Origin of the sequence: uncultured Idiomarina sp., assembly GCF_964010655.1 — a bacterium.
GTDB lineage: Bacteria > Pseudomonadota > Gammaproteobacteria > Enterobacterales > Alteromonadaceae > Idiomarina > Idiomarina baltica.
Map to the genome: position 1 here is coordinate 1 of NZ_CAXGLS010000003.1, position 57,671 is coordinate 57,671.

Annotated in this window: 60 protein-coding genes (1 of these 60 running past the window's edge); 17 read left to right on the plus strand and 43 right to left on the minus strand. The window is 47.5% G+C overall.

Annotation, left to right across the window (positions count from 1 at the left end):
- A partial coding sequence (locus tag ABNS04_RS01405; protein WP_272978241.1) for a gamma-glutamyltransferase occupies positions 1-435 on the minus strand: 435 nt, incomplete at its 3' end.
- Positions 436-505: 70 nt separating this feature from the next.
- Here ABNS04_RS01405 and rrtA point away from each other — a divergent pair.
- A complete protein-coding gene (gene rrtA, locus ABNS04_RS01410) occupies positions 506-1,090 on the plus strand; it encodes a rhombosortase (protein ID WP_272978240.1) in 585 nt (194 codons plus the stop codon).
- Here rrtA and ABNS04_RS01415 read toward each other — a convergent pair.
- The 14 genes from ABNS04_RS01415 to pspA all read right to left on the minus strand — a co-directional run bounded on the left by ABNS04_RS01415 (position 1,087) and on the right by pspA (position 15,644).
- Positions 1,087-3,582 carry a prolyl oligopeptidase family serine peptidase gene (locus ABNS04_RS01415; protein ID WP_272978239.1) on the minus strand — a complete coding sequence of 832 codons (2,496 nt, stop codon included), beginning with the start codon at positions 3,580-3,582 and terminating at the stop codon, positions 1,087-1,089. The genes rrtA and ABNS04_RS01415 overlap by 4 nt on opposite strands.
- Positions 3,583-3,593: 11 nt before the next feature.
- Complete coding sequence (gene maiA, locus ABNS04_RS01420) at positions 3,594-4,232, minus strand: maleylacetoacetate isomerase (RefSeq protein ID WP_040488041.1); 639 nt, start codon at positions 4,230-4,232, stop codon at positions 3,594-3,596.
- A gap of 2 nt (positions 4,233-4,234) precedes the next feature.
- A complete protein-coding gene (locus ABNS04_RS01425; RefSeq protein ID WP_006956009.1) occupies positions 4,235-5,257 on the minus strand; it encodes a fumarylacetoacetate hydrolase family protein in 1,023 nt (340 codons plus the stop codon).
- Between the two features lie 6 nt (positions 5,258-5,263).
- The gene (locus ABNS04_RS01430) at positions 5,264-6,394 is read right to left on the minus strand and encodes a homogentisate 1,2-dioxygenase (RefSeq protein WP_272978238.1); all 1,131 of its coding nucleotides are present in this window, start codon (positions 6,392-6,394) and stop codon (positions 5,264-5,266) included.
- Positions 6,387-7,460, minus strand: coding sequence for a 4-hydroxyphenylpyruvate dioxygenase (hppD, locus tag ABNS04_RS01435; RefSeq protein WP_006956011.1), 1,074 nt, complete (start codon positions 7,458-7,460; stop codon positions 6,387-6,389). The genes ABNS04_RS01430 and hppD overlap by 8 nt, the downstream gene beginning before the upstream one ends.
- A 251-nt stretch (positions 7,461-7,711) precedes the next feature.
- On the minus strand, positions 7,712-9,271 hold the full coding sequence (tyrR, locus tag ABNS04_RS01440) for a transcriptional regulator TyrR (RefSeq protein WP_006956012.1): 1,560 nt from the start codon (positions 9,269-9,271) through the stop codon (positions 7,712-7,714).
- A gap of 128 nt (positions 9,272-9,399) precedes the next feature.
- On the minus strand, positions 9,400-9,738 hold the full coding sequence (locus ABNS04_RS01445; RefSeq protein ID WP_006956013.1) for a 4a-hydroxytetrahydrobiopterin dehydratase: 339 nt from the start codon (positions 9,736-9,738) through the stop codon (positions 9,400-9,402).
- A 20-nt stretch (positions 9,739-9,758) separates the two neighbouring features.
- Positions 9,759-10,553, minus strand: a complete 795-nt coding sequence (phhA, locus tag ABNS04_RS01450; RefSeq protein WP_272978237.1) for a phenylalanine 4-monooxygenase — start codon at positions 10,551-10,553, stop codon at positions 9,759-9,761.
- Between the two features lie 60 nt (positions 10,554-10,613).
- Positions 10,614-11,837, minus strand: a complete 1,224-nt coding sequence (gene megL, locus ABNS04_RS01455; RefSeq protein ID WP_272978236.1) for a methionine gamma-lyase — start codon at positions 11,835-11,837, stop codon at positions 10,614-10,616.
- Positions 11,838-11,994: 157 nt separating this feature from the next.
- Positions 11,995-12,972: a TIGR01620 family protein gene (locus tag ABNS04_RS01460; RefSeq protein ID WP_272978235.1), complete on the minus strand. Its 978-nt coding sequence runs from the start codon at positions 12,970-12,972 to the stop codon at positions 11,995-11,997.
- The gene (locus ABNS04_RS01465) at positions 12,969-14,333 is read right to left on the minus strand and encodes a YcjX family protein (protein WP_348671167.1); all 1,365 of its coding nucleotides are present in this window, start codon (positions 14,331-14,333) and stop codon (positions 12,969-12,971) included. Before ABNS04_RS01465 ends, ABNS04_RS01460 begins: the two co-directional genes overlap by 4 nt.
- Positions 14,330-14,713, minus strand: coding sequence for an envelope stress response membrane protein PspC (gene pspC, locus ABNS04_RS01470; RefSeq protein ID WP_272977540.1), 384 nt, complete (start codon positions 14,711-14,713; stop codon positions 14,330-14,332). Before pspC ends, ABNS04_RS01465 begins: the two co-directional genes overlap by 4 nt.
- Positions 14,710-14,943, minus strand: coding sequence for an envelope stress response membrane protein PspB (gene pspB / locus ABNS04_RS01475; protein ID WP_006956019.1), 234 nt, complete (start codon positions 14,941-14,943; stop codon positions 14,710-14,712). The genes pspC and pspB overlap by 4 nt, the downstream gene beginning before the upstream one ends.
- A gap of 23 nt (positions 14,944-14,966) precedes the next feature.
- Entirely contained in the window at positions 14,967-15,644 is a 678-nt protein-coding gene (pspA, locus tag ABNS04_RS01480) for a phage shock protein PspA (RefSeq protein WP_006956020.1), read from the minus strand.
- Between the two features lie 204 nt (positions 15,645-15,848).
- Here pspA and pspF point away from each other — a divergent pair, with 204 nt between their 5' ends.
- The 7 genes from pspF to putP are packed head-to-tail and all read left to right on the plus strand — an operon-like array spanning position 15,849 to position 23,807.
- On the plus strand, positions 15,849-16,931 hold the full coding sequence (gene pspF / locus ABNS04_RS01485) for a phage shock protein operon transcriptional activator (protein WP_272977539.1): 1,083 nt from the start codon (positions 15,849-15,851) through the stop codon (positions 16,929-16,931).
- 4 nt (positions 16,932-16,935) lie between these two features.
- On the plus strand, positions 16,936-18,558 hold the full coding sequence (locus ABNS04_RS01490) for an ABC transporter substrate-binding protein (protein WP_348671168.1): 1,623 nt from the start codon (positions 16,936-16,938) through the stop codon (positions 18,556-18,558).
- A complete protein-coding gene (locus tag ABNS04_RS01495) occupies positions 18,555-19,583 on the plus strand; it encodes an ABC transporter permease (RefSeq protein WP_006956023.1) in 1,029 nt (342 codons plus the stop codon). The genes ABNS04_RS01490 and ABNS04_RS01495 overlap by 4 nt, the downstream gene beginning before the upstream one ends.
- A complete protein-coding gene (locus ABNS04_RS01500; protein ID WP_006956024.1) occupies positions 19,570-20,463 on the plus strand; it encodes an ABC transporter permease subunit in 894 nt (297 codons plus the stop codon). Before ABNS04_RS01495 ends, ABNS04_RS01500 begins: the two co-directional genes overlap by 14 nt.
- Position 20,464: 1 nt before the next feature.
- Complete coding sequence (locus ABNS04_RS01505) at positions 20,465-21,457, plus strand: oligopeptide/dipeptide ABC transporter ATP-binding protein (protein WP_006956025.1); 993 nt, start codon at positions 20,465-20,467, stop codon at positions 21,455-21,457.
- The gene (locus tag ABNS04_RS01510) at positions 21,454-22,266 is read left to right on the plus strand and encodes an ABC transporter ATP-binding protein (RefSeq protein WP_006956026.1); all 813 of its coding nucleotides are present in this window, start codon (positions 21,454-21,456) and stop codon (positions 22,264-22,266) included. Before ABNS04_RS01505 ends, ABNS04_RS01510 begins: the two co-directional genes overlap by 4 nt.
- Positions 22,267-22,283: 17 nt before the next feature.
- Entirely contained in the window at positions 22,284-23,807 is a 1,524-nt protein-coding gene (gene putP, locus ABNS04_RS01515) for a sodium/proline symporter PutP (RefSeq protein ID WP_006956027.1), read from the plus strand.
- 81 nt (positions 23,808-23,888) lie between these two features.
- Here putP and rssA read toward each other — a convergent pair whose 3' ends face one another.
- Positions 23,889-24,863: a patatin-like phospholipase RssA gene (gene rssA, locus ABNS04_RS01520; protein ID WP_006956028.1), complete on the minus strand. Its 975-nt coding sequence runs from the start codon at positions 24,861-24,863 to the stop codon at positions 23,889-23,891.
- Positions 24,864-24,950: 87 nt separating this feature from the next.
- Between rssA and ABNS04_RS01525 the strand changes: the two genes are divergently transcribed.
- Positions 24,951-26,165, plus strand: coding sequence for an HDOD domain-containing protein (locus ABNS04_RS01525; protein WP_272978053.1), 1,215 nt, complete (start codon positions 24,951-24,953; stop codon positions 26,163-26,165).
- 13 nt (positions 26,166-26,178) lie between these two features.
- Positions 26,179-27,498: an anti-phage deoxyguanosine triphosphatase gene (locus tag ABNS04_RS01530; RefSeq protein WP_272978054.1), complete on the plus strand. Its 1,320-nt coding sequence runs from the start codon at positions 26,179-26,181 to the stop codon at positions 27,496-27,498.
- Between the two features lie 66 nt (positions 27,499-27,564).
- On the opposite strand, the gene recA is transcribed toward ABNS04_RS01530, so the two are convergent.
- On the minus strand, positions 27,565-28,647 hold the full coding sequence (recA, locus tag ABNS04_RS01535; protein ID WP_006956031.1) for a recombinase RecA: 1,083 nt from the start codon (positions 28,645-28,647) through the stop codon (positions 27,565-27,567).
- A 63-nt stretch (positions 28,648-28,710) separates the two neighbouring features.
- Entirely contained in the window at positions 28,711-29,214 is a 504-nt protein-coding gene (locus ABNS04_RS01540; RefSeq protein ID WP_006956032.1) for a CinA family protein, read from the minus strand.
- A 35-nt stretch (positions 29,215-29,249) separates the two neighbouring features.
- Here ABNS04_RS01540 and mutS point away from each other — a divergent pair, with 35 nt between their 5' ends.
- Entirely contained in the window at positions 29,250-31,811 is a 2,562-nt protein-coding gene (gene mutS / locus ABNS04_RS01545; protein ID WP_286681809.1) for a DNA mismatch repair protein MutS, read from the plus strand.
- On the opposite strand, the gene rpoS is transcribed toward mutS, so the two are convergent.
- The 9 genes from rpoS to ftsB form a co-directional block, all read right to left on the minus strand.
- Positions 31,808-32,809, minus strand: a complete 1,002-nt coding sequence (gene rpoS / locus ABNS04_RS01550) for an RNA polymerase sigma factor RpoS (protein ID WP_006956034.1) — start codon at positions 32,807-32,809, stop codon at positions 31,808-31,810. The two genes, mutS and rpoS, sit on opposite strands and share 4 nt — an antisense overlap.
- 70 nt (positions 32,810-32,879) lie before the next feature.
- Positions 32,880-33,773 carry a peptidoglycan DD-metalloendopeptidase family protein gene (locus tag ABNS04_RS01555; protein ID WP_006956035.1) on the minus strand — a complete coding sequence of 298 codons (894 nt, stop codon included), beginning with the start codon at positions 33,771-33,773 and terminating at the stop codon, positions 32,880-32,882.
- Positions 33,774-33,786: 13 nt separating this feature from the next.
- Positions 33,787-34,374, minus strand: coding sequence for a YqaA family protein (locus ABNS04_RS01560; RefSeq protein ID WP_006956036.1), 588 nt, complete (start codon positions 34,372-34,374; stop codon positions 33,787-33,789).
- Positions 34,371-34,985, minus strand: a complete 615-nt coding sequence (locus ABNS04_RS01565) for a protein-L-isoaspartate(D-aspartate) O-methyltransferase (protein WP_165477456.1) — start codon at positions 34,983-34,985, stop codon at positions 34,371-34,373. Before ABNS04_RS01565 ends, ABNS04_RS01560 begins: the two co-directional genes overlap by 4 nt.
- Before the next feature lie 13 nt (positions 34,986-34,998).
- On the minus strand, positions 34,999-35,760 hold the full coding sequence (gene surE / locus ABNS04_RS01570) for a 5'/3'-nucleotidase SurE (protein WP_006956038.1): 762 nt from the start codon (positions 35,758-35,760) through the stop codon (positions 34,999-35,001).
- Positions 35,738-36,799 carry a tRNA pseudouridine(13) synthase TruD gene (locus ABNS04_RS01575; RefSeq protein WP_272978056.1) on the minus strand — a complete coding sequence of 354 codons (1,062 nt, stop codon included), beginning with the start codon at positions 36,797-36,799 and terminating at the stop codon, positions 35,738-35,740. Before ABNS04_RS01575 ends, surE begins: the two co-directional genes overlap by 23 nt.
- Positions 36,796-37,281, minus strand: a complete 486-nt coding sequence (gene ispF / locus ABNS04_RS01580) for a 2-C-methyl-D-erythritol 2,4-cyclodiphosphate synthase (RefSeq protein ID WP_272978079.1) — start codon at positions 37,279-37,281, stop codon at positions 36,796-36,798. The genes ABNS04_RS01575 and ispF overlap by 4 nt, the downstream gene beginning before the upstream one ends.
- Positions 37,281-37,985, minus strand: a complete 705-nt coding sequence (gene ispD, locus ABNS04_RS01585; RefSeq protein ID WP_287830959.1) for a 2-C-methyl-D-erythritol 4-phosphate cytidylyltransferase — start codon at positions 37,983-37,985, stop codon at positions 37,281-37,283. The genes ispF and ispD overlap by 1 nt, the downstream gene beginning before the upstream one ends.
- A gap of 1 nt (position 37,986) precedes the next feature.
- On the minus strand, positions 37,987-38,274 hold the full coding sequence (ftsB, locus tag ABNS04_RS01590) for a cell division protein FtsB (RefSeq protein ID WP_006956042.1): 288 nt from the start codon (positions 38,272-38,274) through the stop codon (positions 37,987-37,989).
- A gap of 76 nt (positions 38,275-38,350) precedes the next feature.
- On the opposite strand from ftsB, the gene ABNS04_RS01595 reads away from it, so the two are divergent.
- Genes ABNS04_RS01595 through ABNS04_RS01605 form a run of 3 tightly spaced genes read left to right on the plus strand, consistent with a single transcriptional unit; the run spans position 38,351 to position 40,427 of the window.
- Positions 38,351-39,079 (plus strand): sulfite exporter TauE/SafE family protein, encoded by a 729-nt coding sequence (locus tag ABNS04_RS01595; RefSeq protein WP_272978059.1) that lies wholly within the window; start codon positions 38,351-38,353, stop codon positions 39,077-39,079.
- A 6-nt stretch (positions 39,080-39,085) separates the two neighbouring features.
- A complete protein-coding gene (locus ABNS04_RS01600) occupies positions 39,086-39,373 on the plus strand; it encodes a hypothetical protein (RefSeq protein WP_272978060.1) in 288 nt (95 codons plus the stop codon).
- Positions 39,374-39,431: 58 nt separating this feature from the next.
- Positions 39,432-40,427 carry a branched-chain amino acid aminotransferase gene (locus tag ABNS04_RS01605; protein WP_272978061.1) on the plus strand — a complete coding sequence of 332 codons (996 nt, stop codon included), beginning with the start codon at positions 39,432-39,434 and terminating at the stop codon, positions 40,425-40,427.
- Here the strand turns inward: ABNS04_RS01605 and ABNS04_RS01610 are convergent.
- Positions 40,424-40,960, minus strand: a complete 537-nt coding sequence (locus ABNS04_RS01610) for a GNAT family N-acetyltransferase (protein WP_272978062.1) — start codon at positions 40,958-40,960, stop codon at positions 40,424-40,426. The genes ABNS04_RS01605 and ABNS04_RS01610 overlap by 4 nt on opposite strands.
- A 99-nt stretch (positions 40,961-41,059) precedes the next feature.
- Here ABNS04_RS01610 and ABNS04_RS01615 point away from each other — a divergent pair, with 99 nt between their 5' ends.
- Positions 41,060-41,335, plus strand: coding sequence for an autorepressor SdpR family transcription factor (locus ABNS04_RS01615; RefSeq protein WP_006956050.1), 276 nt, complete (start codon positions 41,060-41,062; stop codon positions 41,333-41,335).
- Entirely contained in the window at positions 41,332-41,994 is a 663-nt protein-coding gene (locus ABNS04_RS01620) for an SdpI family protein (protein WP_272978063.1), read from the plus strand. Before ABNS04_RS01615 ends, ABNS04_RS01620 begins: the two co-directional genes overlap by 4 nt.
- Here ABNS04_RS01620 and ABNS04_RS01625 read toward each other — a convergent pair.
- Together ABNS04_RS01625 and ABNS04_RS01630 are read right to left on the minus strand one after the other, a co-directional pair.
- Positions 41,991-43,322, minus strand: coding sequence for a GGDEF domain-containing protein (locus ABNS04_RS01625; RefSeq protein ID WP_272978064.1), 1,332 nt, complete (start codon positions 43,320-43,322; stop codon positions 41,991-41,993). The genes ABNS04_RS01620 and ABNS04_RS01625 overlap by 4 nt on opposite strands.
- Positions 43,323-43,389: 67 nt before the next feature.
- On the minus strand, positions 43,390-44,046 hold the full coding sequence (locus ABNS04_RS01630; RefSeq protein WP_006956057.1) for a Fe2+-dependent dioxygenase: 657 nt from the start codon (positions 44,044-44,046) through the stop codon (positions 43,390-43,392).
- 86 nt (positions 44,047-44,132) lie between these two features.
- On the opposite strand from ABNS04_RS01630, the gene ABNS04_RS01635 reads away from it, so the two are divergent.
- Complete coding sequence (locus ABNS04_RS01635) at positions 44,133-44,939, plus strand: hypothetical protein (RefSeq protein WP_348671169.1); 807 nt, start codon at positions 44,133-44,135, stop codon at positions 44,937-44,939.
- On the opposite strand, the gene ABNS04_RS01640 is transcribed toward ABNS04_RS01635, so the two are convergent.
- The 13 genes from ABNS04_RS01640 to lepA form a co-directional block, all read right to left on the minus strand.
- On the minus strand, positions 44,936-45,610 hold the full coding sequence (locus ABNS04_RS01640) for a hypothetical protein (RefSeq protein WP_272978066.1): 675 nt from the start codon (positions 45,608-45,610) through the stop codon (positions 44,936-44,938). The genes ABNS04_RS01635 and ABNS04_RS01640 overlap by 4 nt on opposite strands.
- Positions 45,564-46,856, minus strand: a complete 1,293-nt coding sequence (gene eno, locus ABNS04_RS01645) for a phosphopyruvate hydratase (RefSeq protein ID WP_272978067.1) — start codon at positions 46,854-46,856, stop codon at positions 45,564-45,566. The genes ABNS04_RS01640 and eno overlap by 47 nt, the downstream gene beginning before the upstream one ends.
- 17 nt (positions 46,857-46,873) lie before the next feature.
- Positions 46,874-48,511, minus strand: coding sequence for a CTP synthase (locus ABNS04_RS01650; protein ID WP_290613813.1), 1,638 nt, complete (start codon positions 48,509-48,511; stop codon positions 46,874-46,876).
- A gap of 89 nt (positions 48,512-48,600) precedes the next feature.
- Positions 48,601-49,380, minus strand: coding sequence for a nucleoside triphosphate pyrophosphohydrolase (gene mazG, locus ABNS04_RS01655; protein WP_006956065.1), 780 nt, complete (start codon positions 49,378-49,380; stop codon positions 48,601-48,603).
- Positions 49,381-49,385: 5 nt separating this feature from the next.
- Positions 49,386-51,557 carry a GTP diphosphokinase gene (gene relA, locus ABNS04_RS01660; RefSeq protein ID WP_272978069.1) on the minus strand — a complete coding sequence of 724 codons (2,172 nt, stop codon included), beginning with the start codon at positions 51,555-51,557 and terminating at the stop codon, positions 49,386-49,388.
- A 4-nt stretch (positions 51,558-51,561) separates the two neighbouring features.
- Complete coding sequence (rlmD, locus tag ABNS04_RS01665; protein ID WP_272978070.1) at positions 51,562-52,902, minus strand: 23S rRNA (uracil(1939)-C(5))-methyltransferase RlmD; 1,341 nt, start codon at positions 52,900-52,902, stop codon at positions 51,562-51,564.
- Positions 52,903-52,905: 3 nt separating this feature from the next.
- Positions 52,906-53,289, minus strand: a complete 384-nt coding sequence (gene acpS, locus ABNS04_RS01670) for a holo-ACP synthase (RefSeq protein ID WP_006956070.1) — start codon at positions 53,287-53,289, stop codon at positions 52,906-52,908.
- Positions 53,289-54,017 carry a pyridoxine 5'-phosphate synthase gene (gene pdxJ, locus ABNS04_RS01675; protein ID WP_006956071.1) on the minus strand — a complete coding sequence of 243 codons (729 nt, stop codon included), beginning with the start codon at positions 54,015-54,017 and terminating at the stop codon, positions 53,289-53,291. Before pdxJ ends, acpS begins: the two co-directional genes overlap by 1 nt.
- A gap of 8 nt (positions 54,018-54,025) precedes the next feature.
- Positions 54,026-54,712, minus strand: coding sequence for a DNA repair protein RecO (recO, locus tag ABNS04_RS01680; RefSeq protein ID WP_006956072.1), 687 nt, complete (start codon positions 54,710-54,712; stop codon positions 54,026-54,028).
- 6 nt (positions 54,713-54,718) lie between these two features.
- Entirely contained in the window at positions 54,719-55,651 is a 933-nt protein-coding gene (gene era / locus ABNS04_RS01685) for a GTPase Era (RefSeq protein WP_116287558.1), read from the minus strand.
- A gap of 14 nt (positions 55,652-55,665) precedes the next feature.
- The gene (rnc, locus tag ABNS04_RS01690) at positions 55,666-56,352 is read right to left on the minus strand and encodes a ribonuclease III (protein ID WP_272978071.1); all 687 of its coding nucleotides are present in this window, start codon (positions 56,350-56,352) and stop codon (positions 55,666-55,668) included.
- Positions 56,349-57,206 (minus strand): signal peptidase I, encoded by an 858-nt coding sequence (lepB, locus tag ABNS04_RS01695; protein WP_006956075.1) that lies wholly within the window; start codon positions 57,204-57,206, stop codon positions 56,349-56,351. Before lepB ends, rnc begins: the two co-directional genes overlap by 4 nt.
- A gap of 33 nt (positions 57,207-57,239) precedes the next feature.
- Positions 57,240-57,671 carry the 3' portion of a translation elongation factor 4 gene (lepA, locus tag ABNS04_RS01700; protein WP_006956076.1) on the minus strand. 1,380 nt of this gene lie beyond the right edge of the window, so only the last 432 of its 1,812 coding nucleotides appear in the window; its start codon lies off the right edge, out of view; the stop codon is at positions 57,240-57,242.

Sequence of the window (57,671 nt, forward strand, 5' to 3'; positions counted from 1 at the left end):
TTGGTCAAGAAACAAAGCTTCCGTCGCCTCTTTAGGAGCCGTTTCGCGAGCATCAATGGTATACAGTTTTTGTTGCTCGTTATCCCAGTAAAGAATAAACGCGCCGCCACCGATCCCAGAGGATTGTGGCTCGGTTAAACCTAACATGGCTTGTACTGCGATAGCGGCATCAACAGCGCTACCACCTTCTTTTAACACCTTATAACCTGCCTCGACTGCATGAGGGTTAGCAGCGGTGACCATAAACTGATCCGTTACGACCGCTTTTTTATCCGCAAACCCCGTAGCCATCTCAGGCTCACGCGCTTCTTGTTTCGGTTCTGAATCTTGTGGTGCAGCTGTTGCGCTGGCACCGGATTGAGCGGGTGAGCAAGCCGCGAGTAAAGCAGCCGCGATAGACGATAAAATCCAATGCGAGGTATTAATTGACTTCATGATAGCCCTAACATCTGGTACAAGTAGTGACTTCTATCATACGGAGCTACAGGGTAACAGGCAAACGCTTATGAATAAAAATCAGTCACTCACTAGTGGTGCGATGGCCGCCGCACTCATCATTTGTATTTCGGCGATTATCCAATGGCTGCCCGGTCATGACGTGCTCGCATTTAATAGTGCTGAATTGAGTGACAAGATTTGGAGTTTAGTAACAGCGCCCTTGCTCCACCTAGGTTGGAATCACTGGCTATTTAATATGGCTGGACTCGCATTGGTCGTCGGCATTTTTAATGACCAATTCGATATGCGTCAGTTATTCAATAATTACCTGCTGATCAGTGTAATAAGCGGTGGTCTGCTATGGCTGTGGCCAGAGACGATAGAATATGTCGGATTATCGGGAGTACTGCATGGTTTGCTTTTAGTGTGCCTCATCAATGCGACACTCAAGCAGCCTTGGTACCTCGCAGTCATTGTGGCTTTACTGGGTAAAGTAATTGCAGAGCTAGCAGGCTTTAGACCTGACCATTTTGTCGGCCCGGATGTCGCCTTGATTCATGCAGCCGGCATGATTGCTGGCGGAGTGACTTGGTTCCTGCAACGGCGTCGGTTAGCTGACGCCGTAAACAGGCAGAAAACACAGCAGGATTAATCCTGCTGTAAGTTTTCCTCAAACAGCTTGTAGATACGACGGTATTCGTTTAACCAACTCTCCGGCTGACGGAATCCGTGCGGCTCCACGGGATAAATCGCGGTTTCCCAGTCGGTCTTTTTCAACTCAATCAAACGTTGCACAAGGCGTACGCTGTCTTGGAAGAATACGTTGTCATCCACCATCGGTGAGTTAATTAACAAGGCGTCCTCTAAACCGTCCGCATAGTAAATGGGTGAGCTACGGCGATAAGCAATCGCATCATCCTGCGGTAGGTTTAAAATATTGGACGTATAACCCGTGTTGTAATGTGCCCAGTCAGTCACTGGACGCAGCGCCGAACCGGCTTGGAATAACCCAGGTTCTTTAAATAGCGCCATAAAGGTTAAGAAGCCACCATACGAGCCACCATAAGTACCCATACGCTCGCCATCAACGTTCACATTGGTTTGTAGCCAATCCGTTACGTCGACCAAATCTTCAACCTCAGGTGTGCCCATTTGGCGATAGATAGCGGTGCGCCAATCACGTCCGTAACCTTTCGAACCTCGGTAGTCGAGATCGGCAACGACATAACCTTGCTTGTTAAGGAAGCTATGGAACATAAACTCACGGAAATAGCCGGACCAGCCCATATGCGCGTTTTGCAGGTAACCCGCGCCGTGAATAAAGACTACTGCTGGATACTCTTCAGCACGTTCGGCATCAAAACCTTCCGGCTTGTATACTCGCGTATAAATCGGTTCATCTACGTGGGATGAAGCAATTGGCACGATTTCCGGCGCGGTCCAGTCGATACTTAAGAATTTCTCAGATACGGTGTGAGTGAGGCGCTGCGCTTCATCTGTCGCGTCAGCATTCTTGACGTAAAGCTCAGGCGGCATCAAAGGAGTCGAATACGTGAGTAATAACCGTTCACTCGTTGGACTTAATTCGTAGCCCGTCATTCCACCTAAGTCAGTGAGCTGTTCAGGCTCACTTGAGCCATCTACTGCAACACGGTAAATCTCATAAATACCGGGGTGAGGTTGATTGGCTTGAAAGTACAACTGACTGCTATCAGCCGATAGTGTCGGTGTTTCAACCACGTATTGGCCTTCAGTTAACTGCGTGGTTTGTTGATCAAGATCACGCGCATATAGGTGTGAGTAGCCATCCGCTTCGGACATAAACCAAAGCGTATCTTCATCGACCCAACCAAACTCATTGTGTGTGTAATTAATCCATGCATCGTCGTGTAAGCGATCTTGTTGCTCTAACTGTTTGGCGCCGAAGTCGACGGTCGCAATCCAACGATCCTTGTTGTCCCAAGCTTCGAGCATGACGGCCACTTCCGAACCTTCTTCGTTCCACTGAATCGCACCGTTTTCCCAGCCCCAGTCAGCCATCAACTGAATAGCACGTGGTTCTTTTTTGCTTTCGTATGACTGCCCTTCCGCCTTGGCATTCTCAGCTTTTACCGCGGCCAATACGTCTTCGTTCCAGCCGTCGAGTGTGTTGTAGGTCAAACTCGTTTGAGTATGCTTCTGCAGATCCAGCAACACTAACTGATGTTGCTGAGGTTTTGCATCGGCGACACGGCGACGCACTTTCTCCGGCTCAATGCGGCCATCTTCAGTGATGTAGTTCGGCATGATATCGCCGTCATCGCGCCAACTCTGTGGCTCGGACATAGCAACCAACAGGTAACGTCCGTTCGGCGACAGGCGTCCATCGACCCATTGCATACGTTTATCAAGATAAAACGCCTGCGGCGCTAATGTGTCATTTTGTTGCTGTAACTGCTGCTGATATTCAAACTGTTCGGCACGATTTTTACGCTCTTTCTGTACGAACTGAATCAGCTTCTGTTCTTCCTTAGCGATATAGTCAGCCGGCGCTTCATTAGCTTGTGGTTCATCAGCGAACTGGATATCAGCGATTTGCTGTGACAAACCTGAACGTACGTCGATACGAAAGAACTGCTGACCTTGTTGATAGCTTAGCGAACCATCCGCCATTGCTTGAAGGTTGTGCTGACGTTCGCTATCACGCGTGAGTTGCTTCACCTCACCATTACCAAAACGGACAAACACATTACCTTTATAGGTGTATGCTAACCAGTCACCCGCCACGGACGATTCTTTTTCGTCAGCGATATATAGGTGTTGCTCTGAGAGTGGCACAGCCTGCAGTTTTCCTTGTCCACCCTTGATTATCATTAAGTCGCGAACTTCGCTACCTTCACGCTTTTGGTAGAACAAGATATCTTGACCGTCTAAGCTCCAAAACGCGTTTTCAGGAAAACGACCCATCCAGTCGGGATCAGCCATGATTTGCTCAAGGGTAAGTTCAGCCACGCCTTCAGCCGAAGCCAGTGGGTCTGCTTTTAAAGTCGCCGGTGTGGGCGCTTTATGAGTGGTTGTAGATTGCGCAACCGTGCTTTGAGTGGATGCGCAAGACGCAGTAACGAGCGCCGCGCTCAGTGCGATCACCAAACGGGATTTTTGCATACTGATTTCCTTTATTGTGCGTCGGGTTGATTTTCCGGTAAGGCTTGTTGAACCGCATCCAGTTTTAACAAATTGCTGTGCACACGCACTAGATTTGGATAGTCGTCTAGCGGCACGTTAAATCGGAGCGCATTGTATACCTGCGGCAACAAACAAATATCCGCTAATGTTACCGAATTTCCAAAGCAATAATCACCTGCATAATCGGCAAGACGCTGTTCAAATGCGGTAAAGCTCTTCGTAACCCAGTGGTGGATCCATTCAACTTTCTGTTCATCACTGCATTTAAGCGTGCCCGTCAAATATTGCAATACACGCAAGTTGGTTACGGGTTGCAGCTCACACGCTAGATCATAGGCGAGCGCACGCACTTGCGCTTTGGCAACATGTTCCGTGGGTAACAAAGGATTATCGGGGTAACAATCATCGAGATATTCGAGAATGGCTAGCGACTGGTTGAGTTTTACGTCACCGTCAATCAATGTCGGGACGAGTTCAGAAGGGTTTAGTTTCCGGTACGCTTCACTATGTTGCTCACCGCCATCTTTGACTAGGTGAACCGGATGATAAGTATAGTCGCACTGTTTAAATGCGAGTCCTAAGCGCACACGAAAACTGGCGCTTGAGCGCCAGTATCCGTAAAGTTCCATCATTATTGCGGTCCTTTGTATTGCACCACTTTTTGGTCGATAGCGCCGAAGATCGACTCGCCATCGGCGTTTTTCATTTCAAAATGAATGGTATCACCAAAGTCCATAAACTGGGTTGTGGGCTGTCCGTCACGAATAGTTTCGATCATACGCACTTCTGCAATACAGCTATACCCTACGCCACCTTCGGCGATCGCTGTCCCATGATCGGTGCCCTGCTTATTGGATACTGTACCTGAACCAATGATTGCACCGGCACCCAAATGGCGAGTTTTTGCTGCGTGAGCAACCAACTGCGCGAAGTTAAATGTCATGTCTTCGCCCGCGTTAGGTTTACCGAAAGGCTTTCCGTTGTATTGTGATAACAGCGGTAAATGCACTTTGCTGTCTTGCCATGCGTCACCCAACTCGTCCGGGGTGACGGCAACCGGCGAAAATGCAGATGAGGGTTTACTTTGGAAAAAGCCGAAGCCTTTACCCAGTTCACCCGGAATCAGGCCACGTAAAGATACATCATTGACCAACATCAATAATTTAATGTGTTGGCTGGCATCTTTGGCTTCAATCCCCATCGGGACGTCGTCAGTGATGACTGCGATTTCGCCTTCGAAATCGATGCCCCACTCATTGCTTGCCATCTCGATATCATCGTGAGGCGCGAGAAAATCATCTGAGCCCCCTTGATACATCAAAGGATCTTCCCAAAAGCTCGGTGGCATTTCAGCGCCGCGTGCTTTACGTACCAACTCAACGTGATTCACGTAAGCGCTGCCATCAGCCCACTGATAAGCCCGTGGTAGCGGTGACTCACACAAATGCTGCTCAAATGTCACAGCCCCTTCAACATCACCTTGATTCAGTGATTGATAAACCGCGTCAGCTTTTGGCGCAAGCTCGTCCCAGTTATCAACGAGCTCTTGCATACAACTCGCGATGGCTGGAATGGCTACTGCTTTGGTTAAGTCACGGCTGACGACCATCAGTTGGCCGTCGCGCGTACCATTTCGATAGGTTGCTAGTTTCATATTGTTTTACTTCTCCTTCCAACTGAACACGTAGTCGGGATTCTCAACACTCATTGCCGCGTCGGATGCTTCTAATGCATCGCGCGTGTCGAGCATGACTGCGACTTCATCGGTGAATTTCTTTTTATGTTCTAGACCCGCTTTAAAGGCTTTTGGATGCGGTCCGTGGGTAAAGCCTGCCGGATGAAAGGTCACCATACCACGATCGATGTTGTCACGACTAAAGAAGTCGCCTTCGTGATAGAACAACACTTCGTCATAATCATCATTATTATGATAAAACGGAACTTTAAGTGCGCCTGGGTCACTCTCGATTGGACGCGGAACAAAAGTACACACGACAAACCGCTCAGCAACAAACGTAGTGTGCGCTGAGGGTGGCAGGTGATAACGGTGACTCATCAGTGGGCGAATATCACGCCAATTAAGTCGAACCGGTGCCAAATCGCCATGCCAACCCACGGCATCCAGCGGATTAAACGGATAGGTAATCACCGAAACCTGCTGGTGACGTTTGACGAAAGTTTGCGTCTGCTCTTCGCTATATTGTGCCTTAAAGGCATCATCAATCGCCGGTGTATCCAGTACCGCCGGATCGAAAATCGCGTGGTTACCGACCAATCCCTTTTCAGGTAACTGATACGCACCATTTGTCGCTTCGATCATCAACAGTTGCATAGGCTCTTCGGGCTCAATGCGCCAGCTCGTTGAGCGTGGAATGAGAAAGTAGTCGCCTTTAACCAGCTTGATATGCCCGTAATCACAAAATACATGACCACTGCCCTCATGAACAAACAGCAAGTCATCACCATCGGCATTGCGCACCAGGTAGTTCATCTTGCTTTGGCAGTGCCATAAACGAAACTTACAGTTAGCGTTCTCGAGCAGATTATTTACCAACCACGGGTTTTCTTGGTCTAGGTCTTTCAGTTGATTAAAGTCGAAGGCGCGCGGACGCAACGGTCCTTGCCAATCTGACCAACCTGTCGGTGCGTGCTGATGATGGAAATGAGTAGCAGGGCCGAAGAATCCACTTCGACCCGCTTCACGTTCATACATCGCCTGCTCAGGAAAGTCAGCATGAGCCTGTCGTGAATGCGCGCCTTCCTGTTTGGGAAAGCTGATCCACTTACGCATCGCTCAACACTCCTCGACGAATTTGGTCTTCTTCGATACTTTCGAATAAGGCTTTGAAGTTACCTTCACCAAAACCTTCGTTACCTTTACGCTGAATAATTTCAAAGAACACAGGACCAATCACGGTTTGGGTAAAGATTTGCAGCAAGATGCCATCTTTCATCGGCGCGCCGTCGATCAAAATACGCTGGTCGCGAAGTGCCTCAACGTCTTCTTCATGACCTTCTACGCGCTCATTGATTTTCTCGTAGTAAGTATCAGGAGTATCCATGAACTCCATCCCGATACTGCGCAAATCTTTTACCGTTTTATAGATATTGTCACTGGTCAATGCAATGTGTTGAATGCCTTCACCGTTATACTCGCGCAGGTATTCCTCGATTTGCGATTTGTCGTCGTGCGATTCGTTAATAGGGATACGAATTTTTCCGCACGGTGCAGTCATTGCACGGCTTAACAAGCCCGTGAGTTTACCTTCGATATCGAAATAGCGGATCTCACGGAAGTTACCGATACGCTCGTAGAAGCCAGCCCAAGTATCCATGTTGCCGCGGAATACGTTGTGGGTAAGGTGGTCAATTTCATATAGACCTGCGGCATGTGACGACATTTTTTCTTGCCAGTCAGGATAGAATTCAAAGTGGTCAGTATAAACGGCCATATCCTGATAGTTATCGATAAAGTACAGAGCGCTCTCGCCAATACCGTATACCGCGGGGATGTCTTCAATCACGCCTTGGTCCGCTGGGAATGCTTTCGCACCATTATCTAACGCATGCTCGAGTGCCTTTTTGGCATCCGCCACACGCCATGCCATACCGCATACACTTGGGCCGTGCTTTTTAGCGAATTCCTCGGCTTGCCCACCCACTTGTGAGTTGATCACGAACTGGATATCGTTTTGCTTATACAGCCACGCTTCTTTGCTTTTATGCTTAGCCACTTCGGTGAAGCCCAACTTATCAAACAAGTCTTTAAGAGCTGCGATACCTTTGGCATCAGGGGCAGTGTACTCAACAAACTCAAAACCGTCGGTGTTGAGTGGGTTATAATTCATATCGCTCATAACTACTTCCTTCTGTATTCGATTACATGGGTGTTTTTTGTTTTGTGTAATCGTTACTTTAGGGGGGTTAGTTAAATTGAGCGAGTAAAGCGTAAAAACTACCCATCGTTGCGCCACGTCAAACTTTGTAACCTTTTATTTACAAAAAAAGAGAGCGCGTTAAGACGCGCTCTCCTCATGGACTTTGATAAATAAGCCGTAAACTTAATTGTACACACTGTTGTAGCGTGTCGTAAAAAGTTTACAGCTATTTAAGACTGGCTTTTCTTGCGCTGCTTACCGATTCCGTAGTCACGCAGTTTATTAGCGACTGCCGTATGCGATAAACCCAAACGACGTGCCAGTTGTCGCGTACTTGGGAAACTTGGATACAATCGTTTAAGTACAGTACTCTCGAAACGGCGCACCGCCTCATCCAAACTGATATCTTCAATTTCGATGGCTAACGGGTCATCATCTATTTGCACTTCAGGCAACTTAACATCATTCGCCTCGAGCACGTCGCCATCGAGCATGGACACCGAACGAAACATCGTATTCTCAAGCTGACGTACGTTACCCGGCCATTGATAGGTCTTAATACGGTCCTTAGCTGAGCGGCTCAGTTTAACCAAGCTGCGCCCGAGCGATTTACAAGCTTGCGAAATAAAATGCTCAGCCAATAACACGGCATCCGCTTTACGTTCACGGAGTGGTGGTACATTCAGCGCGAGCACATTGAGTCGATAATACAAATCCTCGCGGAAAGTCCCCGCCTCAACTAGCTCATAGAGGTGGTTTTGTGCCGTACAAATAACACGTACATCGACGCTAACCTCTTGTTCTTCGCCGATACGACGGAATACGCCGTGCTCTAAAAAGCGCAATAACTTGGCCTGTAAATTAATCGACATCTCGCCGACTGAATCGAGTAACACGGTACCGCCAGCGGCTTGTTCTAGCACCCCTGTCTTTTTAGCACTGTGCTCTGATAAGCTGCCTGCGCCATGCCCAAATAACTCACTCTCGGCAACGTTGTCCGGTAACGCGGCGCAGTTAATCGCCAAAAACGGTTTATCGGCGCGCGCTGATGCTTGATGACACGCCTTTGCCAACAACTCCTTACCGACGCCCGTCTCACCCTCTATCAACAGAGGCGCATCCAACTCAGCCATACGCTGCGCTTCTTTAATCACCTTCTTGAATGCGGCGTTTTCAGTGAGTAAACGATCAAAGGCAGAATCATTCTTATTGTTCTGCCACTGAGCGACATTAGGTTCGGTCTTGCACGTTAAGACAGCCCCCGCGAAAGAGCGACTACCGTCCTCGCCAGCGACCCAAATAGGTAATATCTGTGCGTAATACTCTGCATTGTTGATCACAACCGCTTCAAACACGGGTTCTTTAGGTTGTTTATCAAGCCAGCGCGCCAATCCAAATCCAGTGATGAATTGCGACAAATAGTCGCCACTTAGGGTGTCCTTCGGGGCACCTAATAACTGTGCTGCGGCATCATTAATGATATCAATACGTCCTTTGATATCGATGGAAATCACCGGATCCGGCAAAGTACTTAAGAGTAAATCAAATTCAAAATGCTCACGCTCAAAAGGCATGTATGGGATGGTTTTCACATCGATAACATTTGGAATTCGACGTATTTGTGGCATTAAGTGGCTGAAGTCTTCAAACGCGAGTTCAGGAAAGTTTAGGTAAATCTTTCCGCGCGGATCAATTTCAATACCTCTTAAATCGATTTCTTGATCGCGAAGTATCTGCAATACATCAAGGCAAATGCCTAAACGGTCATCGCAGGTTATCTCTAGTCTCATGTCATTCGTTCAGGTTGAGAGATCTGTAAAGTATATCGTACAGGATATTCAAGCGCGGATACAGAAAAACCCTAGCGTTTGAGCTAGGGTTTTTGACGTTCTATCGAACTATTTGCCGAATCTTAAGCTTAATTTAAGATTTCGTCCGTTTTCGCAGCCATAACAAAATCGTTTTTGTGTAGGCCATTAATTGCATGGGTCCACCAGGTCACCGTCGCCTTACCCCACTCAGTGATAATTTCTGGATGGTGCTTCTCGGCCTCAGCAATTTCACCGACTTTGTTGGTGAATTCCAATGCTTGGCGGAAGTTTTTGAATTTAAACTCGCGACGTAACATCATCACACCGTCGTCACTCACCGGCGTCCACTCGGGGATCTCGCGCATCAACGATGCCAACTCATCATCACTGACCTTCGGTGCGTCTGCGTTACACGCTTCACAGTGTTCTTGATTTAATGCAGCCATATAAATACTCCTGTTAATTATTATGCCGCGTCTTTAGGCGGGAATTTTGGTTCAAAGAGTCCCAGTTCCATAGCCTCGCGTACCAACGCCATGATATCCATGTCTGAAATCTCAAATAATTCATCGACACTATTGATGGTGTAGTACACAGGCTGAATAATATCGATCCGATAAGGGGTTCGCAGAGCATCCAACGCTTTCAGTGGATGGCGTTCAGGCTTATCACTGTTCACCGCATATTCGGTTTCCGCTGGTGAGGATAAAATACCACCACCATAAATGCGGATGCCTTCGTCCGTTTGTAACAGGCCAAATTCAACAGTAAACCAGTATAAGCGTGCTAAGTAAACGCGTTCTTTCGGTGTCGCCGCATAACCCAGTTTGCCATATTGATGTGTAAAGTGGGCAAATGCAGGATTGGTCAACAATGGACAATGGCCGAAAATTTCATGAAAGATGTCGGGTTCTTGCAAGTAGTCGAACTCTTCCCGAGTACGAATAAATGTAGCGACTGGGAATTGCTTATTAGCTAACAACCGAAAGAATTCGTCAAATGGAATCAGTGCCGGCACCGCAGCAACCTGCCAACCTGTTTCACGCTCAAGTACTTCATTAAGCTCGTGCAGCTGCGGTATACGGTCTTTTGGCAAGTCGAGTAGTTCAAGTCCTTTCATGTACTCATCACAGGCTTTACCTGGAATGCACTTAAGTTGACGCTCAACTAAATCGTGCCAAACCTGATTCTCTTCATCAGTCCAATGGATGATTCCCTCGGCATCGGGCTGTTTGGATACGTAATTACTCTCTTTACCCATAGTTATGCCTCTTCTTGCTGTTCTAATTTAAGTGTAGATTAATAATTAAAGTCTGTATGGCTAGGCCGAATCACGCCAGCGGCTGGCAACACTATCAAGCGCTTGCTTCAGGTCAGCGATGATATCGTTAGCATCCTCTAAACCCACGGCAATACGCAGTAGCGTATCGCTAATGCCCGCGGCTTGACGCGCCTCAGGTGTATACGGTGAATGCGTCATAGAGGCTGGATGTTGAATCAAGGTCTCGGCATCACCTAAACTCACTGCGAGTGCAATCATATCCAGCGCATCAAGAAATGCCCGCGCGCCCTGCTCGTCGCTATGTAGCTCAAACGCGATAACAGCGCCTGCACGTTGCATTTGCGACCCCACCAAATCGTGTTTGGGATGACTGGCTAATCCTGGATAATAAATTTTCTTAATGAGTTCGTGTTGTTGTAAGAAACTCACGACCTTCTCGGCGTTATCGCAATGTCTTTGCATGCGAACGTCGAGTGTTTTGAGACCTCGCAAAATGAGCCAAGCATCATGGGGACTCATCGTCGCGCCCATATCTTTCAGCGTTGTCATTTTAATATCGGCGATGGTTTCTTCGTCACCACATACGATACCCGCCACGACATCACCGTGACCATTTAAAAATTTCGTAGCACTATGAATCACAATATCTGCACCTAGTGACTTAGGCTGCTGCAGCAAAGGTGTCATAAAGGTATTGTCGACGATTAGCTTGGCTGCACTGCTACCCATGGCAGTTTTGATTGCGGCAATATCAAGTAGCTTTAAATGTGGGTTAGCGGGCGTCTCGATAAACACAAACCGCGTATTATCGCGCAAATGCGCGGTAATTTGGTCTGGGTCGGCCATATCAATAAATTCAGCCTCGATACCAAACCGCTCAAATAACTCACTGAACAATGCGAAGCTACAGCCATAAATCGCGTCCGAGACCAACACGTGATCACCTGAACGCACGAGTGCCATGGTTGTAGCTGCAATCGCTCCCATGCCGGTCGCGCTTGCGGCGGCGGCTGAAAAACCTTCGAGTCCGGCGACGCGAGTTTCTAATTGGGTGATCGTAGGATTACCAAGACGGCTGTAGATGTAGCCTGGTTCTTCACCGGCAAATCGAGCGCTCCCCTGATCAGCGTGACTAAATTTAAATGTCGATGTTTGATACAGCGGAGCAACTAACGCACCCTCAGGATCCTGCGGCGCTTTACCGCCATGGATGACTTGCGTGGCTAATTGATGATGTTCCGTTGACTGCTTACCTTCGCTCATTATTCCGTCCCAAAGTCACGACCAAAAAGTCTTCATTTGTCATATTTTTGTTATGGAATAAGAGTGCAGTCAGACGCTATCAAAAGGCAATGCTTCAGCCGCCGACATTTATGCAAGCGGCTGTAACGCTATTTTTCCACTTAACTGGTCTAACCAGCTACAATGATTGACTGGTATCGCTTGAAGCGTGTTCAGGTTTATTTTTAAACATTGTTGGAAACTGTTTTGCTAAATCCTTCACCAACAACTTTTGCATGGATAGTAAGCTCGGTTTTTGCGTATGTACGTAAGGTAAAGGTCTAACGAGTCGTATAGTTTGTAACCCTAAACGGGCTGTCAGTAACCCTGCACCGACGCCTTGTGCCGCGCGTGCTGAGAGACGTGCAACTAACTCGGTGCTTAACCATTGGCTACCCATATCAACGATAAGCTCACTCACGCCCGCATAAGCTAAGTTTGTCAGTATATGACGCCATAATTTAATGCGGCTCCAATAACCGAGCTTCACTCCGTAAAGGCGCGACAGTTCACTGATCATGCGTTGATTACGCCAAAGTAGCAGTAGCATATCGGCCAGGCTACTTGGACTGATAGCGACCAATGCGGCAGCTTCCAAGGACCATTTGCGAATTCGTCGCATCGCTGTCTGATCGACATTCGCTAAGATATCCTGCTCAAAGCGTGTCGCGATTTCTTGTTCGTTCCAGTGCGACTGACGCTGTTGCTGCCATTGTTGTTCTAAATCGGGTCGGTGTAATGCTTGGATATGTGATTGCTCGTCAAAGTGCGCCTGCATCTGCCAACGTTGCTTCAGCTTTCTTAGCAACCACCATTCACGGATAAAAAATCCAAATAATGTTAGGCATAGCAACACACTCACGACAAGCCAGAGACTGCCAAGCCAGAATGACGATTGAAAAGCCCCATAGATGCCAAGTATCGTCTCGGTGAGCACCCCGATGAAAACAGCAACGATGGTCACCAGTGCCAATTTTCGCAGTTTAGTTTGACCTTTTCGCCGCGTTGATGTCGCGATAGTTTCAGCAGCTTCGGCATTCATATCTGCAGTCGTATCTTCGACCTTATCAACCGGCTCTTCGATGGCATAGAACTTTAATTGGGTATCCTGCTTCACTTCAACTTATCTCCTAACAAGTATTCGAGCAGCTGATCAAGCCGAATGTGCGGTAAAGGTGAATCGGCAGCGCTAAAATGAGGTACAAACTGTGGAAACTCAAAACCCGTTTGCCATTGCTTATCATTCGGCAATTGCGCGGGCACAGAAGGTGCGCCTACACGAACTTTTTGACCGCTTTCTAAATAACCATCTAACACAATAGTTCCATCATTGAGTCGTCCGGCCTTACTCGTAGCAATCCCTGCTACTGCGAACAGTTCATGCTCAATCCGTTCAAACTGAAAATGTTGTCGTGAACGACGTAACATGTCAGATAACAGTTGATTCAGTGCGTGTTGGCCATCCGGACCGACATGATCAACTTTTGAGGCGACTAAAGCCACTTTATCGATAGCAGGAGAAATAATTCGCCGTAAAAGCGCATTCTCACCATATTCAAAACTATTCAACAGCCCCGTCAAAGTCTCTATGAGCTCGTCAAATCGGGCTTTACCGTGCTCTAGCGCTGTAAGCACATCGACCAAAATCACTTGTCGATTAAATCCTTGAAAGTGATTTTTATAAAAAGGTTTAATGACGTCTTCTTTATAACGTTCAAATACGCGCTTTAAATGTTCAAATTGTGCAGAGTTTTGATCGCTGAATGGCCAAGGGAAAAACCCCATTACAGGCGCGCCTTCGAGTTGTCCTGGAAGCAAGTGACGGCCCGGTTGCAAATTGTAAAAGCCCGCTGCTTGAGCTGATTTTAAAGCCTGCTGGTAACCCTGTGCCAGCTCTCGCAGGGTCGTATCAGATACAGGTCCATTTTCAAGTTGCGATTGAGCCTGCTGATACCATGACGCAAAATGGTTGGCGCGTTCGCCGTGTTGATTCAATTGGTTCTGCTGAGCGGACCACGCACCGTAATGGCTTTGCAGTAGTGGTAAGTCTAATAACCATTCACCGGGATAGTCGACCAACTCAACCACGAGTCGACGCTCATCCATTAGATGTTTAGCAAGACCAGAACGTGGCTGATATTTGATTTCAAAGCGAATTTCACTCACGTCACGCGTAGACGAGGGCCAACTTGGATGTGCTGAAGTAAGCACTTTCACCGCCTCTTCATACGCGAACCGTGGCGTCGACCAATCACGATTCTCTATCAGACGACTGCCTAGCAAACGGCCAGAATGTTTAACTTGCCAGAACGCTAACTGCTTCGCATCGTAACCGTTCAGCACTTGCTCAAGCATACCGGTAATGAGTGCCGTTTTGCCCGCACCACTGAGACCCGTGATAGCGAGTCTGATATGACGATCAAACCCGCGATTGATGAGATCGCGGGTTTGCTGTTGAGCCTTTTTTAATGAAATCACAGCTGCCTTAATTCACGATTCAAATTATATTGCGTAGAGGTGACGTATTTTTCCATTCGTTGCACTTGCTCGTCCAACGATTTTAACTCGCTTTCCATTTCTGCAACCGCTTGACTAGCAGGTTTGCCGCCGCCATAGACACGCGTCTTGATGTGCATATCTTGATGCCCTTCAGACCGCGGTTTCTTATCTAAAATAAGCCAGCCCGCGATATACAGCACTAAAAAGAAACCTTGAGAAAAAATCAATCCGGTGAAAAAAATCAGCCGTACCACCCAGGTTTCGATGTTTAAGTAGTCGGCAAGACCGGCACATACGCCGGCAATCTTGCCTGTTTCAGTGTTGCGTTGTAGCTGACGTTTGCGTTCAGTAGCACTCATTTGTGTTCCCTCCAGCTAGGTGAGTCAGCATCTAAGATGCGCTCAAGCGTTTGTACGCGTTCACGCATTTTTTCTACTCGCTCACTCATTTGATTCAATTGGCTGCGTTCTTCTTCACTAATACCTTGGCTCGCATTTCGCTTGCTTTTGTAGTGAAGAATCAACCAAATGGGGGCGACAATCACCAAAAATATGATAATGGGCGCCATCAAAAACTCTAGAAAGTCCATGTTGCTTTGTCCTAAAGGCTAAGTTATTGACTGTTCTCGTTCTTTTTTGCGTTCATGCGCGCTTTTAAAGCCTCGAGTTCATCAGTCACTTTACTCTCATTTTCGAGCTCTGCAAATTCATCACGTAAAGTTCGCTTGCCCATATCGTAAGCATCAACCTGTGCTTCAATATCATCAATTTTGGCCTCGTAACGATCGAACTTCATCATCGCTTCATCTACTTTGCCGCTATCCACCTGTTTACGCACTTGCAAACGGCTTGATGCAGTTTTTTCTCGCATCATAATTGTTTTCTGACGTGCCTTGGCATCCGCGAGTTTTTCTTGTAACTGCGAAATTTCATCGTTGAGTTTCGACAAGCTTTCATCAACTCGCTCTAACTCTTGCTGTAATGAGTCGACCGCTTGCTGCGCTTTTTGCTTCTCGATCAAAGCCTGCTTCGCGAGATCCTCGCGCTCTTTAGATAGCGCCAACTCCGCTTTATTTTCCCAGTCCAACACTTCGTGCTCGACGCGTTGCTGCTGACGTTGCACATCTTTCTTTTCAGCAATCAAACGTGCTGATGTCGAACGTACCTCAACAAGTGTGTCTTCCATTTCTTGAATGATTAGACGCACCATTTTTTGTGGATCTTCTGCCTTATCAAGCAGTGAGTTGATATTTGAGTTAACAATATCGCTAAAGCGTGAAAAGATACCCATAATTAATACCCCTTGGTGTTAAATACAAATTGGGTCTTACGACCGTGCCAAGATCCATTCAATATTTGCGCCAATTTATATTTTTTATGTAATGATTTGATTTTATTGATGTTTTTCAATCCGTGCAATTTTTAATACTTGCCTTTTTATGTGAATTTGACTAATAATTAGCAAAAATAACTATAAAGCTGGAAAAATAATCAAATGAGCCGAAGCCGCCCCTCCGATAATCTGATAGGCCAATCCAATAGCTTCATTGAAGTGCTTGAGCATGTCTCTCAAGTCGCACCTTTAAATAAACCCATCCTTATTATTGGTGAGCGAGGAACGGGTAAAGAACTCATTGCCGCTCGTTGTCATTATCTATCCCAACGCTGGGACCAGAAATACGTTACGCTGAATTGTGCCTCGCTAAACGATAATTTGCTAGAGAGTGAGTTGTTCGGTCATGAGTCTGGTGCATTTACCGGCGCATCAAAAAAACACGAAGGCCGCTTTGAACGTGCCGATGGTGGCAGTTTGTTTTTAGATGAGCTCGCTAATACGTCGATGTTGGTTCAGGAAAAACTACTGCGTGTCATCGAGTACGGTGAATTCGAGCGCGTAGGTGGCACGCGCCCTATTAAAGTGGATACGCGTTTGATTGCCGCCACTAACGAGGATTTGCCCAGCCTCGCTGACGCAGGTCAGTTTCGTCATGACTTACTCGATCGTTTGGCTTTCGACGTTATCACTCTGCCACCACTGCGGCATCGTCGTGAAGACATTATGATACTGGCAGAACACTTTGCTATTAATATGGCGCGTGAACTTGAATATGAGTTGTTTAGTGGATTCAGTGAGCGCGCTAAGCGGGCGCTGATGGATTATCAATGGCCAGGCAATGTACGTGAGCTAAAGAATGTGATTGAACGCAGCGTCTATCGAACAGGTAATGGTCACATACCGGGCAGCGATATCATCTTCGACGCCTTTGATAGTCCCTACCGTCCAGCGCGTAGTCAATCGACCGAGGCAACTCGACCGGTACCAGAGACACAAAGCGTCGAGCAGGATGAGAGTCCAGCCGCGACGCAGTCGGCTAACGAATCAATCCTATCACCGGTCTCCATCGAGCAGCCCATCGATTTAAAGGAGCAATCGCAACAATTCGAGATTCAATTGCTGACCGAGGCACTCAAACTGTGTCAATATAACCAAAAACGCACGGCTAAACACTTAGGTCTTACTTATCATCAGTTGCGCGGTTACTTGAAAAAGTATCAACTGCTTGAGGGAACGCAATAAAATAATGTCTAAACAGTCGATTATAGTTACCGCACTGGCTAGTTTTTTGCTGCTGAGTTGTAGTGAACAAACACAAGTGCCTGAACCGTTACAGGATGGTCTTATTTATTGCTCCGAGGGAAACCCTGAGAGTTTCAACCCTCAACGCGTAACCTCGGGCACCACGGTTGATGCCACAGCATCCCAATTATATGACCGTCTAATCGACTATGATGCGGCACAGCAGAGCTTTGTCAGTGCACTTGCCACCGACTGGCAAGCGCTTGATAACGGTCAGCGCTATCGTTTTCATTTACGCCGTAATGTGACATTTCACGATACCGACTACTTCACCCCATCGCGTTACTTCAACGCGGATGATGTCGTCTTCAGTTTCCGACGCTGGCTCGATAGCGATGCGCCCTACCATTCTGTCGGAGGCGGTTTCTATCCGTTCTTTGCGGCAACCGGCTTGGATCAGTTAATTTCCCAAGTTCAGAAAGTTGATCCATATACGGTTGATATCATTCTCACGCATCCAGATAGCTCTTTTCTTGCAAATTTAGCGACTGACTTTGCCATTATTTTATCCAAAGAGTATGCGGATCAATTGGCGAGCAATCGCCAACGTGAACTTATCGATAAACGGCCCATCGGCACGGGCCCTTTTAAATTCGTTGCTTTTAAAAAGGATTATTACATTCGCTATCAACGCCACGAAAGCTATTGGCGACAAGGACCAAGTATCGAGCGTCTAGTGTTCTCCATTACGCCTAACGCGAACAAACGCATGCTGAAGTTGGTTACCGGCGAGTGTGATGTCATTCCTTATCCACTCGTCAGTGAGTTGAAGTCATTGAACCGGAAAGAAATTGAGGTTCGATCGGAGGTAAGTCCTAATGTGTCGTTCTGGGCTTTTAATACTCAACGACCTCCTTTCGACGACCCTAAAGTTCGACAAGCATTGAGCTATGCGATCAATCGCGAAGCCATCATTGATACAATTTACTACGGTAATGCCGAGTTAGCAGAATCCATATTACCGCCCACTTCTTGGGCGTCTTCAGATGCAGAACTTAAGTATCACTATAATCCAGAAAAGGCGCGCAAGATGCTCAGAGAAGCGGGAATCCCGCGTGGATTTAAAATGGATATATGGGCTATACCGGTACAGCGCGTGTACAATCCAAACGCGCGCCGTATGGCGGAGTTAATGCAGTCAGACTTGGCAGAGGTGGGTGTTGATGCACGCATAATAAGCTACGAATGGAATACATTCAGACGTCGACTAAGCCGCTCGGAGCACGATACCGTATTGATAGGTTGGTATGCCGATAATGCCGATCCTGATAATTTTTTCCGACCTTTGCTAAGTTGTGCAGCGGTTGCAAGTGGCAGCAACCGCGCTAATTGGTGTCATAACGGCTTCGATCAGATTCTTTATCAAGCGATTTCAACTACGGATAATGCTCAAAGAAAGCAGCTTTATCACTCTGCACAGCAGTTGCTGATGCAGCAACAACCCTTGTTGCCGATTGCCCACTCAATGCGTTATCAGGCGCAACGAGAGTACGTCAAGGGCGTGGAACTGCCACCTTATGGCGGTATCAGCTTTAGACTTGCAGGGAAGGAGCTACCTGCCCAATGACCCGTTATTTAATGACTCGCTTATTTTATTTCTTCTTAGCGCTTCTGGTGTTAAGTGTCGTCACGTTTTCACTTAATTGGCTGTTCCCGGGGGATCCGCTTACCAATATGAGCGGAATACGAGATGGACAGGCCGCTTACAATGCAACATTAGAGAGTCGCGCTTTTGACAGTACCGTTATTCAACAATATGTAAATTATTTGGCGCATATCACCCAATTTGACTGGGGGCTTTCACTGTCGACAGGTAACGACGTTTGGCAAGATGCGGCGACTTACTTAGTGGTGAGTGCCGAGCTGGTGTTGTTAAGTTTTGCGCTGGCGGTACTGATCGGCTTGCCACTCGGCATGCTGGCTGCTAATTATTTTCGTCACAATTTAGACAAGTTTATTTTGACTAGTGCCATGACAGGCTATTCGATACCCGTGTTTTGGCTCGCTCAGCTCTTAATTCTCTTGTTCGCTGTACAAATCGAATGGCTCCCCATCACTGGGCAAATCAATCCACTGTATGCGATCGATTCAATCACAGGTTCAGTCATTATCGATATTTTGCTCAGTGATAGCCAATACAAGCTGGCTGCACTCCAAGATGCGCTGTTACACCTTGTGCTGCCCGTGCTGACCCTCTCAAGTTTGCCGTCCATGCTGTTGCTGCGCATTACTCGAAACCAAACCATTGAGGTGTTGCAGAAACCTTATGTGAAAGCAGCCCGAGCACGTGGGCTGAGTCAGAAACGGCTCTTATTCAAACATGCGCTACCCAATGTGCTGCAAGATGTTTTACCACAAATGACATTTATTTTTGGCTTGATGATGGCCAACTTAGTAATCGTAGAGCATATTTTTAATTGGCCAGGTGCAGGGGCTTGGTTGTTAAAGGCGATTATCGAGCGAGATTATCCCATTATTCAGATGGTCTTGTTTACTCTCATGGGGTTAATTTTAGTGCTGAATTTATTAGTTGAAATTTACCGCGGCTGGCGTTTTCCTATGACTCGAGAAGAACGATATGGCGGATATTGAATTATATTACCAAGATCGCAATCCATCGCCCTTACAGCTCGTTTGGTTTGCGTTCAAACGGCGCTTAGCGCCGATGATCTCGCTCTGGTTACTTGGCGCCTTATTAGTGCTGGTGATTCTTGCACCTGTGATAACGCCCTATTCTGCCAATGTTCAATTTGTTGATGCCGTTGCCTTACCACCAAGTTGGACACATGACGGCAACATGCAATTCCTGTTTGGTACAGACGACTTGGGACGCGATATGTTATCACGCCTGCTAATTGGTGGGCGCTTCAGTTTTGGACTACCTATCATCATGGTGATTCTAGCTTCGACTATCGGAATTTTCATTGGTGCTATGGTCGGTGCAGATACAAAGTCAAAGTTGCGTGTTTTGGGTCGGACGCTGGATCGATTACTAACAATTCCCTCTTTTTTACTCGCTCTAGTGCTTATTGCGATTTTAGGAGCGGGGCTTGGTAACGCGATTATTGCCATTACGCTGTCGCTTGTTCCGCAATTTATTTACGTTACTCGGAACGCGGTCTATCAAGAATGGCAAAAGGACTACGTCACTGCATCACGCTTAAATGGATGTAGTAACACGTATCTCATGTATCGGGTGATTTTACCCAATATTACGCCTATTTTGGTGATGCAGCTGACCGTCGCGCTATCGGTCGCGATTATGGATATTGCCGCACTCAGCTTTTTGGGGTTAGGTGTACAAAGTCCAACCCCCGAATGGGGGAGCATGCTTGCTCGTAGCCTAGATGAGGTATACCTATCGCCGTGGAGTATGGTGCTCCCTGGATTATCACTCTTTGCCACCATAATGGCCATCAACGTTGTAGGTGATAGCTTACGTCGCGCCATTAAACAACGCATGGACACCTAGTATGGACCTATTGGATATTCGTAATCTCACGATTGAAATGGATGGCCCTCACGGACGTGTGCGTGTGCTCGACAAAGTCAGCTTGCAGTTAAAAGAAGGTGAAGTTCACTCGTTAGTGGGTGAATCGGGCTCCGGTAAGAGTCTTCTCGCTAAAGCCGTAATTGGAGTATTGAATCCGCTTTGGGACGTTACTGCTGACAGGCTTTGGTGGAATGGCAAAGATTTGCTGGCGATGACGCCCAAACAGCGTCGCGCGATAACCGGTCGCGATATGGCTATGATTTTTCAAGATCCATTAGCCTATCTAGATCCTAACTCAACCGTCGCAGAACAAATTACTGAAGCTATCCCTGCCGGAGACGTAACGGGCACTTTTATGCATCGCAGAATCGACCGCAAAACACGCGTTGCTCAATTGCTTCACCGGGTCGGTATTCGCGATCATGATGCCATTATGAAAAGTTACCCTTATGAGCTTTCGGAGGGTATTGCTCAAAAAGTGAGTATTGCCATTGCAATCGCCCACCGCCCCAAGTTGCTGATCGCCGATGAACCGACAACAGCAATGGAGCCTTCGACGAAGGATCAAATCCAACGATTATTGGGAAAGCTTGCGGTAAGTCAGAGCATGTCGGTACTTTTAATTACTCAAGATGTCGCCTCAATCTTACCCGCAACCCAACGTGTGTCACTGTTATACTGCGGCCAAATGATGGAGCACGGTGATACGGAAACTGTATTAAACCGCCCTGCTCATCCTTACACCGATGCGATGATAAAAATGAGCCTCCAAGCACACGCGGAACTTGAGCCTAAATCCAAGTTACCGAGTTTGCCCGGTGCCGTACCTACATTGCGCCATATGCCGATTGGCTGCCGATTGGGACCTCGTTGTCCATACGCGCAAAAACAGTGTGTCAAAGCGCCGTTGGTCCGCCATCGCGATGAGCAGAGCTATTATTGTCACTTCCCTTTAAATGAGCCTGAAGCATGAGTCACTTACTCGAAGCGGTCGATTTATTTAAGACCTTCAGACCACGCCGTTCTTGGCCGTGGAGTAAGAAGTCAGTCGCTTTAGAACCGACTTCCTTCACACTTGAAGCGGGGGAAACGCTCGCTATTATGGGCGAAACAGGCTCAGGTAAATCCACGCTCTCTAAAATTATTGCCGGGGTCGAAGCGCCATCTGGCGGTGAACTGTATTTAAATGGTCAAAAGCTGAATTACGCACAATCCAAGCGTCGTTGCCAAAATATTCGTATGGTCTTTCAAGACAGCGATAAATCTTTGAACCAGCAATTAACAGTAGGTCAACAGCTTGAAGAGCCTCTCTTATTCAATCGCGAAATGTCCAATAGTGAACGAAAACAGCTGATTCACAGTACTTTACGTAAGGTGGGCTTGCTGGCAGAGCATGCGGCGTTTTATCCGCACATGCTCTCGACCGGACAAAAGCAACGTGTCGCGATAGCGCGAGCCATTATTTTGGATCCGCAAATCGTCGTAGCTGATGAGGCTTTGGTCGCACTCGACCCATCCGTTAGAGCACAAATTATTAATCTAATGCTCGATCTTCAAAAAGATATGGGTATTTCTTATATTATCGTGACACATTCGCCACAGATCGTGAAACATATTGCTGACAAGATCTTAATTTTATATCGTGGTAAAATGATCGCGTTTAATGAAACAGAACGTTTATTAACAGAGAAGCAACAACCTTACGTACAAGCCTTGTTGCATGAACACTTAATTAATCATTCTCAAATAACCGGTAACTCGAGCGCTAAGGTTACCGAATAACAAGACAGGAGTTTAATGTGGAAACAGGTACTCTGATATCGCTAGCGCTGTACTTCATTGTCATGCTGGGCATTGGCTTATATGCCTATAAGAAGTCAACCGACTCGGTTTCTGGCTATATGCTAGGTGGCCGTGGGTTAGGGCCCGCTGTGACAGCGTTGTCTGCAGGTGCGTCTGACATGAGTGGTTGGATGTTGATGGGTCTACCCGGAGCGATTTATGTTGCCGGCGTATCGCAACTATGGATTGCTGTGGGTTTGGTCATTGGCGCCTATCTTAACTACGTGATTGTCGCACCCAGATTGCGCACATACACTGAAGTAGCCGATGACGCGATTACAATTCCAGATTATTTTGCCAATCGTTTTAACGATAAAGGCCGTGCGCTACGTATTTTCTCGTCCGTCGTTATCATTATCTTCTTTACGTTATACACATCAGCGAGCTTAGTCGCAGGGGGTAAGCTATTTGATAGCTCCTTCGGCATGGACTACACGACAGGCTTATGGGTAACCGCTGGTGTTGTCTGTGCGTACACCCTGTTCGGTGGCTTCCTCGCTGTAAGTATGACCGACTTTGTGCAAGGCTGTATCATGTTTGTCGCACTGGTGCTTGTGCCTATCGTAGCCTTTGCTGAGCTCGGTGGTTATAGTGATGTGGTCGGTCAAGTCAAAGACATCAACCCACAATTCCTCGACTTCTTTATGGACGGCTCCACCGGGGAAAGTCTCGCCGCACTCGGTATCATATCCTTGCTTGCTTGGGGTCTGGGGTATTTTGGTCAACCCCACATTATCGTGCGCTTTATGGCGATCCGCTCAGTGAGTGATATCAAAAACGCACGTCGCATTGGTATTAGCTGGATGTTTGTGTCAATCATCGGTGCCATGGCGACAGGCTTTGTTGGTATTGCTTATGTGGCGGAAACTCAAATGACGCTGAACGATGCGGAAACGATTTTCATCATCTTCTCGCAGTTCCTATTCCATCCGCTGATTGGTGGCTTCCTGTTAGCAGCGATTCTTGCGGCTATCATGAGTACCATTTCTTCGCAGCTGTTAGTGAGCTCAAGTTCACTCACCGAGGACTTCTATAAAGCGTTCTTACGCAAAGATGCGTCTGATAAAGAGCTTGTAGCCGTCGGTCGAATTTCTGTATTACTGGTATCTTTAGTCGCTATTTGGTTAGCGTGGAACCCCGAAAACACGATTCTCTCACTCGTATCTAACGCGTGGGCCGGTTTCGGTGCAGCCTTTGGTCCAGTCGTTATTTTAAGCTTATTCTGGCGTCGTATGAACCGTCACGGTGCACTTGCCGGTATGCTGTTAGGTGCTATTACTGTCCTTATCTGGATCTACGGTCCAACCGTTGGCGGCGAGCATCTAAGCGCCTACGTATATGAGATCGTTCCAGGTTTCATTATCTCGACTATCGCTATCATCGTCGGTAGCTTGGTAACGGCAGAACCCGACCAAAACCTCCGTGATAAGTTCGACGAAATGGAACAGATCATGGATGACCATTATCACACTGCCAAGTAAAGCTAAGTAGTTAGACGCTGCAGTTAGATACTAAAAAGCCACCTTAACGGTGGCTTTTTTTATGTTTTCGAAAGTGAGGTTTCAGCCGCGACGCTCAGCATACAGTTGGATTTCGTCCATAATTAAGCCTTCCATCCGCTTAGTCGTTTCGTAGCCAATCTCGATACCCTCTTTACCGCGATCAAATTCCATGATGCCTATATGTCCGAGTTTGGGCTGAATTAAAATATCGGGAGGATCACCCGCCATTCGAGCCTTTGTAATACGCTCTTGCATAATATCAATTGCTCCTGACATGACGCTAAACATACCCGGTGGTTTATGAGGATTCGCCTTGAACCTATCTTTTAAATTATCAATGTAGTGACTGCTGCTCGACCAAAAGTTCTCAAAGAAGCTATGCTCGGCGTTGCCCTCGTTTTCATCTATTTTTTCCTTTTGTACTTGCTCAGCTTCAGTTTGGGGTGGAATACTACGCCCTCGCTGCTCGGCGACACGCGCATTAAGTTGCGAATTGAGGTGTACAGCAATTACGAAATCCGCACCGAGTGCTCGGCATAACGAAACCGGGACTGGATTCACTAGCCCACCATCAATCAACCATCGCCCATCAAATGCTGTGGGAGCAAGAACCCCCGGCATAGCGCTGGAAGCACGTGAAGCATCGTATAAGTCACCTTTTCGCAACCAAATTTCACGGCCGCTGTAAAGATCGGTAGCCACAGCGCCATAGGTAATCGGTAAGTCTTCGATTTTTTTAGCCCCGAATTGCTCACGAGCGACATTGAATACCTTTTCTCCACCGATAAGTCCGCCTTGGTTGAAGCCAAAATCGAGAAGATTCCAAACTTCCCAACGACCCATATTCAAAACCCAGTCTTCTATTTCCTCTATGCGGCCAGAGGCATAGCCCGCGCCCACCAACGATCCAATAGAGGTACCTGCAACCATATTGATATGCACGCCCATTTCTTCTAGCGCTTTAATCACACCAATATGAGACCAGCCTCTTGCGGCTCCCGAACCCAGCGCAAGAGCAACTTTAACTTCTGACATGTCGCGACTTCCCAATTGTTAACAATATGCGTAAACTGTTCACACTAACGTCAAGGATAGATTAATTACAAGCGTGGAGTCTACTCGGTGTTTTTTTACGTTGCTCGTCAGCCCATACTCAACGAATCAAAAGCTATATACGGATATGAGCTACTTTTTCGAGATGGACCAAATAATTCGTTTCCTAATATCGCATCCGATGAGGCTACTATACGGTTAGTTGAAGGAAGTGAGTTCAACGCCGGGGTAAAATTATTAACCGATAATAATTTTGCTTTTGTAAATTTTTCTGAAAGCGCTTTACTCGATGGCTTACCCAGCCTGCTGCCGACAGATAAAACCGTGATCGAGCTTTTAGAGGATATCCCACCCACACCGGCCATTCTTGAAGCCGTCCAACGTTATAAAGGTGAAGGCTACCAAATAGCATTAGATGACTTTGAGTATCATCCAGACTGGCATGAATTCCTGCCCTACGTCGACATTATAAAAGTCGATTTTCGTGCAATGAATACCGCTCACATTAATCAGTTGCTTAAGGATTTGCGTTTTTTTACAGGTCGTTTATTGGCTGAAAAAATAGAAACCTATGATGAGTATCAACAAGCCAAGTCGCTCGGATTCACACTGTTTCAAGGGTATTTTTTTGCGCGACCAGAACTTATTCAAAAACGTGTGTTGAGCTCTTCACAGGCCGTTTGCATGCGCCTACTCGAACTCACCAGTGAACCTAATTATCATATCGACTCGGTCGCCGAGCTGATCGAGCAAGATATTGGCTTAACCTATAAACTGCTCAAGTTTGTTAATTCGGCCTTTTTCCGTCGGCATTCAGAAATCAATTCGATTCAACAAGCGATTGTGCGACTAGGGCAAGTCGAGATTCGTAAGTTTAGCGCTCTGATTGCGGCCGCATCACTCGCTGACGGAAAGCCCGATGAGCTAATAAAGCTTTCGTTTATTCGCGCCCGATTTATGGAGCTTTTAGCACAACATAATGAGCAGTATAAGGTAGAACCTGCCAGTGCCTTTTTGACGGGTGTTCTATCGAAGCTCGATGCAATGATGGATAACGAATTAACGGTGATCCTGTCAGGCGTCGCAATTGCTAAGGAAATAAAACGTCCACTCATCGAAGGCACGGGTCCAATGGCTTTCTTCTTACGTACCTGTGAGGTTTTAGAACAGGGAAACTGGACGCAGCTTGAACGATTAGCCCAGCGGTTACGTATAAAACCCGCACAACTGATTGAATATTACCAACAAGCACAACAATGGGGTCAATCCTTCGCAAAAACTTAAATAGGACGTCAGTATGCATTCATCAGCGTGGTTAGCGCGTCAAGCAGAAGCGCCTTCTCGACAAGGTGATACCCGCTCACCATTTCAGCGTGATAAAGCACGTATCTTGCATTCGGCGGCATTTCGTCGGTTGCAGGCCAAAACACAGGTTATGTATATTGGTATGCATGACTTCCCTCGTACACGACTCACTCATTCATTAGAAGCCAGTCAAATCGGTTCAAGCCTAGTCGCGCATCTTCACCAGCAACAACCCGATATAAGTCGCTCACTGGGTCTTTCGAAGTCATTAATCGAATCACTTTGTCTCGCTCACGATATTGGCCATCCGCCATTTGGTCATGGTGGTGAGATAGCACTCAATTATATGATGCGACGTCACGGTGGATTTGAAGGTAATGGGCAAACCTTTCGTATTGTGACGCAAATTGAAGCCTACACACCCGATGCCGGTATGAACTTGTGTCGACGTACCTTGCTGGGCTTGCTTAAATACCCTGTGTTGATGTCGGCGGCACGAAGAGCAATTTTGCCCGATGATGTTACTCATTTTCGCCACTTACCCACCCGCCAGTGGTTACCGGCTAAAGCCTTATACGATGATGATAGTATTGCACTCGATTGGTTACTTGAGCCACTTTCTGCATCCGACCGTGAACACTTGGGTCAGTTCAGCGAAATGCCCACCACGGATCGTCATGGTCGCAGCGCATTTAAAAGTGTCGACGCCTCCATCATGGAGATCGCAGATGATATCGCTTATGGTGTGCATGACCTTGAGGATGCAATCGTAGTTGGCTTAATCAATCGTGAACTTTGGCTCGAGCAAATGTTTCCTAAGCTTCAAGAACTTGCCTCTGCTCTCGTCGATTTTGACGCCGTAGAACTCACCGATAACTTATTTTCGAGTCATCATTATCAGCGCAAAGCGGCAATTGGTAGTTTAGTCAATCGTATACTAACCTCTACTCAACTCGTCTGTCAGAGTGAACAGTTTGAATCCGATTTACTATCTTACAAGGCGCAATTGGCCGAGACAGAACAACAGCTGTTAAACGCTTTGAAGCATTTCATTTTTACCTTTGTGATTCGTAAACCAGAAATGCAAGTGCAGGAGTTTAAGGGGCAACAAATTGTCATGGAGCTGTTCGATGCGTTATCAGTAGAGCCAGACCGATTATTGCCTGACAATACTGCGACACGCTACAAAGCGGCGAAGCAGCAAGGTTGGAACTCTGCACGCGTCATTTCCGACTATCTTTCTGGCATGACCGATGCTTATGCTGCAAGACTGCACCAAGAGCTATTTTCTGTTCAACCACCCCGAATATAAGCACCTCGAGACAGATGATTTGATAAAAAAAGCGCCCTGAGGCGCTTTTTTATCGATTGCTAAAGGTTAGCTCAATGACAAGTCATCATCGGTATTCGCTTTCGACTTACCCTTGTCTTTGCCATCATCAGCAGCGGCCTCATTCTTATCTTTCTTTGCAGGTTTAACCAAAAGAAGTTCACGCAATTTACTTTCGATCTCTTCAGCAATTGAAGAATTCTCTTGCAAGAACTTCATTGCATTCGCTTTACCTTGACCAATTTTGTCGCCGTTGTAGCTATACCAAGCACCCGCCTTATCAACAAGCTTATGCTTCACACCTAAATCAACCAATTCACCCTCTTTCGAGATGCCACGCCCATACATAATTTGGAAGTTCGCTTCTTTAAACGGTGGAGCCACTTTATTTTTAACGACTTTAACGCGCGTTTCGTTACCGACCACTTCGTCGCCTTCCTTCAACGCCCCGGTACGACGGATATCTAAACGCACAGACGAATAGAACTTCAATGCGTTACCACCGGTTGTGGTTTCTGGATTACCAAACATAACACCGATCTTCATACGTATTTGGTTGATGAAGATACATAAGCTGTTGGACTTTTTGATATTAGAGGTCAGTTTACGCAATGCTTGCGACATCAAACGAGCTTGCAAGCCAACGTGGCTGTCGCCCATTTCGCCCTCGATCTCTGCTTTCGGTGTCAGCGCAGCAACTGAGTCGACAATCACCACATCGACGGCACCTGAACGGACGAGCATATCGCAAATTTCTAGCGCTTGTTCACCCGTATCGGGCTGCGAGACTAGCAAGTCATCAACACGCACGCCTAGTGCTTCTGCGTAAATCGGATCTAATGCATGCTCTGCATCGACGAACGCACACGTTTTACCTGCTTTTTGCGCTTCAGCGATGACTTGTAAAGTTAGTGTTGTTTTACCACTTGATTCTGGACCGTAGATTTCAACTACTCGTCCAAACGGCAAACCACCGATACCTAAGGCGACATCTAGGCCTAGCGAACCGGTTGATACCGATGCGATATCCATCGTTTGGTTGTCACCCAAACGCATAATAGAGCCTTTGCCAAACTGACGTTCGATTTGGCTTAAGGCGGCGTCCAGTGCTTTTGAACGATCGTTGCTCATGCTATGCTCCAATTTGTTTCGTTTACACCTGTGAGTATACTGTATAAATTCACAGTATCAAGTTTATTTGTTTAAATTTTCCAGTAATCGACTTAACACATAGTCGATGGTCGCTAATCTGACTTCGCTGCGATCACCCTCAAATACCTGTTCATAAGTATCACAGCGCTTCTCGTCACAAATCGCCATCCACACCAAACCCACTGGCTTTTCGACACTCCCTCCACCGGGGCCTGCAATGCCACTCACAGCAATTGCCCAGTCGCTTTGGCACTGCTTCATGGCTCCGCGCGCCATTTGCTCAACACAGGCTTTAGACACCGCGCCTTGCTGTTCAAGTACCTCACTCGATACACCCAGCAACTTTTGTTTTAGTGCATTAGTGTAGGTGATGAGACCGCCATTGAACCAGCCAGAACTGCCTGCAATCTCTGTCAGAAGATAGCCTATTCCACCGCCGGTACACGACTCGGCCGTGGCTACAGTTTGACGCCGTTGCTTTAGTTGCTCTGCTAACGCATTTGCGTGTTTAATCAGTTGCGCCCAGTTTCCGCTGCTTGTTACCATAGACGCAGTCCTCGTTGAATAAAGATAATCATAGTATGCCAGTCTCACCGACCTCTGAACAGAGCATTCAGGCGCACACGCCGATGATGCAACAGTATCTAAGAATCAAAGCAGAACACCCCGATATGTTGCTGTTCTATCGGATGGGTGACTTTTACGAATTATTTTATGATGACGCTAAACGTGCGGCGCAATTGCTCGACATTTCGTTGACTAAACGAGGGGCAAGCAATGGCGAACCTATCCCGATGGCAGGTGTGCCCTACCATGCGGTTGAAAACTACTTGGCGCGTTTAGTCACCCGCGGTGAATCGGTCGCAATTTGCGAACAAGTGGGAGACCCTGCAACCAGTAAAGGTCCTGTCGAACGAAAAGTAGTGCGTATCCTCACGCCAGGAACCATTACTGATGAATCGCTACTCAATGATAAACAACAGAATCTATTGTCAGCTATTTGCGAGCTTAAATCGAGCTTTTCACTCGCGACGCTAGAGCTGAGCAGCGGTCGTTTTTGGCTTAGTGAGCCACAATCTCGCGAGCAGTTAGCCGCCGAGTTACAAAGACTACAGCCCGCAGAATTACTCTATCCCGAGGGAATGAGCTTAGCGCAGCTACCTTTGGCACATTGCCGTTGCAGAAAACGTTCGCCTTGGGAATTTGACGCCGACACTGCATTTAAACTTTTAACACAGCAGTTTGCGACCCGCCACTTAGCCGGCTTTGGGTTTAATCAACAGGAACCGATACTCGGTAGTGCCGGCGCTGTCATGCATTATGTGCAAGACACCCAACGTGCAGCCTTACCACACATTCGCTCAATTACACGTGAACCCACTGATGATGCCGTTATCCTCGACGCTGCAACACGTCGAAACTTAGAACTGAATCAAAGTGCTCACGGCGAATCGACTCACCTTACGGCGGTTCTAGATGAAACCGTCTGTGCAATGGGTAGCCGTAATTTTCAACGCTGGCTCCAGCGTCCTTTGCGTGACCATGGGATACTCAATCAGCGTTATGACGCAGTCGAGGCATTAATGACAGACGATCGATATCTCGATCTGCGTGAACACCTTAAAGCAATCACTGATATAGAACGAATCGTCGCACGAATTGGCTTACGTAGCGCACGTCCACGGGATTTTGCGAGACTGCGTGATAGCTTAGCGAGATTGCCAGAACTCAAAGCTGACTGTGGTGCTCCCGCATTGAGCTACTTAACTCAACGTATTGCGTCATTTGATGAGTTACTTGACGTACTCAATCGCGCTATCATCGAACAGCCTCCCGTGCTGATTCGGGATGGTGGTGTAATTGCGTCTGGCTATGATGCGGAGCTTGATGAATTGCGTGATCTTGCTACCGGTGCAACTGATTATCTGAATGCATTAGAACAACGCGAACGCGAGAGAACAGGCATAAGTTCACTGAAAGTGGGCTATAACAAAGTGCATGGTTACTTCATAGAAACTTCAAAAGCCGACGGAGATCAGGTTCCCGTCGAGTATCAGCGTCGACAAACTTTAAAAAATGCCGAACGTTATATCATCCCTGAATTAAAGGCGCATGAAGATAAAGTACTTACCGCCCAAGCCAAGTCATTAGCGCGTGAAAAAGCGCTATATGATGGGCTATACGACCACTGTCTACCGTTTGTTGACGAATTACAGCAAAGCGCATCGGCGATTGCCGAGCTAGACACGCTATGTGCATTTGCAACACTGGCAGTCGAGCAAAACTACTGTCGACCTGCACTCGTCGAGCAAAGTGGCTTATTAAAACTCTCACAAGCGCGCCATCCCGTCATCGAACGATTAAGTGATGAGCCATTCATCCCCAATGATTTAGCAATGACTGATAAGCGGCGCTTACTGATGATCACGGGTCCAAACATGGGGGGCAAGTCGACGTATATGCGTCAGGCAGCGCTCATTGTCATCCTCGCGCACATGGGATGTTTTGTTCCCGCACGAGAGGCTGAAATTGGATTTGTGGATCGAATATTTACTCGTATTGGTGCATCAGACGACATCGCATCGGGTCGCTCCACTTTTATGGTAGAGATGACAGAGACCGCCAATATTTTGCATAACGCGACATCGGAAAGCTTGGTGTTAATGGATGAGATAGGCCGCGGTACGTCCACCTACGATGGGCTGTCGTTGGCTTGGTCGGTGGCTGAACAATTGGCGTCAAAACTCGACTGCCTTACATTATTTGCCACACATTATTTTGAGTTGACTGAGCTTGCTGAACGTTTGGAGAACAGCTGTAACGTGCACGTCGAAGCGCAAGAACATAACGATCACATCGTGTTTTTACACACCGTAGCGGAAGGTTCGGCCAACCGTAGTTTCGGCTTGCAGGTGGCTAAGTTAGCCGGCGTACCCAATAATGTAATCGAGCGGGCTAAGCGAAAACTCACGGAATTAGAGCAGCAGCCTAATAGCCCACAGATGGAAATACCTCTCTCCGAGACGACGACACCGGAGCCGACTGTAGACCCCCTACGTGAGGCGTTAGAAGCGCTTGACTTAGATCAGATGACACCAATGCAAGCGCTGATGTGGCTCAATGAACAACGAAAAAAGCATTAATGCCCAGTAAATAGCGCTTCAAGCGTGAGCCCCTGTTGACGCAAGAAGTCGCGTAGTTTGCGTAACGCCTCAACCTGGATCTGTCGCACACGTTCGCGGGTTAAGCCTATTTCATGACCGACATCTTCAAGCGTCGACGGTTCATAACCCAATAGGCCGAAGCGACGCGCTAACACTTCCTTTTGTTTTGGATTGAGTGCATCCAACCATTCAGTGATGCGCTCTTTTAAATCACCGTCTTGTAAAACGCCTTCAGGCCCATCATCAGCCTCATCAGTCAGAATATCAAGCAGTGCTTTATCATTGTCGCCACCGATGGGTGTATCAACCGATGTCACACGTTCATTGAGTCTCAACATTTTAGTGATGTCTTCGACCGGCTTATTTAAACTGGCTGCGATATCTTCAGCGGTCGGCTCATGGTCGAGCTTGTGAGCGAGCTCGCGCGCCGCGCGCAAATACACATTCAGTTCTTTAACCACATGTATGGGTAAACGAATGGTCCGTGTTTGATTCATAATCGCGCGTTCGATCGTTTGCCGGATCCACCACGTCGCATAGGTTGAAAAGCGAAATCCCCGCTCAGGATCAAATTTCTCGACTGCTCGAATAAGCCCCAAATTGCCCTCCTCGACGAGATCTAATAACGCTAAACCTCGATTACAGTAGCGTCGAGCAATTTTAACCACCAAGCGTAAATTACTTTCGATCATACGCTTACGTGCAGCAATATCACCTTTAAGGGCTCTTCGAGAATAAAAAATTTCTTCTTCTGCAGTTAATAGAGGGGAAAAACCTATCTCGCTGAGATATATTTGCGTAGCGTCCATTTTACGCTGATATTGACCCGAGCTAACCAACGCTTCTTCGAGCGCCTGTTCCTCTTCTGAATTATCACGCACATCATCAGATAATGTTGAAGGATCGACTTCCCCTTCCTCCAACACATCGACTTCCTTCATGTCATCTTCAATTTCGCTTTTACGCTTACTACTCATGACGTTCCCCTTGCACTACTCTGCATACAGACCTCAACGTGTATCAGTCAAGGCCGAGCAGCCTACTTACCTAGTTGGGTAGGTAGTGTCTCGGGTTGACTGATTTGCCGCGATAACGCACTTCAAAGTGCAACATAACACGCGTGGTTCCTGAATCGCCCATTTCTGCAATTGGCTGTCCGACATCGACCCACTGTTGCTCAGTAACTAAAATTTTTTCGTTGTGTGCGTAGGCAGTAATAAAATCATCGTTATGTTTCAGAATGATTAAATTGCCATAGCCTCTCAGGCCACTTCCTACGTACACGACTTTTCCCGCAGCGGCGGCATGAACTGCATCACCTTTTTGGCCTGCAAAATCCAACCCTTTGTTACCTCGCTCGGCTAGCGAAAAATCACGTATAATTTTTTGCGTAACGGGCCAACGCCATTGGATGTCTTTGTTCTTAACTGACATCGTGTCTGGGCGTGAGACAACCGACTGACGTTCTTCTCGCCTCGGTTTAGCAACCACACGCTCCTTAACATTTGTTTTAGGATTTTGTTTTTCAATCGTTTTTTTACTGTATGTATTTTGAACATACTCTTTCGTATCAGGCTTGGCAACGGTTTGCGTTATATCTTTTTGATTCTCTGATGACGGTTTCTTAGAACTAGTAGTTTTGGGGCTGGGCACATCTAAACGCAGCATTTGTCCCGGAAATATAGTGTAAGGTTCGGCGATGTCATTAATACGCGCCAGCTGGTTAACATCCATGCTGGCGCGAAAAGCAATTGAATACAGCGTTTCCCCGCTCTGAACCTGGTACTGCTTAGCTTGCGCGAGGCTATCGGCTTCATAATCCTGATACGTTTTACCCGTATAAAGTGTCTCCACGGGCGCGGGTGCAGAACGTGACGAACAGCCAGCGACAATTAACTGTGCGCCAACTAGACTCAAAGTCAACACCTTATACAGGGTCATGAATAGCCGATCCTTAAGACATGAGTTTAACAATCAAGATTACAAGAATAGCGATAATAACGGTAGCCCAACCGATGCGATCAACATACGTCCTCAGTTTGATCGCCATTTCAGGGCCTCCCCAGCGTAGCAGCCAAGCAACTAGGTAAAACCGTAATCCCCGACTCACTGCTGAGGCGAGTAAAAACGGTAAAAAAGCCATACTCAGCATACCGGCGCTCACTGTAAATAGCTTGTAGGGGATAGGTGAGAAGCCCGCGAGAAAAACAACCCAAATACCATAATGTTCGAACCAATTAACGATGGTTGCTAATTTATCCTCATAGCCCATCAATTCGACAAACGGTAAAACCGCAGCGTCATAGGCCCACATACCAAGCACAAACCCAACACAGCCACCCAACACTGAAGTCAGTGTTGTTATTCCCGCAAATCTGAATGCCCGCTTAGGCTGTGTCATGGCCATAGGCGCTAACATCACATCCGGGGGGATCGGAAAAAAAATAGCTTCGGAAAAACTCAACGCCGCCAGGATCCATTGCGCATGAGTATGCTGAGACCAGCGCAGCACAGCGTCGTACATCTTGGTAAATAGCTTCACTGAGTCGCTCCTTTAACTAAAGGCACAAACCGCACATCACCAATACGCTGCTGTTCGAATTCGTCGCCAAAACGCCTTACAACCGTTAGAGTTTGCTTAGTTTCACCCACAGGAATGATCAACACCCCTCCATCAGCGAGTTGCTCGAGCAATGCACTCGGCAATTCACTCGCTGCGGCGGTGACGATGATGCCATCAAATGGTGCCTTACTTGTCCAACCTTCCCATCCGTCACCGTGGCGCATCGAGACATTGTGGATATCGAGACTACGTAACCGGCGCTTAGCCTGATACTGCAGCTGGCCGATACGCTCTACGCTAAAAACCTGATCGACTAATTGCGCCAGTATCGCAGTTTGATAGCCTGAACCCGTGCCGATCTCTAACACGTGTTGGCAATGATGTTGAATCAGCAACTGTGTCATTGTTGCCACCATCAATGGTTGCGATATCGTTTGTCCATTCCCGATGGGCAACGCAGTGTTTTCATACGCTTTATGGGCAAGCGACTCCGGCATAAATCGCTCTCGCGGTGTCGCCTGAATGACATCCAGCACACGTTGATTAGTAATACCTGCTTGCAATAATGTTTGTACTAATCGCTTCGCCATCCCTGAGTGATTTCTATTGAGCATCTTCCCGTTCCGCTAACCATTGATCTAATGTGTCTTGATGACGTTTTGCGGTCATATCCAGACTTAATGGTGTAATCGATACATAGCCCTCATGAATGGCTGCAAAATCAGTGTCTGGCGCATCATCTAAATGATGACCGATGGGCCCATACCAGAAGATCTCACGACCAAAGGGATCACGATCACGCACCATGGTTTCAGCGCGGTGTCGACGGCCTAACCGAGTTACTCGTGTGCCTTTAATATCATTATAAGGTCCGTAAGGAACATTAACATTGAGCACGGTATCTAACTGAAGAGGCTTCGATTCCATACTTTCAACCAACTCGGCAACGACTTGCGCCGCCGTATCATAGTAGTCATGTCCGCGTCCCCCCATCGACACGGCAATGGCAGGCAGACCTTTAAACCGCCCTTCCATTGCAGCAGCCACTGTACCTGAATAAAACACATCGTCGCCCATATTAGGTCCGTCATTAATGCCTGAAACCACTAAATCAACCTCTTCGGCAAACGGCGAGTTGGTGCCAATATGGACACAATCAGTCGGCGTGCCATTGAGCGAGTAAAAGCCATTATCAAGCTGTTGCAGACGCAGTGGATTATGCAGGGTCAGTGAATTACTCGCACCACTACAATTTCTATCTGGTGCTATCACGCGGACCTCAGCAATAGATTTTAAGGCTTGATACAGCGCGTGAATACCGGGCGCATGAACGCCGTCATCATTACTCAACAGAATCTTCATCATTTTCAGTCACCGACAAATCAATTAGTTCACTAATACACGCAGTTGCAAAACTGCCTTTAGGTAATTCAAAATAAATAACCGCATCGCTACCATCCCAACATAACTCAGGGTCAGTCGGTTTAAGACGCATAGCACGGCGGCTGGCTTTAACCTTTTTTGACGCTAAACAGTCAATAATGTCAGCCCACGGACTTACACAGTCGGTTTCAAACTGCTCAGCTTCCCCAGAAATGAGCGGCTTAGAAACCCAGCCGGGTTGACCAGCCGTCAACTGAATATCGCCAGTGGTAAGACGCTGTTTCAGCTCATCATCCCACTGCTCAACATGAAAAACTGATTGTGACCCGGATAGCATCACACAGTCACCTGCAAGCGTTTCAAAACCGTACTGCTGATAGCGTGAAGACGCTATTTGGTTGAATAGGAATGAGCGTACAGAGGACAACAACCGGCTTTGCTCTGGCTTTTTCACACGTTTGTTGCTGCCACCCGCTCGCAGCCATTCGAATCCACGAGTTAAGTTATTCTGGTCATGACCGAATCGTTGCGGGCCAAAATAGTTAAGCGTGCCGTCGGTCACAAGCGAATTCCAGTTTTGCTCAAACAGTCCCTTATCGACAACATCACGCAAGCGGATCTTAAACTGATTCGCTTCATGTAAGCCGAGCTTGAGCTTCTTTTGTCGACGAATCACCTTCAGGACTTGGAATTCTTCATTGTTGAGCTGTTGCCAATCTAATGTCTCTTGCCCCGGCAATTGCACCGAAAACCATTGCTCAGTAACTGCGTTACGGTCTTTTAAACCCGCATAACTGACGTTTTTAGGTGAGGTATCGGCAAATCGGGCAAGCTGACGCGCAACAAACTGCGTATTGGCACCCCGCTTACGAATCCACAACCACTGATGTTCACCCTCTCCGTCGTCCGCGACATCAAGTCGTTCGGTCACGACAAAGTCTTCGGGGTGAAGTTTAAACTGTGCTTGCGTGCGTTTTGAATTGAGCCTAACTGGGTTAATTGCCGCATCTAACTGACTCATGACTGACCCGCCATTAATACCACTGCATGGCACGCTATACCTTCATTCCGACCCACAAAACCTAGCTTTTCCGTCGTTGTCGCTTTCACATTCACCGCATCACTCGCTACATCCAGTAGATTCGCAATACGTTGTCTCATCGCGTCGATGTGAGGTGCCATTTTAGGCTGCTGTGCCACGATAGTAACGTCGATATTTCCTACAACAAATTTACGTGAGGCAGCCAACTGCATAATATGAGTCAGTAGCCCACCACTGTCTGCGCCCGCAAATTGGTCATCGGTGTCGGGAAAGTGACGACCAATATCACCTAGCCCCAATGCGCCTAGCACTGCGTCACTAATTGCGTGAAGCACAACATCACCGTCTGAGTGTGCCAAAAGACCATCAGCGTGCGGCACTTCAACACCACCTAGCATTAAGGGCTTATTCTCTGCGCCCCAGCGGTGCACGTCATAGCCATGACCAACACGAATATTCATCATGAGTGATTAATCTCTTCGTTTAAATAGTAACTGACCAACTCGATATCTTCCGGGAAGGTCACTTTGATATTTTTATATGAGCCCATGACCAATCGCGGTTGATAGCCAGCGAACTCCATCGCTGACGCTTCATCGGTTAGGCCTGGATGAGCGACGCCCATCTTGTTAATCGCCGCTATCAAAGGCTTAATCGCAAACACCTGAGGCGTTTGCGCTTGCCACAATCGCTCACGGGAAACCGTGCTGCTTATCGCCAAACTATCGGCTTGCGCCCGCTTCAAGGTATCGCGTACCGGCAACGCCACGATAGCGCCTTGATCTTGTAATGTGCCTTGTTCAATTACGTCCAGTAAGACGCTTAATGGCAAACAAGGTCGTGCTGCATCATGTACTAACGCATGACTAAAACCTTGTCGTGCGGCCTCTTTTAGACCCATCAGCACAGATTCAGCGCGCGACTCGCCGCCGGAAACCGTTTCAACCGCCTCAGGCCAGTGCGGATATAGGTTGATAGCCGTTGGGTTAACAGCAACGAAAACGCGTTGCACTTGAGGGGCACGCTGAATCGCAGCGAGCGTGTGAGAGAGTATTGGTTGAGATTGGATCTCAATAAATTGCTTAGGTTGCTCGCTTTGCATCCGGCTCCCGGTACCTGCTGCGGGAACGACGGCCGCGAGCTTAATCCCCGACGAAGATGACATATTACTGCTCAAGCCTCCTCGGGTGCACAAGACGGAAAAACACTTCTTCTTTTTTTATCATACCGAGTTCGTTGCGCGCGCGCTCTTCCAGCGCGTCTTCGCCCTCACGTAAGTCTTTAATATCCGCGTAAAGCACTTCGTTACGCCGCGCCAAGTTGTCATTCGCTTTGCGTTGATGTTGCACTTCTTGTTGCAAGCGCCAATAGTCTGGCAAGCTGTTCTTACCAAACCAAAGACGGTATTGTAGCGCTGCTAATACGCCAACCAGCAAAATAATGACAATTCGCATAAAGTGCTCTGGGAAACATGTATTAGTGCCATTATGAAGTCTAAAACTGAGTATGCAAAGCCATTGAGGTGTTTTTTTGGAATATATCTATGCTGCAGTGATTATTTTCTTTGCCACCACCTTACAGGGGATCAGCGGCTTTGGCTCTGGCCTTGTGAGTGTGCCTTTGTTAGTGCTGTTTTTACCCATGACGACCATTACACCCACGTTGTCGATCGTGAACGTATTTTTAAGCGCAATTATCTATTACAAGAACCGAGACGCCGCGCATCCCCGTCAGTGGCTTTGGTTACTCGGGGCGGGATTTGCGTTTTCCATTGTTGGCAGCCTGCTCTTGGTCGAGGTCAACGAACGAGCAATCCAATGGCTGTTAGGGTTGCTCATCTTAACAGTCGTAGCTGTGTTGGTGAGTGGCCGCAATTTACCGACTTTTAATCATCGCCCCGGTCATGTCGGAGTCGGCGCTACATCGGGAATACTAAACGGACTCATGACGCTAGGTGGCCCACCCATCATCTTATTTCTTGCTAATGCAAAGGTTGATAAAACAACCTTTCGGGCCACTTTGGCATTGTTCTTTTTAGTCATTGCTATTGCTAACGTGCTGACCTTTAGTACGCAAGGTGTCTACCAGCGCTCCCACCTCACGCTCCTTCTGGCAATGGTACCTTGCGCAATGTTAGGCGCCCTATTTGGGCATTATCTTCAACGATTTGTCGTTGAGCAGCAGTTTAAACGACTGACGTTAGGATTAATGTTATTATCCGGCGTATCCGTTTTATTTCAGGCGATATGGAGTACTTAAGTCGAAATGTTACCCGCTGAACTTTTAGTTGTGTTGTTGAATCTTGCGATTCTATTGATGTGTTATCTGCACGTTTTTCCAAGAGTTGCGGGTAAATCGATGGGCAAGTTGGCACTCGCAAGCGCCAGTGCTATTGCCTTCGCGCTTGTAATTGTAGGCTGGAAATACATGGGGCTGGGCTATCCATTTTTATTATTTGGAGGCTCATTAAATTGGTTTTGGTATACCCTGATTACTTACGCACTGATGGAAATTCCCATCGCCATTTGGTACTTGAAAAGAAACCCTTCTTAGCTAAATTACGTAGCTTTCGTGTTAAACTAGCCGCGATTTTAATGTAAAGGAGTCTCATATGGCCGCTTTTGGCACCGTTTTCATGCCTGAAATGAGTATTGCAGAATACCAGGATGGGCAATGGCATTCCCCTCAAATAAGTACTGCGAATAGCTTGTCTTTGCATCCTGGTGCACATGCTTTGCATTACGCTAGTACCTGCTTTGAAGGATTAAAAGCGTTCAAGCATGCTGATGGTTCGGTTCATATTTTCAGGCTTGATCAAAATATCAAACGCATGCGTCAGAGCAGTAAATTGCTGGCTTTACCCGAGATCGATACGACGCTCCTTGAGCATATGATCGTTGATATCGTAAAGCATTTTAAAAACGAAGTACCTAACCCGCCAGGCTCCATGTATATACGTCCAACGCATATCGGCACCGAGCCCGCGATTGGTAAAGCAGCCAGCCCAGCAACTCAGTCGTTGCTGTATGTGTTGTTATCGCCGGTGGGCGACTATTTTGCCGGCGGCACGCGTCCGCTAAAACTGTTGATTGAAACTGACGGCATGCGTTGTGCACCACATATGGGTATGATTAAAAGTGGTGGTAACTACGCCAGTGCATTAAATCCAATTATGCAAGCACGCGCCCAATACGATGCTGACCAAGTACTGTTTTGCCCAAATGGGGATGTGCAGGAAACAGGCGCTGCCAACTTCTTACTCATCGACGGTGATGAGGTTATTACCAAAGATTTGGATAGCAGTTTCTTACACGGTATTACCCGTGACTCAATTCTGACACTCGCTAAAGACATGGGCATGAAGGTGAGTGAGCGTGCCTTGTCAGTTGATGAACTCCTCGACCGTGCACAAAAGCCGGCTACCGAAGCGGCGTTGTCTGGCACAGCGGCAGTGCTGACCCCCGTTGGTTCGCTGATTCACAATGAGCAAACTATCACCATCGGCAGCGGCGAAGAAGGCCCCAAAACGCAATTATTGCGTCGTGCGTTAAATGAGATTCAATGGGGTGAACGAGCAGATTCATTTGACTGGTTAACTACCGTTTAACCTCGTCCATCGCGCACAACAAAGGTTTCCAAGAGCACCACGGGTTGCCCATCGTCGGGCAGCTCAATGATGCCTTGTTCAATAAAGCCTAGTTTATCTAACAATGTTAGCGAAGCGGCGTTGCTCGGGTTGCAAATGGCACTCAGACGCGTGAGGCGTGTACACTGAGCTACGCGCTCCATCAGCGAGTGTGCTGCTTCAATGGCGTAGCCCTGTCCTGTATACACGTTTGATAACGCATATCCGATATCTGGGTGATCGAGAAAGTCACGCTTTAACAGCCCCATTAATCCTATCGGTTTACCATCCTGCTTACGCACCATCAACATCAGGCCTAAATCATAGTGCCGGTACTGCATTTGCGGCCCTGTTTCAATATAGTTGACGGCGTTATCAATGGTTCTAACCTGCTTATCAGCAATTTGTTTAATGAATTCAGGTTCATTGAGTAATGTTAATATAAACTCCGCATCCGTCCCTTTAAGCGGTCTAATCACAAGCCTTTCTGTTTGCCAAGTCGAAATTAGTTTCATAGCACGTCCTTAATCATGGGTTATTAGCATAACTCAAACTTGCAACTTTAGATATTTAGACTATTATCTAAATATCTAACTAACGGTAATATCTTCATAATGAAACAACAACTGGTATTCAAAGCGCTTGCCGACGGCACTCGCAGAGATATTCTTCGTGTATTGCGCTCTGGCTCCAAAAGTGCGGGTGAGCTGAGTGAGGAGTTTTCAATTACTAAAGCCTCTCTCTCACATCATCTAGCGTTATTGCTGAGTGCCGAGTTAGTGCGCCGCGAGCGCCGCGGACAGCAGCTCATATATTCGCTTAATAGTTCAGTCGCCGAAGAGGTAATGGCGATCTTATTTGGTCTATTTTCTCACAAGGAGGACTCATGACCTTTACGCTCCCTTGGAAGCATCGTTGGATTAGCTGGTTGCTGATTGTATTAAGTGCCGTTTTTGTGGGCGCGCTCTACAACCAGCTACCGCAGGAAATCCCCAGTCACTGGAACTTTGAAGGTGAAATCGATGCCTATCAGTCAAAACCTCTTGGCGCCTGGCTGATGACACTGATTATGGTCGGACTTTGGGCGCTCATGGAATGCCTGCATGTGCTTTCTCCCAAAGGCTACAAAATAAATAGTTTCCGCACGACTGTCGGCTTAATTACCAACTTGATGCTAGGCTTTATTTTGCTGATTCAAGTAGTCCAACTGAGTGTTGCGCTCGGAGCTGAACTTGAGTTACCAACAATCATCGTTGTCGGTGTCGGCGTCTTATTTATCTGTTTGGGTAATTACTTAGGTAAGCTGCGGAAGAACTTCTTTATTGGTATTCGCACGCCTTGGACGTTAGCCAGCGATGAAGTCTGGTATAAAACCCACCGTTTGGGAAGTTACTGTTTTGTCATTATTGGCGCGATACTAGTGTCGAAAGCCTGGTGGCCTATGCCACCAACTATGCTCATCGGGCTCATTGTTGTGCTTGCACTTGTGCCCACAGTTTACTCGTTCGTTATATACCGACGACTACACTCGGGCGATAACGAAGACTAAGCATTTTTATTTTTATCTTCATACATGCGTTCATCAGCTACGTGCAGGAGTTCTTCAAGCGAGCGTCCCTCAGCCGGGAACTCCGCACGGCCAACACTGGCGTGAATGGTTAACTCGCCCTTCTCAAACACAAAAGGGTGCTCACGCAAGTGTTCAACGATGTCTTTAACACTATCGCTGTTACCAAGCTCACTCGTTTTTAGAGGACGTAACACGACAAATTCATCACCACCGATACGCCCGGCTTCCTTGGCATTCACGTAGATGTTCAATATTGACGCAACATGCATGAGAAACTTATCGCCGACCGCATGCCCGTACCGGTCATTAATAGGTTTAAACTTATTCAAATCAATATAAATGACTTCTAATGGCTTATCATTGCGCAATGCTAACGACTTAAAACGTTGCGTTAGCGCTCTTCGATTGAGTAATCCTGTCAAAACATCCGTTTGTGCTTGTTGATGCAACGCACGATAACTGCGGCTCAGTAGCGCGATGACGGCGGCAAGTACAATGACCCCGGCGTAACCGAAGAAGCGCAGCCAACCCATGCCACTGACTTTTGTATTCGTGTGTTTTGCGCGCGCATGGATCTGCCAAGTTTCATTAAACACATCAAGTTCAGCCGTCGCATCCGCCGTGTTTAAAATATCAGGATTGCCGAGAAAAACCTCCTCACCCAGCTTTTCGACCGAAGCGCGACTTAACGCAAGCTCGTAGTCCGCAGCGCTCCCTTCACGAACGCGTCGCATGATTTCTGATATATCGACCAATAGCCGTACCGAACCCCAGTAAAATCCTGAGAAAGTGAAGTGTCGAGTATAGATTGGTAATGTCACATCTAACGCCAGTGCACCATTTTCTAATAAACGTGGGGAGGAAACTTGATAGTTTTCAAATAACTGTGCAACTGGGGATGTGAGATCGTATTGCTTGGGTGCTTGGCTTGTCCATAACGTCATAGCCGGCGTTATTGGATAGGCAAACAATAAGTCTTGGTTACGCCAAACGGATACTCGTTTGACCACAGGACTTTCTTTAAGAATAGACACCGCGAGTAAGCGCGTGTTAACCGGTTCAGTGACAGGCTGCACAGAGAAATAGGAAGAAAATGCAAAGGCTGCACGAGACGCTTCACCAAACAATTGCTCCATTTGAGAGCGAATACCAACTAATTCAGTCGTTGCTCGGTTACTTTTAAGCTGCTGATACTGCGATGAGGTTAAATTAATGACCCACTCAACACAGGCGATGCCGACCAAAAATACAACGACTAACAAACCATGAAGAAAATTAAGTTGTAATCCTTTAAACCTATCTAGCAACAGCAAATATCCTTAATCACAATCAGTTAGGCTAGCTAATAAAGCGCATTGTATCGTGAATTCATAATTAATCCATCCACATTCGCAACAGGTTTTGATAGCTTTTAGAGAGCAGAAGGTATTGTTCACTGCGTCCCTTGGCCTCAAACTCCTGCATGACGGCTTGCTGCATATCAAACAGTAAGGCGCGTTGCTGAGCATCTCTCACCCAACTCTGACACCAACCAACTAACGCAGTGCGTTGACCTGCTGTCACAGGCTCTACCTGATGCAAAAAGTGACTTGGATAGATCAGCACATCCCCCGCATCTAAGCGCCAGCTTCGCTCACCACTATGTTCGTCTATCGTTAATGCACCACCTTGATACTCGTCAAGCGCCGATAACGAGAGTGTAAAAGAGATATCGGTGCGCGCTTGATTCATGAGTGCGTCATCCACATGAACACCGTAACTTTGCTCATTTTGATAGCGATTGATCATGCTTCGTGCAATTGTTTTCGGACGTAAAGCAGCCTCCACCCAGGGGTTTCTCAGCATGCGCTGAAGCGTAAAATCAACCAGTCCTTGCGCCTTTTGGTCAACACTCAATTGCTGATTGTTTTTAACAGATTTAGCCCCTGCCCCCGCGGATAATTTGCCATCAGTGAAGGTATGCTGAGCAAGTTTCTCGTTAATTACATCAATGGTGGGTTTATCGATGACTTGCTGTAAGTGGATAATCATATTGAGAACATACCTTTTATTTGCGAATAGTTATCATTTTTGAGATTATAACTGAAATAACATTGAGCAAAAACAAGGATTCCATGATGAGAGAAAAACGCAAGAGTTGGATTGCGGTGAGTTCGGCGATTGGTGCCTCGATGGTCATCAGTCAAGGTGCCGTTGCGACAACCAGCCCACATACCAGCCTAGCCCCCGCCACATTACTCACTGCGCCGGGTCCAATGATGGAAGGCGAAGGTGAAGGCGCTGTAAGCGTGGATTTAACCACCAATGATTCAGCGTTTTTAGCGCAACTTGGTTTAATACGTGGTCATTTATGGGTCGGCATGAAGCTATATGAGCAAGGTCATCTAGAGATGGCGAAGACCCATATGAAACACCCCGGTGATGAGCTCTACGCGGGCTTAGTAAGTGCCTTTGAAGCACGCGACCTACCGGGCTTCGCAAAACCATTGAGCGATTTAGCCGATAGCGTCAATAATGATGCCGATAAGGCCGTCGTAATGGAAAACTACGCCGCATTGAAAGACGCTATTGCGGCTAACGAACCTTTGGCATCAATGACCGCAGCCGAAGTACTAAAAAGTATCGCCAGCATGTTACTCACCTCAGCCGATGAGTACGCCATTGGTATCAAACAAAACCAGGTGGTCAATGTGCATGAGTTTCAAGACGCATATGGATTTCAGCAAATCGCGTTGAGCCGTCTCGATGCGTTGTCTGAAGCACAACGAGCAGGTGTCGAAGAGGCTATCGCAGAAACGCGTAAGGTTATTCAGGGGCTTGACGAGCTTTGGCCAACCACCACACCTGAGGGTGAGCTCGAAGGTGATGCAAGCCTGATTTACGGTGCGGCGTCACGCATCGAAATGGAAGCGAATGGCATTTAACGCGCGATTTTGAGTGCCACTTTAAACTGACGCCAGTCTAGAGTGGCTACCAGCAATAGTTCGCGTAAGGTGAGCGTTCGGGGGTTAATTCGCCCCCGATGATTCCATTGATGACCGCAACAGGCAGCGGTCATAATACGTTTGGTCGGCTTCAGCAAGGTTAAATCAGATGACTCACCCTCACCGCTAAAGCTAAACCACCCCTGATAGTTTAAATGCACACGATGATGCTTACTATCGACGCGGTCAATACTATCAAGCACAATCGTCTTAAACTCACTCGTTTCGTAGCGCACGGGAACCACGAGCCCGAGTGCCGCATGCTGTTTAAACCACGCATGTTGCTTTTGCGCGGTGCCTGTTCCCGTTGGACATGTTGTTGCCTGAGGCGCTTGCCAACTGGCGTTCTGTGCGTCGAGTTGTAACGGACTGTGCTGTGCCGCTTGCAATGAACCGTGTGCGGCATGGCGCACGTAAAATGGAAGGCTCGCTAAACGTCGGCGCAATAAGCCGGCATCTAGCTCTTCTTGTGAGAGTTGTATTAATGTTCTTTCATACAAAGCTGAGCAGAGCTCAGCGATATCGCTGTGCTCTGCTATCGGCTGAAAAATGTCGGCCTGCGAATTATCCAGCTTTGACTTCTTGTCGACCGCGGTATGGCGCTTTGCCATCCAACTCACCTTCAATGCGTAGCAATTGATTGTATTTGGCTACACGATCCGAACGGCAAAGCGAGCCGGTTTTAATTTGACCGGCGGCTGTGCCAACTGCTAAATCTGCAATGGTTGCGTCTTCAGTCTCACCCGAACGGTGACTGATAACCGCAGTGTAACCTGCTTTACGCGCCATCTCGATCGCTGCCAAAGTTTCTGTCAGACTACCAATCTGATTAAATTTAATCAAAATTGAATTTGCGATACCCTTGTCGATACCTTCTTGCAAGATACGCGTGTTAGTCACGAACAGGTCATCACCCACCAACTGTACACGGTCACCTAGCTTTTCAGTCAACACTTTCCAACCATCCCAGTCGGACTCGTCTAAACCGTCTTCAATGGAAATAATCGGATAACGATCACATAACTCAGCAAGATAGCTGGCGAATCCTTCGGCATCAAAGGACTTGCCTTCTCCGCTCAGATTGTACTGACCGTCTTTGTAGAACTCAGATGCAGCACAGTCCAATGCAAGCGTTACGTCATCACCCATGCGGTAGCCTGCTTTTTCAACGGCTTCGACGATCACTTGTAGAGCTTCTTCGTTAGAGCCTAAGTTCGGCGCGAAACCACCTTCGTCGCCCACTGCAGTGCTCAAACCACGCTGCTGAAGCACTTTTTTCAGCGCATGGAAGATTTCAGCCCCCATACGCAAGCCTTCTTTAAAGCTTGACGCGCCAACCGGCTGAATCATGAACTCTTGAATATCGACGTTATTGTCCGCGTGTTCACCACCGTTGAGGATGTTCATCATCGGTAGTGGCATGCTGTATGTCTCAGGCGTATTGTTGAGTTCAGCAATATGCTGGTACAACGGCATGTTTTTATAGGCCGCTGCTGCTTTGGCGACGGCCAAAGAAACAGCCAAAATAGCGTTAGCACCAAGCTTTTCTTTATTATCGGTGCCATCTAAGCGCAACATAATTTCGTCAATCGCGTTTTGGTTAACCGCTTCAGCGCCACGCAAAGCTTCAGCAATCGCGCCATTAATATTGGCAACCGCTTGCTCAACACCCTTACCTAAGTAACGGTTTTTATCACCGTCACGCAACTCAAGCGCCTCTCGTGAACCTGTTGAAGCACCGCTGGGTGCGGCAGCGCGACCCATGTGGCCTGACTCTAAATAAACGTCTGCTTCTACCGTCGGGTTACCACGCGAATCCATAATCTCACGCGCAACAATACGGGTAATTGTGCTCATTATAAAATCCTTATTAATTAACCTAAACGCTCTTTATTAAACTGACCAGCGGCCTCGATAAAGCCTTTAAATAAGCCATGACCGTCGCGCGGTGTCGAAGTAAATTCAGGGTGAAATTGAACCGCAATAAACCAGCGGTGTTCAGGAATCTCAACCACTTCAACAAGACGCTTATCATGCGAGAAGCCCGAAAACTTTAAGCCCGCTTTTTCTAACGCTTCGATGTAGTTATTGTTGACTTCGTAGCGATGGCGGTGACGTTCTTCGATCACTTCAGCACCGTACATCTTGCTTGCTTTCGAGCCTTTCTCTAAATGACATTCCTGTGCGCCTAAACGCATCGTGCCACCTAAGTCAGAACTCTCATCGCGCAGCTCTTTTTGACCGTTGGCGTCCATCCACTCGGTAATCAAACCCACCACCGGTTGTTTACAATCCGGTTCAAACTCAGTGCTATTTGCGTCTTTCAGGCCAGCCACGTTACGTGCGTACTCGATAAGCGCGACTTGCATACCTAAGCAAATACCTAAATACGGAATATTATTTTCACGCGCATACTGCGCGGCTTTTAGCTTGCCATCGATACCCCGATCACCAAAACCACCAGGCACTAAAATAGCGTCGACATCAGCTAACTTACTGGTGCCTTTGGTTTCGATGTCTTGTGCATCAATATAGCGAATATTAACCGTAAGACGGTTTTTTAAACCTGCATGGGCAAGGGCTTCATTAACCGATTTATACGCATCCGGTAATTCAACATACTTACCAACAAAACCGACGGTCACTTCGCCGTTAGGATTCGATTCTTGATACAGTACTTGCTCCCATTCGCTCAAATCAGCCTCTGGGCAATCAAGACGGAAGCGATGTGTCACGATCTCATCGAGTCCTTGCGACTTAAGCATCGATGGGATCTTATAGATACTATCGACATCACGCAGACCAATGACCGCTTTCTCCTCGACATTGGTGAAAAGCGCGATTTTTGAACGCTCTGAAGGTGGCAGCGAACGATCCGAACGACAGACTAAAACATCCGGCTGAATACCGATCGAGCGCAGCTCTTTCACGGAGTGTTGCGTGGGCTTGGTTTTTACCTCGCCCGCAGCACCCAAGAAAGGCACTAACGTCAAATGCATAAACAAGGTGTGATCACGGCCGACTTCAGTGCCAAGTTGGCGAATCGCTTCTAAGAAAGGTTGTGATTCGATATCACCCACGGTGCCGCCGATTTCAATAATTGCGATATCCGAGCCTTTACCGCCTTCAATAATGCGACGTTTAATTTCATTGGTGATATGTGGGATGACCTGAATGGTCGCGCCGAGGAATTCACCTTTTCGCTCACGACGGATAATGTCCTCGTAAACGCGCCCCGCAGTAAAGTTATTATGACTGGTCATGCGGGTACGGATGAAACGCTCATAATGACCCAAATCGAGGTCTGTTTCTGCGCCATCGACGGTGACGAAAACTTCACCGTGTTGGATCGGGCTCATCGTGCCTGGATCGACGTTAATGTAAGGGTCGAGCTTTAGAATGGTGACATTCAGGCCCCGTGCTTCAAGAATCGCAGCCAGTGAAGCTGCAGCAATACCTTTCCCCAGCGAGGATACAACGCCGCCGGTTACGAAAATATAATTTGTCGCCATGTGTTACCCAGTTGGTCAGGTCAATGTAGGGATTTCTTAAGACGGGAAAATAGTATACCTAAGCGCACCCATTTCTACAAATAAAAGCATCACTTTTGCGCCGATTTTACCTCTTGCCAAAGTGCTTCAAGTTGGTCCAAACTCAGTTCGTCCGCCGCTTGTTTACGGGCGCTTAGCATCGCTTCAATCGCTTGAAAGCGCTGCACAAATTTATTGTTCGCTCTCTGAAGCGCACGTTCTGGGTTCACCTGCTTATGGCGAGCAAGGTTAATCACCGCAAATAATAAATCACCGATTTCTTCTTCCAGGTGGTCATCGTTTTCGGCAGTGCGAACCTCATCGATCTCTTCATAAACCTTTGCATAAATGGGTTCTTCTTCCGTCCAGTCGAAGCCGACAGAAGCCGCTCGCTTTTGAAGCTTAGCGGCTTTTAGCACACTCGGTAACTGACTCGGAATGTCTTTAAAGACAGTTTCTGCTTGCTGGCTTTTACGCTCTTGTTGCTTTATCGCTTCCCACTGCTGCTTTATCTCGGCATCGGATAAAGCACCGTCGGTTTGCTCGAACACATGAGGATGGCGGCGTATCAGTTTATCGGCGGTATGCTGAGCAATAGCCTCAAAATCAAAGCTTCCCTCTTCCTCACCAAGTTGCGCATAAAATACGACTTGAAACAGTAAGTCACCGAGTTCATCTTTCATCGCTGCGCGGTCGCCCCCATTGATCGCGTCGACCACCTCATAGGTTTCTTCGATGGTATAGGGTAGCAACGACTCAAAAGTTTGTTTGAGGTCCCACGGACAGCCGTGTTGTTTGTCGCGTAGCTGCTGCATAACCTGTTTGAGCGCCTCGATACCCACTGCTTGCATGATTGTTAACTCCTTTGAACTTGTTCAATGCCGGGTAATTGGCGTAAATGCTGAATGATCTTTTGCAACGCCTGATTATTTTTAACCGCTAACTTCAGCCAAATGGTCGCCGACTGCGACTGCGCATCTGACTCACTATCCATTTGTAATACCGCTGCTTTTTCGTTGGCCAGAACACTGGTGATATCGTGCAATAAGCCATTTCTATCCAACGCTGAAATACGAACCGACGCGCGATACTCTTTCTGCGTGCGAGCAGACCAAGACACTTCAATGCCCCGTTCAGGATGTTGCGAGAGCAGATGCTGTAATTGATCGCAGTCTTGCCGATGAACCGAAACACCGCGCCCTTGGGTTATAAACCCACGGATTGGTTCGCCGGGTATCGGTTGGCAGCAGCGCGCAAACTGCATCATTAAGTTACCAATCCCTTCGATGGTCACTTCGGAGGTACCACCGACGGGCTTACTTGACTGTGCGGTGCGCTTTTTAATCCGTGCGAGCTGCTGCTCTTCCGTCGGTGCCGGCTTAATAAAGTTGACCACTTGATGAAGTCTAATATCGCCTGCGCCAATAGCGGCTAGCAGATCATCTAACTGGCTCACATTAAAGCGTTCAAGCGCTTTAGTGGCAGCATTTAAACTCAAACCGTGCTTGCTTAGCTCTTGCTCGAGCAGTTCTTTACCGGCTTGTAAATTCTTATCGCGATCCTGCTTTTTAAAGTAAGTATGTACTTTACTGCGCGCGCGTGAAGAATGCAGATAGCCCATTTGCGGATTTAACCAATCACGACGTGGTTGCGCACTTTTCTGAGTCAGTATTTCAACTTTGTCACCGTTTTGCAGTTGGTAGGTGAAAGGTACGATGCGGCCATCAATTTTCGCGCCGACACAGCGGTGACCGACCTGACTATGGATATAATAGGCAAAATCCAAGGGTGTAGAGCCTGCGGGAAGGTCAATGACCTCACCTTTCGGCGTGAACACATAGACCCGATCTTCAAATACCTGGGAACGTATCTCTTCGACTAACGAGTCGCTCCCAGCCATATCTTCATGCCAAGCCAGTAGCTTACGCAGCCATGCGATCTTTTCTTCGAAACCATGCCGTTTACCTGCTTGCGCGCCTTCCTTATACATCCAGTGCGCGGCAACTCCGAGTTCTGCATCATCGTGCATTTCATGGCTACGAATTTGAATTTCGACATTTTTGTTGTCGGGGCCGACCACCACCGTATGGATCGATTGGTAGCCATTCGGCTTTGGCGTTGCCACATAATCATCAAATTCTGAGGATAAATGGCGCCAACGTGAGTGCACAACGCCTAAAGCGGCGTAACAGTCTTTCAACGAATGCGTCAAAATTCGTACAGCGCGAATATCAAATAACTGCTCGAAGCTAAGATGCTTTTTCTGCATTTTGCGCCAAATCGAAAAAATGTGCTTGGGACGACCGTAAACGTCAGCGATGATGCCCTGCTCCTGCAACGAATGTTGCAAGTCCTCGACAAAGTCATGGATATAACTTTCTCGATCTAAACGCCGCTCATCGAGCTGCTGTGCGATGCTTTTGTAGGTTTTGGGATGCAGGTAGCGAAAGGCGATATCTTCCAATTCCCATTTGAGCTGTCCAATACCCAAACGATTGGCTAATGGCGCGTATATTTCTGCGCACTCCTTAGCCGCTAATACGCGTGTCTCCTCATCCGCATTTTTTACCTCGCGCAGAAAGCAGATGCGCTCGGCAAGCTTAATAAGCACCGCGCGAACATCTTCAACCATAGACAACAGCATGCGCCGCACGTTATCGATTTGCGCGCCATCAGGTTGGCCATGTTGAAAGGACTGCAACTCGGAAATATTCTGCATTTGCTGGACATTGCTCAGTAATACTTGCAACGAACGTTCGATCGGCAAGTCGTCAATATCTAGCATCACCTTATCGACCAGCGGCGCGTACAATGCTGCAAGCAACGACTCAGTATCAACATTGAGTGGAGCCAAAATCTCCACCATCTCTTTGCCTTTGAGTAAGGCATCAGCGTGGTCCGAATAGCGCTTGGCGAGCATGTTCGCGGTTTCTTCCAGTGTGCTGACATCTTTGACACTGACTAACCAGTGTTGTGCCGCGTCCTGATACTGCGGATCATCAACATGTGTACTGCGAACATGGACCATGACTTTATACTACCTTTTTGAAGCTCACCATTGTTTCAATGTGATGCGTTTGTACAAACATGTCAACTAAACTGATATGCGCAATCTCATAGCCGTTATCCAATAACCAACGACTATCGCGCGCCAGTGTATCCGGTGAGCAAGAAACGTACACAATTTGCACAGGTTGTTTATCTGCTTCGAGTTGTGCGATGCCCTGACAGACCTTTTCGGCACCGGCCCGTGCCGGATCAAGAAGAACACGTTGAAAGCCCTTTTTGAGTAAACGACTCACTTGATCAGTGCTGAGGTCAAAAGTCTGCGCGTGAACATTACTGAGATCTGCAGCCGCCGCGTTAGCAGCCAATTGCGTGGTCATTGCTGATACCCCTTCCACGGCAGTCACCGATTTTGCTCGCCGTGCCAGCGGCAAAGTAAAGTTGCCAATGCCCGCGAACAGATCAAGAATTTCATCCTCGGCTTGTGGTGCCAACCAATTCAGTGCCTGCTTGACCATTTGCTGATTAACTTTCGCATTCACCTGTATAAAGTTTCCAGGCATGAATACCAGTCGATCGCAATCAATGGTCTCATCGAAGCAGACTACGTCCTCCGCCAATGAAGTAATTTGCTGACCATCATCGAGCCAAAGCGTACACTGACTGTGACTCGAAAAGGCTCTGAGGCACTTTTCTTGCTCCGAACTTAAAGACTGCGTGATACGCAGACACAGGTGTACATCGCGCGCTTTGATCAACTCGATATGACCCAACTTAGGACCTATTTGAGCTTCGTAAAGTACTGACCGAAGATCATCAAGCACACGATTAAGAGCGCTATCTAAAACCGCGCATTGCGGAATATCAACAATATGTTTGCTTGAGCGCGCCCGAAAACCTAACCGCATCGGCTCTGCTGTGTTGCGTTGATAAATCGCCAAGCGTGCCTTTCGACGATATTGCCAATCGTCGGCGGTTAACGTTTCATGCCAAGGTAACTGGTCTCGCACACCTGCCATTTTAGCGAACAATTCAGTGACTACCTGCTGTTTATGACGCCGCTGGTGTGTCTCATTAATATGCTGTAAATCGCATCCACCACAGTCTTCATAGTAGGGGCATGGCGCCTGACGCCTCTCCTCGGAAGCGTTTTGGCGTGCAAGCAATTCGGTATTTTGTTGTCCGGTCACCTTAAATTGAGCCGTCTCGCCCGGTAGCACTTGTGGAACAAAATAAACCCGGTTTTTGCCCTGCTTTGATAACCTAACCACACCGCGTCCCTGATGGTCGAGCGCATCTGCAGTACCTGTTAATACATAATTCGATGTGGATTTTTTGCGGCCTTTGGGCTTAAAAAACTGCGCCATTGTTTAACTACTCGTTTCTAAAATCACTGTCGCGATAGCAAACCCACTATCATCACTAATGCTCAAGTGTGCATGGGCGATGCCGTATTGCTCACACCATTGCAGAGCTCGCTGATAAAACACCCACTCGGGTCGCCCTAGCGCATCATTGCGGACTTCCATATGTTGAAATGAAAGCCCTTGCGCAATGCCCGTACCAAATGCTTTGGCACACGCCTCCTTTGCTGCAAATCGTTTGGCTAAGTAATCTGCTGGGGCACGGTGTTGCGACCAAATATCTTGTTCATATTCGGTTAATACGCGTTTTACCAGACCATTGCCGCGCGCCAGCGATGTCTCCACTCGCGCAACAGCAATCATATCAGTGCCCATGCCAAATATTGCCATTAGCGAGCTCGCTCAAGAATTGCTTTCATGTCGCGCACAGCGCGATCGAGACCCACCAATACAGCGCGCGCAATAATTGAGTGGCCAATGTTTAACTCAACTACCTGCGGAATTTGCGCGATTTCAAGTGTATTGTGATAGTGCAGTCCATGACCCACATTGACCTGCAAGCCCTGTTTATCTGCATAAGTTGCGGCTTCTTTTAATAACTGAAACTCGTGTTCACGTTGCGCATGCGTTTCCGCCTCCGCGTATGCACCCGTATGTAATTCAACAATAGGCGCACCACACGCTTTTGCTGCATCAATTTGCGCATGGTTAGGGTCGATAAATAACGAGACTAAAATGCCGGCATCGGCAAGCTGCTTAACAGCTGCGGCTATACGTTGTTGTTGGCCCACGACATCCAACCCGCCCTCGGTTGTGAGCTCTTCGCGTTTCTCTGGAACTAAACAACTGTAAGTCGGCTGTGTATCAATCGCGATACCGATCATTTCGTCGGTGCACGCCATCTCTAAGTTCATAGGCACATTAAGCGTCTGCCGTAACATGGCTACATCGCGATCGGTGATGTGACGACGATCTTCGCGCAGGTGTATGGTAATTCCATCAGCCCCCGCTTGCTCGGCAATGGCTGCCGCAGTCACCGGATCGGGGTAGCTAACACCACGCGCGTTACGTACGGTGGCGACGTGATCAATATTGACACCTAAACGGATATTCTTCATCGTTTCTCCTAACGTTTAAACAAGGCGCGCGCACGTAACGGTTTATCGCCGATAAATGGCGCTAACGCATGACGCATAATACGTTTTAAATTGTATCGTTGCGACTCGGTGAGTGGATCATTGAGCCAATCGCTTTGCCCCAATGCAATGGCTTCATCGCGGCTGATAGTGACACAATCGCTATCGTGATAATCCACGCTAAATCCGCTGTAACTACGAAAATAAAGTGTTTCGGGGAGTTCATTACGTTGCTCCAGTTGCGGCCACTCAAATACACTGCCAAGTTCATCCAGCAGCTGCCATTCAAACCAACGTAATGTTGTTTCGATAGGTTGTTTGTCAGCGAGGCGCTGTAATAGTTGGGGGTAACATTCGAATAAACTTGGTACCGCAACGTGCTGCGGTAGCACGCGCTGTAATAATTCGTTGATATAAAAACCACTATAGAGAAAGTCACTACGGAGTTCGTAGTTGTGGGACATCGCCTCAGCGTGAGTCAGCGTTTTTAACTCACCGCGCCCACCCCATTGCACGTTAAGGGGAATAAAAGGTTGTAACACACCTTTCCAACTTGAGGTTTTACGCTTAGCACCTTTGGCCAACAAGCGAACACGACCATCCTCCAGACTAAAGCAGTCTACAAGGAGGCTGGTCTCTTGGTAATCCCAGCGATGTAACACAAACGCTGGTTGCATCGTTCGCTAGTCCTCTCGATAACCTAAACTCTTCAACGCGCGCTCGTCATCTGACCAACCTGACTTCACTTTCACCCAGAGCTTCAATAACACTTTGTTATTCAACAAACGTTCAAGATCTTTACGCGCCTCGGTGCCAATTGTTTTTAACTTTTGGCCCTTCTCACCGATGACCATACGCTTTTGCGCCTCGCGTTCGACCAAGATCAGGGCATGGATATGATGTGTGCCGCGTTCCGACTGCCCGAACTGTTCTATTTCAACGGTCGTTTCGTAAGGCAATTCTTCACCCGTAAACCGCATCAATTTTTCGCGAATAATTTCGGCGGTCATAAAGCGTACCGAGCGATCGGTTACATAGTCCGCTGGGTAAAAGTGATAGCCGCTTTGCAAAAAGCCTTTCACGATATCGCGCAAGGGTTCTAGGTTATCGCCGGTTTTTGCTGAGACGGGAATAATCTCTTTTACGCTGAGCTGTTGGCTCAACCATTGTAGGTGTGGCAGCAACTTATTCTTGTCTTTAATTTGATCGACTTTATTAACGACCAGTACAATCGGTGTTTCAGTCTTTTTCAGCTTTTCCAAAACCATGACATCATCGTCATTCCAGCGCGTATTTTCGACCACAAATAAAATCAAATCGACGTCTTTGAGCGCTGATGATGCGGTTTGATTCATTACACGGTTAATCGCCCGAGGTTCTTCTAGGTGCATCCCTGGCGTATCAACATAAACCGTTTGATAATCACCCTCGGTATCTACACCTAAAATGCGGTGACGCGTTGTTTGCGGTTTACTCGAGGTAATACTGACTTTTTGACCCAAGATGCGATTAAGCATAGTCGACTTACCAACATTGGGTCGGCCAACAATGGCGACAAAGCCGCACTGTTTATTTTCATCAATTTGCCCAGCGCCACCTAAGGCATTGTTGAGCATATCATCTAAATTCATCAAGATACCTGTAACTGTTCTAATGCGGACGTCGCCGCGGCTTGCTCAGCTTTTCTACGGCTGGTTCCCGTGCCTAACAGAGGTTCTGGGAGTCCTTCAATGGTGCAGGTCACGGTAAACTGCTGATTGTGCGCCTGTCCCTGCGTTGCCACTACATCATACTTAGGCAAAGGACGTTGACGTGCCTGCAGCCATTCCTGTAAGCGCGTTTTCGGATCTTTCTGGCTGGCACCTGGCTTGATAGTTTCTAATTGTTCCTCAAACCATCCCAACACGACTTGCTTGACCGTATCCATATCACTATCAAGGAAAATCGCGCCGATGATGGCTTCCATCGCATCAGCTAAAATAGATTCACGACGATAACCGCCACTTTTTAACTCGCCTTGACCAAGCGACAAATAGTCACCTAAACCTTTTTTCTTACCCAATCGCGCGAGCGACCGCCCACAAACAATGGCGGCACGCATACGACTCAAGTCGCCTTCTGCGACTTTCGGAAACCGACTAAATAACGCCTCGGCGATAACCACGCCAAGGATCGAGTCGCCTAAAAATTCAAGCCGCTCGTTATGATTTGCATGGGCGCTACGGTGTGTTAGCGCCTGCTTTAATAGACTTTGACGCTCAAATCGGTAGCCAATTATTTGTTCTAACTGAGTTAACGGTGGTTTTGGTAAACTCACTCAATACTCCCTAAACGCTCAAACCTTATTCCTGTAGGCACCCATTGCGGCAAAATACTCTCGCTGCTGCGATCCATTTCAAAACTCATCCACATAAATACCGCTTTACCTACCAAGTTCTCTTCGGGCACAAAGCCCCAATAGCGACTGTCCTCAGAGTTATCTCGATTGTCGCCCATAGCAAAGTAATGCCCCTCTGGCACCACGAACTCAGTAGGCTGTGTACCTGCTTGCTTAAAGTAATAAGGCACCCGCGGACTCACGCGTGAATCCAACAAGATCTGGTGCGTCACCGATCCCATATGTGCCTCATACGTTGTTAACGCGCTCCCTCCAGAATAATACACGGGCGCATCATCAACCATAACATTTTCTACACGAATGGCGTTGCAGTTTTCGTCGCCTTTGCACTTCGGCTCAATATAGAGGCTCTTATCACGATAAATAATGCGATCGCCGGGTAGGCCAATAATACGCTTTATATAATCAATACTCGGTTCAAGAGGATATTTGAACACCGCAATATCGCCGCGTTCGGGTTTACCCGTTTCGACGATTTCCTTTTGAAATAAGGGGTCATGCAAGCCATAGGCGTATTTCTCTACCAGAATGAAGTCACCTTTCAACAAGGTGGGCATCATCGAGCCGGAGGGTATTTGGAATGGTTCATACAAAAACGTACGCACCACTAAAATGATCGCGAGAATAGGAAAGACCGACTGGCCAAACTCAGTTACCGAATTCTGCGGCTCCCCTGCCGCCCGCTTCTTCTTCAACACCAGTGCATCAAATAACCACAAAGCACCGGCAATTAACGTCACCACGGTTAGGATAATCGAAAAATAGTTGGCCATCAGCCTGTTTCCCTTTTTGTTTTCTCTTTAGCGCTACTTGCCTACTTTTAACACAGCTAAAAACGCTTCCTGCGGCACTTCTACGTTGCCGAGGTTCTTCATGCGCTTTTTGCCTTCTTTTTGTTTCTGTAATAATTTTTTCTTACGGCTAATATCACCGCCATAGCATTTTGCAGTGACGTTTTTACGTAACTGTTTAACTGTCGAACGCGCAATAACATGCGTCCCGATCGTCGCCTGGATCGCGATATCAAACTGCTGACGAGGAATCAATTCGCGCATTTTATCAACTAGCATGCGGCCACGTGATTCGGCATGATCACGATGTACTATCAACGCCAACGCATCGACACGGTCACCGTTAATCAGAATATCAACACGCACCATATCCGCTGCTTGGAACTTCTTAAAGTGATAATCCAATGACGCATAACCACGGCTGGTCGACTTAAGGCGATCGAAAAA

Coding starts and splice junctions, on each gene's coding strand:
- rrtA (WP_272978240.1), top strand. CDS start 506: ATGAATAAAAATCAGTCACTCACTAGTGGTGCGATGGCCGCCGCACTC.
- ABNS04_RS01415 (WP_272978239.1), bottom strand. CDS start 3,582: ATGCAAAAATCCCGTTTGGTGATCGCACTGAGCGCGGCGCTCGTTACT.
- maiA (WP_040488041.1), bottom strand. CDS start 4,232: ATGGAACTTTACGGATACTGGCGCTCAAGCGCCAGTTTTCGTGTGCGC.
- ABNS04_RS01425 (WP_006956009.1), bottom strand. CDS start 5,257: ATGAAACTAGCAACCTATCGAAATGGTACGCGCGACGGCCAACTGATG.
- ABNS04_RS01430 (WP_272978238.1), bottom strand. CDS start 6,394: ATGCGTAAGTGGATCAGCTTTCCCAAACAGGAAGGCGCGCATTCACGA.
- hppD (WP_006956011.1), bottom strand. CDS start 7,460: ATGAGCGATATGAATTATAACCCACTCAACACCGACGGTTTTGAGTTT.
- tyrR (WP_006956012.1), bottom strand. CDS start 9,271: ATGAGACTAGAGATAACCTGCGATGACCGTTTAGGCATTTGCCTTGAT.
- ABNS04_RS01445 (WP_006956013.1), bottom strand. CDS start 9,738: ATGGCTGCATTAAATCAAGAACACTGTGAAGCGTGTAACGCAGACGCA.
- phhA (WP_272978237.1), bottom strand. CDS start 10,553: ATGGGTAAAGAGAGTAATTACGTATCCAAACAGCCCGATGCCGAGGGA.
- megL (WP_272978236.1), bottom strand. CDS start 11,837: ATGAGCGAAGGTAAGCAGTCAACGGAACATCATCAATTAGCCACGCAA.
- pspC (WP_272977540.1), bottom strand. CDS start 14,713: ATGAGTGCTACTGAACGCAAACGTCAGCTACAACGCAACACTGAAACA.
- pspB (WP_006956019.1), bottom strand. CDS start 14,943: ATGGACTTTCTAGAGTTTTTGATGGCGCCCATTATCATATTTTTGGTG.
- pspA (WP_006956020.1), bottom strand. CDS start 15,644: ATGGGTATCTTTTCACGCTTTAGCGATATTGTTAACTCAAATATCAAC.
- pspF (WP_272977539.1), top strand. CDS start 15,849: ATGAGCCGAAGCCGCCCCTCCGATAATCTGATAGGCCAATCCAATAGC.
- ABNS04_RS01490 (WP_348671168.1), top strand. CDS start 16,936: ATGTCTAAACAGTCGATTATAGTTACCGCACTGGCTAGTTTTTTGCTG.
- ABNS04_RS01495 (WP_006956023.1), top strand. CDS start 18,555: ATGACCCGTTATTTAATGACTCGCTTATTTTATTTCTTCTTAGCGCTT.
- ABNS04_RS01500 (WP_006956024.1), top strand. CDS start 19,570: ATGGCGGATATTGAATTATATTACCAAGATCGCAATCCATCGCCCTTA.
- ABNS04_RS01505 (WP_006956025.1), top strand. CDS start 20,465: ATGGACCTATTGGATATTCGTAATCTCACGATTGAAATGGATGGCCCT.
- ABNS04_RS01510 (WP_006956026.1), top strand. CDS start 21,454: ATGAGTCACTTACTCGAAGCGGTCGATTTATTTAAGACCTTCAGACCA.
- rssA (WP_006956028.1), bottom strand. CDS start 24,863: ATGTCAGAAGTTAAAGTTGCTCTTGCGCTGGGTTCGGGAGCCGCAAGA.
- ABNS04_RS01530 (WP_272978054.1), top strand. CDS start 26,179: ATGCATTCATCAGCGTGGTTAGCGCGTCAAGCAGAAGCGCCTTCTCGA.
- recA (WP_006956031.1), bottom strand. CDS start 28,647: ATGAGCAACGATCGTTCAAAAGCACTGGACGCCGCCTTAAGCCAAATC.
- ABNS04_RS01540 (WP_006956032.1), bottom strand. CDS start 29,214: ATGGTAACAAGCAGCGGAAACTGGGCGCAACTGATTAAACACGCAAAT.
- mutS (WP_286681809.1), top strand. CDS start 29,250: ATGCCAGTCTCACCGACCTCTGAACAGAGCATTCAGGCGCACACGCCG.
- rpoS (WP_006956034.1), bottom strand. CDS start 32,809: ATGAGTAGTAAGCGTAAAAGCGAAATTGAAGATGACATGAAGGAAGTC.
- ABNS04_RS01555 (WP_006956035.1), bottom strand. CDS start 33,773: ATGACCCTGTATAAGGTGTTGACTTTGAGTCTAGTTGGCGCACAGTTA.
- ABNS04_RS01565 (WP_165477456.1), bottom strand. CDS start 34,985: ATGGCGAAGCGATTAGTACAAACATTATTGCAAGCAGGTATTACTAAT.
- surE (WP_006956038.1), bottom strand. CDS start 35,760: ATGATGAAGATTCTGTTGAGTAATGATGACGGCGTTCATGCGCCCGGT.
- ABNS04_RS01575 (WP_272978056.1), bottom strand. CDS start 36,799: ATGAGTCAGTTAGATGCGGCAATTAACCCAGTTAGGCTCAATTCAAAA.
- ispF (WP_272978079.1), bottom strand. CDS start 37,281: ATGAATATTCGTGTTGGTCATGGCTATGACGTGCACCGCTGGGGCGCA.
- ispD (WP_287830959.1), bottom strand. CDS start 37,985: ATGTCATCTTCGTCGGGGATTAAGCTCGCGGCCGTCGTTCCCGCAGCA.
- ftsB (WP_006956042.1), bottom strand. CDS start 38,274: ATGCGAATTGTCATTATTTTGCTGGTTGGCGTATTAGCAGCGCTACAA.
- ABNS04_RS01600 (WP_272978060.1), top strand. CDS start 39,086: ATGTTACCCGCTGAACTTTTAGTTGTGTTGTTGAATCTTGCGATTCTA.
- ABNS04_RS01605 (WP_272978061.1), top strand. CDS start 39,432: ATGGCCGCTTTTGGCACCGTTTTCATGCCTGAAATGAGTATTGCAGAA.
- ABNS04_RS01610 (WP_272978062.1), bottom strand. CDS start 40,960: ATGAAACTAATTTCGACTTGGCAAACAGAAAGGCTTGTGATTAGACCG.
- ABNS04_RS01615 (WP_006956050.1), top strand. CDS start 41,060: ATGAAACAACAACTGGTATTCAAAGCGCTTGCCGACGGCACTCGCAGA.
- ABNS04_RS01620 (WP_272978063.1), top strand. CDS start 41,332: ATGACCTTTACGCTCCCTTGGAAGCATCGTTGGATTAGCTGGTTGCTG.
- ABNS04_RS01630 (WP_006956057.1), bottom strand. CDS start 44,046: ATGATTATCCACTTACAGCAAGTCATCGATAAACCCACCATTGATGTA.
- ABNS04_RS01635 (WP_348671169.1), top strand. CDS start 44,133: ATGAGAGAAAAACGCAAGAGTTGGATTGCGGTGAGTTCGGCGATTGGT.
- ABNS04_RS01640 (WP_272978066.1), bottom strand. CDS start 45,610: ATGGCAAAGCGCCATACCGCGGTCGACAAGAAGTCAAAGCTGGATAAT.
- eno (WP_272978067.1), bottom strand. CDS start 46,856: ATGAGCACAATTACCCGTATTGTTGCGCGTGAGATTATGGATTCGCGT.
- ABNS04_RS01650 (WP_290613813.1), bottom strand. CDS start 48,511: ATGGCGACAAATTATATTTTCGTAACCGGCGGCGTTGTATCCTCGCTG.
- mazG (WP_006956065.1), bottom strand. CDS start 49,380: ATGCAAGCAGTGGGTATCGAGGCGCTCAAACAGGTTATGCAGCAGCTA.
- relA (WP_272978069.1), bottom strand. CDS start 51,557: ATGGTCCATGTTCGCAGTACACATGTTGATGATCCGCAGTATCAGGAC.
- rlmD (WP_272978070.1), bottom strand. CDS start 52,902: ATGGCGCAGTTTTTTAAGCCCAAAGGCCGCAAAAAATCCACATCGAAT.
- acpS (WP_006956070.1), bottom strand. CDS start 53,289: ATGGCAATATTTGGCATGGGCACTGATATGATTGCTGTTGCGCGAGTG.
- pdxJ (WP_006956071.1), bottom strand. CDS start 54,017: ATGAAGAATATCCGTTTAGGTGTCAATATTGATCACGTCGCCACCGTA.
- recO (WP_006956072.1), bottom strand. CDS start 54,712: ATGCAACCAGCGTTTGTGTTACATCGCTGGGATTACCAAGAGACCAGC.
- era (WP_116287558.1), bottom strand. CDS start 55,651: ATGCTCAACAATGCCTTAGGTGGCGCTGGGCAAATTGATGAAAATAAA.
- lepB (WP_006956075.1), bottom strand. CDS start 57,206: ATGGCCAACTATTTTTCGATTATCCTAACCGTGGTGACGTTAATTGCC.